Annotated in this window: 49 protein-coding genes, 1 tRNA gene and 1 riboswitch (2 of these 51 only partly in view); of the genes, 26 read left to right on the forward strand and 24 right to left on the reverse strand. The window is 61.0% G+C overall.

What is annotated here, in order from left to right; translation table 11 throughout:
* On the reverse strand, positions 1 to 75 hold the beginning of the coding sequence (gene hutC, locus ACIY1O_RS04525) for a histidine utilization transcriptional repressor HutC (RefSeq protein WP_397473892.1). The gene continues 639 nt to the left of window position 1, outside the view; 75 of the gene's 714 nt are visible here — the first part of the coding sequence; the start codon lies at positions 73 to 75; the stop codon falls past the left edge of the window.
* A gap of 124 nt (positions 76 to 199) precedes the next feature.
* Here hutC and ACIY1O_RS04530 point away from each other — a divergent pair, with 124 nt between their 5' ends.
* The 8 genes from ACIY1O_RS04530 to hutI all read left to right on the forward strand — a co-directional run bounded on the left by ACIY1O_RS04530 (position 200) and on the right by hutI (position 8,697).
* Entirely contained in the window at positions 200 to 1,351 is a 1,152-nt protein-coding gene (locus ACIY1O_RS04530) for an ABC transporter substrate-binding protein (RefSeq protein WP_397473893.1), read from the forward strand.
* Between the two features lie 108 nt (positions 1,352 to 1,459).
* Positions 1,460 to 2,323 carry a branched-chain amino acid ABC transporter permease gene (locus ACIY1O_RS04535; RefSeq protein WP_397473894.1) on the forward strand — a complete coding sequence of 288 codons (864 nt, stop codon included), beginning with the start codon at positions 1,460 to 1,462 and terminating at the stop codon, positions 2,321 to 2,323.
* 9 nt (positions 2,324 to 2,332) lie between these two features.
* Positions 2,333 to 3,202, forward strand: coding sequence for a branched-chain amino acid ABC transporter permease (locus tag ACIY1O_RS04540; RefSeq protein ID WP_397473895.1), 870 nt, complete (start codon positions 2,333 to 2,335; stop codon positions 3,200 to 3,202).
* Positions 3,199 to 3,987 carry an ABC transporter ATP-binding protein gene (locus ACIY1O_RS04545; RefSeq protein WP_397473896.1) on the forward strand — a complete coding sequence of 263 codons (789 nt, stop codon included), beginning with the start codon at positions 3,199 to 3,201 and terminating at the stop codon, positions 3,985 to 3,987. The genes ACIY1O_RS04540 and ACIY1O_RS04545 overlap by 4 nt, the downstream gene beginning before the upstream one ends.
* A complete protein-coding gene (locus ACIY1O_RS04550) occupies positions 3,980 to 4,684 on the forward strand; it encodes an ABC transporter ATP-binding protein (RefSeq protein WP_397473897.1) in 705 nt (234 codons plus the stop codon). The genes ACIY1O_RS04545 and ACIY1O_RS04550 overlap by 8 nt, the downstream gene beginning before the upstream one ends.
* Positions 4,685 to 4,756: 72 nt before the next feature.
* Complete coding sequence (gene hutU / locus ACIY1O_RS04555) at positions 4,757 to 6,469, forward strand: urocanate hydratase (protein WP_397473898.1); 1,713 nt, start codon at positions 4,757 to 4,759, stop codon at positions 6,467 to 6,469.
* Positions 6,470 to 6,481: 12 nt separating this feature from the next.
* Positions 6,482 to 7,450 carry a formimidoylglutamase gene (hutG, locus tag ACIY1O_RS04560; RefSeq protein WP_397473899.1) on the forward strand — a complete coding sequence of 323 codons (969 nt, stop codon included), beginning with the start codon at positions 6,482 to 6,484 and terminating at the stop codon, positions 7,448 to 7,450.
* Entirely contained in the window at positions 7,447 to 8,697 is a 1,251-nt protein-coding gene (gene hutI, locus ACIY1O_RS04565; protein WP_397473900.1) for an imidazolonepropionase, read from the forward strand. The genes hutG and hutI overlap by 4 nt, the downstream gene beginning before the upstream one ends.
* Here hutI and ACIY1O_RS04570 read toward each other — a convergent pair.
* Positions 8,694 to 9,542, reverse strand: coding sequence for a helix-turn-helix domain-containing protein (locus ACIY1O_RS04570; RefSeq protein ID WP_397473901.1), 849 nt, complete (start codon positions 9,540 to 9,542; stop codon positions 8,694 to 8,696). The two genes, hutI and ACIY1O_RS04570, sit on opposite strands and share 4 nt — an antisense overlap.
* Before the next feature lie 346 nt (positions 9,543 to 9,888).
* Here ACIY1O_RS04570 and ACIY1O_RS04575 point away from each other — a divergent pair, with 346 nt between their 5' ends.
* Together ACIY1O_RS04575 and ACIY1O_RS04580 are read left to right on the forward strand one after the other, a co-directional pair.
* On the forward strand, positions 9,889 to 11,502 hold the full coding sequence (locus tag ACIY1O_RS04575) for an FAD-dependent monooxygenase (RefSeq protein WP_397473902.1): 1,614 nt from the start codon (positions 9,889 to 9,891) through the stop codon (positions 11,500 to 11,502).
* 183 nt (positions 11,503 to 11,685) lie between these two features.
* Entirely contained in the window at positions 11,686 to 12,075 is a 390-nt protein-coding gene (locus ACIY1O_RS04580) for a DoxX family protein (protein ID WP_397473903.1), read from the forward strand.
* A 49-nt stretch (positions 12,076 to 12,124) separates the two neighbouring features.
* Here ACIY1O_RS04580 and ACIY1O_RS04585 read toward each other — a convergent pair whose 3' ends face one another.
* Positions 12,125 to 13,027 carry a LysR family transcriptional regulator gene (locus ACIY1O_RS04585; protein ID WP_397473904.1) on the reverse strand — a complete coding sequence of 301 codons (903 nt, stop codon included), beginning with the start codon at positions 13,025 to 13,027 and terminating at the stop codon, positions 12,125 to 12,127.
* Between the two features lie 233 nt (positions 13,028 to 13,260).
* Between ACIY1O_RS04585 and ACIY1O_RS04590 the strand changes: the two genes are divergently transcribed.
* The 4 genes from ACIY1O_RS04590 to ACIY1O_RS04605 all read left to right on the forward strand — a co-directional run bounded on the left by ACIY1O_RS04590 (position 13,261) and on the right by ACIY1O_RS04605 (position 17,652).
* Entirely contained in the window at positions 13,261 to 14,547 is a 1,287-nt protein-coding gene (locus tag ACIY1O_RS04590; protein WP_397473905.1) for a gallate dioxygenase, read from the forward strand.
* An 88-nt stretch (positions 14,548 to 14,635) separates the two neighbouring features.
* Positions 14,636 to 15,679 carry a TRAP transporter substrate-binding protein gene (locus ACIY1O_RS04595; protein ID WP_397473906.1) on the forward strand — a complete coding sequence of 348 codons (1,044 nt, stop codon included), beginning with the start codon at positions 14,636 to 14,638 and terminating at the stop codon, positions 15,677 to 15,679.
* Positions 15,680 to 15,796: 117 nt separating this feature from the next.
* The gene (locus ACIY1O_RS04600; RefSeq protein WP_397473907.1) at positions 15,797 to 16,330 is read left to right on the forward strand and encodes a TRAP transporter small permease; all 534 of its coding nucleotides are present in this window, start codon (positions 15,797 to 15,799) and stop codon (positions 16,328 to 16,330) included.
* Positions 16,327 to 17,652, forward strand: coding sequence for a TRAP transporter large permease (locus ACIY1O_RS04605; RefSeq protein WP_397473908.1), 1,326 nt, complete (start codon positions 16,327 to 16,329; stop codon positions 17,650 to 17,652). The genes ACIY1O_RS04600 and ACIY1O_RS04605 overlap by 4 nt, the downstream gene beginning before the upstream one ends.
* 267 nt (positions 17,653 to 17,919) lie before the next feature.
* Here the strand turns inward: ACIY1O_RS04605 and ACIY1O_RS04610 are convergent.
* Positions 17,920 to 17,996: transfer RNA gene (locus ACIY1O_RS04610), tRNA-Pro, on the reverse strand.
* Positions 17,997 to 18,003: 7 nt separating this feature from the next.
* Positions 18,004 to 18,969: a polyprenyl synthetase family protein gene (locus tag ACIY1O_RS04615; protein ID WP_397473909.1), complete on the reverse strand. Its 966-nt coding sequence runs from the start codon at positions 18,967 to 18,969 to the stop codon at positions 18,004 to 18,006.
* 159 nt (positions 18,970 to 19,128) lie between these two features.
* Between ACIY1O_RS04615 and ACIY1O_RS04620 the strand changes: the two genes are divergently transcribed.
* Positions 19,129 to 19,995: an ATP-binding protein gene (locus ACIY1O_RS04620; protein ID WP_397473910.1), complete on the forward strand. Its 867-nt coding sequence runs from the start codon at positions 19,129 to 19,131 to the stop codon at positions 19,993 to 19,995.
* Positions 19,988 to 21,061 carry a thiamine phosphate synthase gene (locus tag ACIY1O_RS04625; RefSeq protein WP_397473911.1) on the forward strand — a complete coding sequence of 358 codons (1,074 nt, stop codon included), beginning with the start codon at positions 19,988 to 19,990 and terminating at the stop codon, positions 21,059 to 21,061. The genes ACIY1O_RS04620 and ACIY1O_RS04625 overlap by 8 nt, the downstream gene beginning before the upstream one ends.
* Positions 21,062 to 21,132: 71 nt before the next feature.
* Here ACIY1O_RS04625 and ACIY1O_RS04630 read toward each other — a convergent pair whose 3' ends face one another.
* The 6 genes from ACIY1O_RS04630 to coaE form a co-directional block, all read right to left on the reverse strand.
* Positions 21,133 to 22,629, reverse strand: coding sequence for an efflux transporter outer membrane subunit (locus ACIY1O_RS04630; RefSeq protein ID WP_397473912.1), 1,497 nt, complete (start codon positions 22,627 to 22,629; stop codon positions 21,133 to 21,135).
* A gap of 133 nt (positions 22,630 to 22,762) precedes the next feature.
* A complete protein-coding gene (locus tag ACIY1O_RS04635; RefSeq protein ID WP_397473913.1) occupies positions 22,763 to 25,882 on the reverse strand; it encodes an efflux RND transporter permease subunit in 3,120 nt (1,039 codons plus the stop codon).
* Positions 25,879 to 28,986 carry a multidrug efflux RND transporter permease subunit gene (locus ACIY1O_RS04640; protein WP_397473914.1) on the reverse strand — a complete coding sequence of 1,036 codons (3,108 nt, stop codon included), beginning with the start codon at positions 28,984 to 28,986 and terminating at the stop codon, positions 25,879 to 25,881. Before ACIY1O_RS04640 ends, ACIY1O_RS04635 begins: the two co-directional genes overlap by 4 nt.
* Positions 28,987 to 29,010: 24 nt before the next feature.
* Positions 29,011 to 30,267, reverse strand: coding sequence for an MdtA/MuxA family multidrug efflux RND transporter periplasmic adaptor subunit (locus ACIY1O_RS04645; RefSeq protein WP_397473915.1), 1,257 nt, complete (start codon positions 30,265 to 30,267; stop codon positions 29,011 to 29,013).
* Positions 30,268 to 30,388: 121 nt separating this feature from the next.
* Positions 30,389 to 31,141, reverse strand: coding sequence for a cell division protein ZapD (gene zapD / locus ACIY1O_RS04650; protein WP_397473916.1), 753 nt, complete (start codon positions 31,139 to 31,141; stop codon positions 30,389 to 30,391).
* 22 nt (positions 31,142 to 31,163) lie between these two features.
* A complete protein-coding gene (coaE, locus tag ACIY1O_RS04655) occupies positions 31,164 to 31,799 on the reverse strand; it encodes a dephospho-CoA kinase (protein ID WP_397473917.1) in 636 nt (211 codons plus the stop codon).
* Between the two features lie 151 nt (positions 31,800 to 31,950).
* Between coaE and ACIY1O_RS04660 the strand changes: the two genes are divergently transcribed.
* The gene (locus tag ACIY1O_RS04660; RefSeq protein ID WP_397473918.1) at positions 31,951 to 32,625 is read left to right on the forward strand and encodes a hypothetical protein; all 675 of its coding nucleotides are present in this window, start codon (positions 31,951 to 31,953) and stop codon (positions 32,623 to 32,625) included.
* Here ACIY1O_RS04660 and ACIY1O_RS04665 read toward each other — a convergent pair.
* The 4 genes from ACIY1O_RS04665 to ACIY1O_RS04680 all read right to left on the reverse strand — a co-directional run bounded on the left by ACIY1O_RS04665 (position 32,622) and on the right by ACIY1O_RS04680 (position 34,918).
* Positions 32,622 to 32,837 (reverse strand): response regulator transcription factor, encoded by a 216-nt coding sequence (locus tag ACIY1O_RS04665; RefSeq protein ID WP_397473919.1) that lies wholly within the window; start codon positions 32,835 to 32,837, stop codon positions 32,622 to 32,624. The genes ACIY1O_RS04660 and ACIY1O_RS04665 overlap by 4 nt on opposite strands.
* Positions 32,838 to 32,950: 113 nt before the next feature.
* Positions 32,951 to 33,805, reverse strand: a complete 855-nt coding sequence (panC, locus tag ACIY1O_RS04670; RefSeq protein ID WP_397473920.1) for a pantoate--beta-alanine ligase — start codon at positions 33,803 to 33,805, stop codon at positions 32,951 to 32,953.
* Between the two features lie 27 nt (positions 33,806 to 33,832).
* The gene (locus ACIY1O_RS04675; RefSeq protein WP_397473921.1) at positions 33,833 to 34,708 is read right to left on the reverse strand and encodes a segregation and condensation protein A; all 876 of its coding nucleotides are present in this window, start codon (positions 34,706 to 34,708) and stop codon (positions 33,833 to 33,835) included.
* Positions 34,709 to 34,720: 12 nt separating this feature from the next.
* Complete coding sequence (locus tag ACIY1O_RS04680) at positions 34,721 to 34,918, reverse strand: DUF3460 family protein (RefSeq protein WP_397473922.1); 198 nt, start codon at positions 34,916 to 34,918, stop codon at positions 34,721 to 34,723.
* Between the two features lie 135 nt (positions 34,919 to 35,053).
* Here ACIY1O_RS04680 and ACIY1O_RS04685 point away from each other — a divergent pair, with 135 nt between their 5' ends.
* Positions 35,054 to 36,427, forward strand: a complete 1,374-nt coding sequence (locus ACIY1O_RS04685; protein WP_397473923.1) for a DHA2 family efflux MFS transporter permease subunit — start codon at positions 35,054 to 35,056, stop codon at positions 36,425 to 36,427.
* A gap of 4 nt (positions 36,428 to 36,431) precedes the next feature.
* Here ACIY1O_RS04685 and ACIY1O_RS04690 read toward each other — a convergent pair whose 3' ends face one another.
* Both ACIY1O_RS04690 and metH read right to left on the reverse strand, forming a co-directional pair.
* Positions 36,432 to 37,271 carry a helix-turn-helix transcriptional regulator gene (locus ACIY1O_RS04690; protein WP_397473924.1) on the reverse strand — a complete coding sequence of 280 codons (840 nt, stop codon included), beginning with the start codon at positions 37,269 to 37,271 and terminating at the stop codon, positions 36,432 to 36,434.
* Between the two features lie 21 nt (positions 37,272 to 37,292).
* Positions 37,293 to 41,066: a methionine synthase gene (gene metH / locus ACIY1O_RS04695; protein ID WP_397473925.1), complete on the reverse strand. Its 3,774-nt coding sequence runs from the start codon at positions 41,064 to 41,066 to the stop codon at positions 37,293 to 37,295.
* Positions 41,067 to 41,326: 260 nt separating this feature from the next.
* Positions 41,327 to 41,483, forward strand: a riboswitch (cobalamin riboswitch).
* 193 nt (positions 41,484 to 41,676) lie between these two features.
* Between metH and ACIY1O_RS04700 the strand changes: the two genes are divergently transcribed.
* The 6 genes from ACIY1O_RS04700 to ACIY1O_RS04725 all read left to right on the forward strand — a co-directional run bounded on the left by ACIY1O_RS04700 (position 41,677) and on the right by ACIY1O_RS04725 (position 49,160).
* Positions 41,677 to 43,497, forward strand: coding sequence for a TonB-dependent receptor plug domain-containing protein (locus tag ACIY1O_RS04700; RefSeq protein ID WP_397473926.1), 1,821 nt, complete (start codon positions 41,677 to 41,679; stop codon positions 43,495 to 43,497).
* A gap of 136 nt (positions 43,498 to 43,633) precedes the next feature.
* Positions 43,634 to 44,497, forward strand: a complete 864-nt coding sequence (locus ACIY1O_RS04705; protein WP_397473927.1) for a helical backbone metal receptor — start codon at positions 43,634 to 43,636, stop codon at positions 44,495 to 44,497.
* A gap of 904 nt (positions 44,498 to 45,401) precedes the next feature.
* Positions 45,402 to 46,196 (forward strand): thiazole synthase, encoded by a 795-nt coding sequence (locus ACIY1O_RS04710; protein WP_397473928.1) that lies wholly within the window; start codon positions 45,402 to 45,404, stop codon positions 46,194 to 46,196.
* A 27-nt stretch (positions 46,197 to 46,223) separates the two neighbouring features.
* The gene (gene thiD / locus ACIY1O_RS04715; protein ID WP_397473929.1) at positions 46,224 to 47,033 is read left to right on the forward strand and encodes a bifunctional hydroxymethylpyrimidine kinase/phosphomethylpyrimidine kinase; all 810 of its coding nucleotides are present in this window, start codon (positions 46,224 to 46,226) and stop codon (positions 47,031 to 47,033) included.
* A gap of 87 nt (positions 47,034 to 47,120) precedes the next feature.
* The gene (locus ACIY1O_RS04720) at positions 47,121 to 47,801 is read left to right on the forward strand and encodes a protein-L-isoaspartate O-methyltransferase family protein (protein ID WP_397473930.1); all 681 of its coding nucleotides are present in this window, start codon (positions 47,121 to 47,123) and stop codon (positions 47,799 to 47,801) included.
* 15 nt (positions 47,802 to 47,816) lie between these two features.
* A complete protein-coding gene (locus ACIY1O_RS04725) occupies positions 47,817 to 49,160 on the forward strand; it encodes a TolC family outer membrane protein (RefSeq protein ID WP_397473931.1) in 1,344 nt (447 codons plus the stop codon).
* Here ACIY1O_RS04725 and rfaE2 read toward each other — a convergent pair.
* The 6 genes from rfaE2 to ubiE all read right to left on the reverse strand — a co-directional run bounded on the left by rfaE2 (position 49,129) and on the right by ubiE (position 54,959).
* A complete protein-coding gene (rfaE2, locus tag ACIY1O_RS04730) occupies positions 49,129 to 49,605 on the reverse strand; it encodes a D-glycero-beta-D-manno-heptose 1-phosphate adenylyltransferase (RefSeq protein WP_397473932.1) in 477 nt (158 codons plus the stop codon). The two genes, ACIY1O_RS04725 and rfaE2, sit on opposite strands and share 32 nt — an antisense overlap.
* Complete coding sequence (locus ACIY1O_RS04735; protein ID WP_397473933.1) at positions 49,602 to 50,462, reverse strand: ferritin family protein; 861 nt, start codon at positions 50,460 to 50,462, stop codon at positions 49,602 to 49,604. Before ACIY1O_RS04735 ends, rfaE2 begins: the two co-directional genes overlap by 4 nt.
* Positions 50,463 to 50,596: 134 nt before the next feature.
* Positions 50,597 to 52,153 (reverse strand): ubiquinone biosynthesis regulatory protein kinase UbiB, encoded by a 1,557-nt coding sequence (gene ubiB, locus ACIY1O_RS04740; protein ID WP_397473934.1) that lies wholly within the window; start codon positions 52,151 to 52,153, stop codon positions 50,597 to 50,599.
* A 2-nt stretch (positions 52,154 to 52,155) separates the two neighbouring features.
* Positions 52,156 to 52,788: a ubiquinone biosynthesis accessory factor UbiJ gene (locus ACIY1O_RS04745; RefSeq protein ID WP_397473935.1), complete on the reverse strand. Its 633-nt coding sequence runs from the start codon at positions 52,786 to 52,788 to the stop codon at positions 52,156 to 52,158.
* A 193-nt stretch (positions 52,789 to 52,981) separates the two neighbouring features.
* Positions 52,982 to 53,941, reverse strand: coding sequence for a Tim44 domain-containing protein (locus tag ACIY1O_RS04750; RefSeq protein ID WP_397473936.1), 960 nt, complete (start codon positions 53,939 to 53,941; stop codon positions 52,982 to 52,984).
* A 250-nt stretch (positions 53,942 to 54,191) separates the two neighbouring features.
* Positions 54,192 to 54,959: a bifunctional demethylmenaquinone methyltransferase/2-methoxy-6-polyprenyl-1,4-benzoquinol methylase UbiE gene (gene ubiE, locus ACIY1O_RS04755; protein ID WP_397473937.1), complete on the reverse strand. Its 768-nt coding sequence runs from the start codon at positions 54,957 to 54,959 to the stop codon at positions 54,192 to 54,194.
* 218 nt (positions 54,960 to 55,177) lie between these two features.
* Here ubiE and phoB point away from each other — a divergent pair, with 218 nt between their 5' ends.
* Positions 55,178 to 55,882 (forward strand): phosphate regulon transcriptional regulator PhoB, encoded by a 705-nt coding sequence (gene phoB, locus ACIY1O_RS04760; protein ID WP_397473938.1) that lies wholly within the window; start codon positions 55,178 to 55,180, stop codon positions 55,880 to 55,882.
* Between the two features lie 42 nt (positions 55,883 to 55,924).
* Positions 55,925 to 57,232 (forward strand): phosphate regulon sensor histidine kinase PhoR, encoded by a 1,308-nt coding sequence (phoR, locus tag ACIY1O_RS04765; RefSeq protein ID WP_397473939.1) that lies wholly within the window; start codon positions 55,925 to 55,927, stop codon positions 57,230 to 57,232.
* Between the two features lie 93 nt (positions 57,233 to 57,325).
* On the opposite strand, the gene ACIY1O_RS04770 is transcribed toward phoR, so the two are convergent.
* Positions 57,326 to 57,671 carry the 3' end of a DUF3683 domain-containing protein gene (locus tag ACIY1O_RS04770; protein ID WP_397473940.1) on the reverse strand. 3,602 nt of this gene lie beyond the right edge of the window, so only the last 346 of its 3,948 coding nucleotides appear in the window; its start codon lies beyond the right edge, outside the window — the gene reads right to left on this strand; its stop codon occupies positions 57,326 to 57,328.

A 57,671-nucleotide genomic window follows, 5' to 3' on the forward strand; every position in this document is an offset into this window, starting at 1 on the left:
TTTTTGTATCCCTGCGAGCAGATAATTCTTGATGCGCAGGTATCGGGGCATTGTCTCCTCTTTCTTGCTGCTCACATTTTCTCCTGGAAAACACTATTGATGTAACAGATGTTATTTGATAGAGTTGTATCTGGCAAAGTTGTATAGACAACTTATCACAACTTAATGCGCACGTGGTCAACTATCAGGAGACACAACAATGAAACGATTCATAACCACCGGCAAGCTTGCGCTGGCCGTAGCGGTATCCGCAGCCTTCGCCGCACCAACTGCCTTGGCCGACATCAAGATCGGGCTCAACGTCCCCCTTACCGGCTTTGCCGCATTTGACGGAAACTCGGCCCACATAGGCGCACAGCTTGCCGTCGAGAAAGCCAATGCCGAAGGCGGCGTTAACGGTGAAAAGATCGAACTCATCGCCTACGACGACCAGGCATCGGCCAAGGAAGCCACGCCGGTAGCCACCAAGCTCATCGAACGCGACAAGGTCGTGGGCGCCGTCTCCGGCTCTTACTCGGCGGCCACTCGCCCGGCCGCGCAGATATTCCAGGCCGCCGAAGTGCCCTACGTGGTCGCCTACTCCATCGACCCCAGCGTTACTCAAACCGGCAACTACATGTTCCGCGTATCATCCATGGGCGAAGTCCAGGGGCGCGGTGGCGCCAAGCTGGTCAACGAACTGGGCAAGAAACGGGTGGTGCTGGTCACGCTTAAGAACGACTTTGGCCAAACCCTGGCCAGGGGTTTCAAAGAGGGCGCGAAGAAATTCGATCTGGACATCGTCAGCGAGTACGAATACGACATCAAAGACCGCCAGTTCGGTTCGCTGATCGCCAAGGTAAAGTCTGACAACCCGGAAGCCATTTACGCCTCGGGCTATTATTTCAACGCCGGCCCGCTGGTTTCGCAGATGCGCGCCGCAGGCGTAACGGTGCCCATCATCGGCCAAGAAGGCTACGACAGCGAAAAATTCATCGAGATCGCCGGCAAGGCCTCCGAAGGCACCCTGCTGGTCACCTCGCTGGATCGCGATTCCGACGTTGCTGAAACCAAAGAGTTCCTCGAGAAGTTCCGCGAAAAGGCCGGCTTCGGCGCCGACATGGTGGGGGCCTCCACCTACACGGCAACGGCCATCCTGATCGAAGGCCTGCGCAAGACCAACGGCAAGGGCGGCGCCGAGCTGCGTGACGCCATCGCCGAGGGCAGCTACACCATGCCCATCGGCAAGCTCGAGTTCAATGACCTGCATGAAGTCAGCAAAGACCTTCAGGTACAGGTCGTGAAAGACGGCGCGTTCCATCGCCACTCGGTGCTGCACGATCCAGAACTGCTCGCGCCCCCCAGCAAATAAGCTTCACGTACAGCGCGCCGCGCGGGGCGGCGCGCGCATCCTCCAAGAAAGCGCACAACCGCCCGGTACCGCGGCCACCGCTTCAATAAGATCAATCCAGGAGCCACTATGCTCTTTGTCGAGCTCGTTGCGCAAGGACTGGTGCAGGGTAGTATTTACGCCCTCATCGCCCTTGGCCTAACCCTGGTGTACGGGCTGCTGCGCATCCTGCACATCGCCCATGCCGCCCTGTTCACGCTGGGCGGATACATCGGCGTCATCGCCACCAATGCCACGGGAAGCCTGACGCTTGCCTGTATCGCCGCCATGATAGGCGCGGGCATCGTGGGCGTGATCATCTATCGCCTTTGCTACGAACCCATATTGAATCAGCCGCCCTTCGTCGCGCTGATTGCTTCCATCGGGCTATACATCGCCTTTGAAGAGGCCTTCCGAATTCTGTTCGGCGCAGCCGGCCTTACTTACGATTCGCCGCCATTGCAAGAATATGTGCATGTGTTCGGCGGGCTGCACTTCAGCCTGGCCGAGCTCATGGTCATGGGCAGTTCCTTGGCCATCATCGCGGCCCTTGGCTATCTGCAAACCCATACCCGTATCGGCATCGCGTGCCAGGCAACCGTATCCGATCCGCAAATGGCGCAATCCTTCGGCATTCGCCTGCGCACAGTGCGCGATCTGAACTTCTTCGTCGGCTCGGCGCTGGCCGGCTTTGCCGGAGTTTGGGTCGCTCTGCTCAACAACCTTGTCGAACCCACCATGGGCAGTGTTCCGTCATACAAGGCGCTGGCCATTATCGTGCTGGGCGGCATGGGTTCGGTACGCGGCACGCTGCTGGCATCACTGGTGCTGGGTGTGGTCGAATCCTTCGGCACCATCTATCTCGACCATCTACTCGATCGCAACGCCATTGCTTTCGCCCTGCTCATTCTCGTACTCATGGTCCGTCCCCAGGGACTTTTCGCACGACGCTAGGAGACGCACATGGCATATGAAATTTCTTTACTTACCGCCATGGGAATCAGCGTCATCTTTGCGCTGTCCCTCAACCTCATAACCGGTTTTTGCGGCCAGATCAGCCTCGGCCACGCCGCTTTCCTGGGCATCGGCGCCTATACCTCGGCCATACTGTGCAAGGCGGGTGTACCATTTTTCGCCACCCTTCCCATTGGCATGCTGCTTGCCGGCATAGTGGGCGTCATCGTCGGGCTTACAAGTCTGCGTGTACGCGACGACTTCCTGGCCATCACCACCATGGGGGTCGTATTCCTGTTCGTGGGCATCGTGCGCCAGCAAGAATGGCTGGGCGGTGAAATGGGGCTCTCGGGCATTCCGGGTTCCGGCCTCGACCGCGTGGGTTTCATGTGGCTGTCGCTGGGGTTGGCCGCGCTGGTTGCCGTCTTCTGCATCTACATCCAGAAATCCTGGATGGGCCGCGTGTTCAACGGCATAGCCGAAGACGAGGACACCATGCGCGTGCTTGGCATCGACGTTCCCCGCTACAAGCTTGCGGCGTTCGCCATGGGCACAGCCATAGCCGGCCTGGCCGGCGGGCTGTACGGCCAGCACTTCAAATACATCGGCCCCGAAAGCTTCGGCTTCATCGAGTCGATCACCGTGCTGTCCATGGTGGTCTTCGGCGGCATCGGTTCTGTTCCCGGCGTAATTTTCGGCGCCGCTTTGCTTTCGGCCCTGCCGGCCTGGTTCCAGGTCATCGGCGACTACAAGCTGCTGGTCTACGGCGGTGTGTTGTTCCTGATGATGCGCTTTTCTCCGGGCGGCGTGGCGGGCATTGTCCGCGCCCTGCTGCGCCGCCGCGCAGGCAAAGGCCAAACCGAAGGAGCACGCTTATGACCGCCGACACGACTTTACTTCGCGTAAACGGGGTCACGGTGCAGTTCGGCGGCCTCAAAGCCGTCGACGACGTATCGTTCGACGTTCGCCAGGGCGAGTTGCTTGGCTTGATCGGTCCCAACGGGGCCGGCAAGACCACGCTGATGCGAGCCATCACAGGGGTGGTTACAGCCAACATGGGCGCCATCCACCTTGGCGAGCACAAGTTGAACGGCCTGCCCACACACCAGCGCATCCGACGAGGGCTGGCCTTCTCGCAGCAATTGGTACGGCCGTTTCGCGACATTTCCGTGCTGGACAACGTCGCCCTGGCTGCCGGCAGCGCCCACACCCACTCGCCCCTGAAAGCGCTGCTGCACACCAGTTCCAGCCATGAGCGCGACATTGCGCGCCGCATGCTTGAGCGAGTCGGCATCGCCCAGCACGCCGACCAAATGCCCGGCATCCAGCCGCTGGGCGTACTGAAGCGTCTTGAAGTCGCCCGAGCCCTGGCACAAGAGCCCAAGCTGCTGCTGCTGGATGAGCCTTTGGCGGGCCTGAACTCCAAAGAGGCGGCCACGCTGGCGGACACCATTGCCGAAATCAATCGGCAAGGGGTAACCACCATCCTCATCGAACACAACCTGGGCGAAGTCATGCGTATCTGCCATCGGCTGGTGGTGCTGGACAACGGCCGCCACATCGCCAGCGGTCCGCCGCGCGAAGTCATGCAGCAACCGCAGGTGCGTGCCGCCTACCTGGGCGCCGAAGCAAATGCCGACACCACGGAGGAACAAGGTGCTTGAGTTAAAAAACCTGACCTGCGGCTACGGCACGTTCGAAGCCGTATCCAACCTGTCGCTGACGCTGGAACCGGCAACCATCACCGCCCTGGTGGGTGCCAATGGCGCCGGAAAATCGTCCACCCTTATGTGCATCGCCGGCCACGTCCAATTGCATGGCGGCGCCATCATGTTCGAGGGCCGTGACATCAGCGCCTTGCCGCCGGCCGACCGAGTGCGCCTGGGCTTGGCCATTTCCCCCGAGGGACGCCGGCTGTTCAAAGATCTAAGCGTCGAAGACAACCTGCGCGTGGGCGGTATGATCCGGCCCAAGACCGATTTCGCCGAAGACCGCGACAAAGTGCTGGCGTTGTTTCCGCGCCTGGGCGAGCGCCTGGGCTCTCTGGCCGGCAACCTATCGGGCGGCGAACAGCAGATGCTTGCTATCGGGCGCGCCCTTATGGCGCGGCCCAAGCTGATCATGATCGACGAGCTTTCGCTTGGCCTTATGCCCAAGATCATCGACCTGTGCTACCACGCCCTGCAAAAATTGCGCGCTGAAGGCCTGACCATCTTGCTGGTCGAACAAAACACCGACCGTGCGCTTAGCGTGGCAGACCAGGTCTGCGTGCTGGAATCCGGTCGAACTGTATGGCAGGGCAGCGCACAAGACGCCGCCAAAGACCCCGACCTGGCCGCTGCGTATCTGGGCCTGCATTAAGCAACTCCATTGCGGGCTCGCGCGACAGCTGCACGCCGCCACGCCCGAGCAACAAAGAAAGAGGAAACGAGTATGAACACCGCAACTGATCAACACGCAAGCGATCCGCGCTACGACGCCACACGCAAAATCCATGCTCCGCGCGGCGACAAGCTGACATGCAAGAACTGGATCAGCGAAGCAGCCTACCGGATGATCCAGAACAACCTCGACGCCGAAGTGGCCGAAGACCCGCAACACCTGGTGGTGTACGGCGGCATTGGCCGGGCGGCGCGCAACTGGGAGTGCTACGACCAGATTCTGACCGAGCTCAAGCAATTGGAAGAAGACGAGTCTTTGCTGGTGCAGTCCGGCAAGCCGGTGGGCGTGTTCAAGACCCATGCCGATGCGCCCCGGGTACTGATCGCGAACTCCAACCTGGTGCCGCAATGGGCCGATTGGGAGCACTTCAACGAACTGGACCGCAAGGGCCTCTTCATGTATGGCCAGATGACAGCCGGCAGCTGGATATATATTGGAAGCCAGGGCATCATCCAGGGCACCTATGAAACCTTCGTCGAAGCCGGCCGTCAGCACTTCAACGGCGACTGGTCAGGCCGCTGGATACTTACCGCCGGCCTGGGCGGCATGGGCGGAGCACAGCCACTGGCCGCCACGCTGGCCGGCGCGGTGTCGCTCAATATCGAATGCCAGCAAAGCCGCATCGACTTCCGGCTGCGCACGCGGTATGTCGACAAACAGGCCAAAGATCTCGACGAAGCGCTGGCCATGGTGCGCTACCACTGTGAACGCAAAGAGGCCGTTTCCATCGCCCTGCTGGGCAACGCGGCTGAAATTCTGCCCGAGCTGGCGCGCCGCGCCAAAGAGGGTGGCATGAAACCGGATCTGGTCACCGACCAGACCTCCGCCCACGACCTGGTCAACGGCTATCTGCCCATGGGCTGGACGCTTGAGCAGTGGGAGGCCGCGCGTAAAGACTCTTCACAGCACGCCGAACTTACCTCTCGCGCCCGCGAATCCTGCGCGGTTCACGTACAGGCCATGCTCGACTTCCATGCCATGGGCATACCCACTGTCGACTACGGCAACAACATCCGCCAGGTCGCGTCCGATGCGGGCGTGTCAAACGCCTTCGATTTCCCGGGTTTCGTGCCCGCCTATATCCGGCCGCTGTTTTGCGAAGGCAAGGGCCCTTTCCGCTGGGTGGCGCTGTCGGGCGACCCCGAAGACATCTACAAGACCGACGCCAAGATCAAAGAACTCTTTCCCGAGAACAAGCCCGTGACCCATTGGCTGGACATGGCGCGCGAGCGCATCGCCTTCCAGGGCCTGCCCTCGCGCATCTGCTGGCTTGGCCTGGGCGAGCGACACGTCGCCGGCCTGGCATTCAACGAAATGGTGCGCACGGGTGAACTGAAGGCGCCCATCGTCATCGGGCGCGACCACCTGGACACCGGCTCAGTGGCCAGCCCCAACCGCGAGACCGAAGCCATGCGCGATGGCACTGATGCAGTTTCCGACTGGCCGTTGCTTAACGCCTTGCTCAACACCGCGGGCGGCGCCAGCTGGGTGTCTTTCCACCACGGTGGCGGAGTGGGCATGGGCTACTCGCAGCATGCCGGCATGGTCATCGTGGCCGACGGCAGCGACGCAGCGGCCAAGCGGCTCGAGCGCGTTCTGATCAATGACTGCGGCTCGGGCGTCATGCGCCACGCCGATGCCGGTTACCAGGCTGCCATCGATTGCGCCAAGCGCTTCGGCCTGCAGCTTCCCATGATCAAATAAAGCGATACCGCCATGCTTATACCCGCCGACATGACGCAATGGAAGGGCCGCACCGACGCAGCCGAGGGCCCCGCCGGACAGCGCTGGCACCAGGCTGTGCGGCCCCTGTCAGGCGACGCCGGCCAAGGCGTCGTGCTGACGGGCTTTGCTTGCGACGCCGGAGTACAGCGCAATCATGGCCGGCCCGGCGCCCGCAAGGGGCCGGCCGCCATCCGGGCCATGTTAAGCAATATGCCGGTCAATCAATGCAAGCAGATTTTCGACGCCGGCGACGTCGTCCCGCAAGCCATCGGTGCGCACGACGGGCTCGAACAGGCGCAGGACGAACTTTCTGAACACCTGGCCGGCGTGCTCAAGCATGGCCACCTTCCTATTACGCTGGGAGGCGGCCACGAAATCGCCTTCGGGTCGTTCGAAGGGCTTGCCCGTCATCTTGCTGCGCAACATCAAACCGCGCCCCGTGTCGGCATCATCAATCTCGACGCACACTTCGACCTGCGGCAGGCCGAGCACGCCAGTTCAGGAACACCGTTTCGCCAAATTGCCGAAACTTGCGAACAGCGGGGCTGGGACTTCAACTATTGCTGTCTGGGCGTAAGCCAATTCGCCAATACCCAAGCTCTATTCGACCGTGCGTCGTCGCTGGGCGTTGAATGGCTGCTCGATGAAGAAATGGGCATTACCGACCGCACCGCCGTGCTCTTGCGGCTGGACGCTTTCCTGCACAGCGTCGACCATGTTTATTTCACCATCTGCCTGGATGTACTACCAGCCTACGTTGCGCCCGGCGTCAGCGCGCCCGCCGCCCGAGGGGTTCCCCTCGAGGTGGTGGAAGCCCTGGCCGACCATGTGGCGGCATCGGGCAAAATGCGCCTGGCCGACATTGCCGAACTCAATCCTGATTTCGACATCGATAATCGCAGCGCGCGCGTCGCCGCCCGCCTGGTCGCGCGCATCGCCAATCAATCGAGCGCACTATGAAAGATTCCGGCCCGAACTGGGACGCCCTGTGGGTAAACGTCAATCTTGCCACCATGAGCCCATCGGGCGGCTATGGTGAAATCCACGATGGAGCCATTGCGGTAAGGCAAGGAAAAATCGCCTGGCTGGGCAAACGCGGCGCCCTGCCGCGCGTGGCGCACGCCGCGCACGAACACGACGGCGGCGGAGCATGGCTGACACCCGGCCTTATCGATTGCCATACTCACATCATTTATGCCGGCAATCGCAGCAACGAATGGGAAGCACGCCTTAACGGCGTGCCCTACGAGCAAATCGCGCGCGAAGGCGGGGGCATCGTCTCGACTGTGCGCGCCACCCGCGAAGCCGGCCTTGATGAGCTGCTGCGGCAAAGCCTGCCCAGGGTAAAGGCATTGATGGCCGAGGGCGTCACCACGCTGGAAATCAAATCCGGCTACGGCCTTGACCTGCCCACAGAACAGAAAATGCTGCAGGCGGCCCGCGAAATTGAAACGCGCCTGAAGCTGACAGTGCGAACCACATTTCTTGGAGCCCACGCGCTGCCTCCCGAATACGCGGCCCGGCCAGACGACTACATCGACGAAGTCTGTGAAAACATGTTGCCTGCTCTGGTCGAGCAAGGCCTGGTCGACGCCGTTGACGCCTTTTGTGAAAGCATAGGCTTCACCCCTGCGCAGACCGAGCGCGTGTTCATGGCGGCCAAGCGACACGGCCTGCCTGTGAAGCTGCACGCCGAGCAGTTGTCCGACCACGGCGGCGCCCAACTGGCAGCGCGCTACCAAGGGCTTTCCGCCGACCATCTGGAACACCTCTCGGCCGAAGGCATCACCGCCATGGCCGAGGCGGGCACGGTCGCGGTGCTGCTTCCGGGCGCCTTCTATTATCTGCGCGATACGCAATTGCCGCCGGTTCAGGGGCTGCGCGACGCCGGCGTGCCCATCGCGGTGGCCACCGACTGCAATCCGGGCACCTCGCCCATGACCTCGCTGCTGCTGGCCATGAACATGGGTTGCACCATCTTCCGCCTGACACCTCAAGAAGCCCTGGCGGGAGCCACCATCAACGCGGCACGGGCATTGGGGCTTGCTGATTCCATAGGCAGCCTCGAACCGGGCAAGAACGCCGATTTTGCCCTATGGGAAATTGACCGGCCTGGCGACCTGGCCTATGCGATGGGGTTCAACCCCTGTGTCGCTATTGTGAAAAACGGCGCCATGCGCAACACAGAAAGCGCGCCGCGCACCTAACCTTGGTGGCGGCGCAACATGCCGGGCGTGCGGCCGGTTAAGCGGCGAAACGCACTGGTCAGATGGCTTTGGCTTGAAAAGCCCGTTTCCATGGCAATTTGGCTGATGGTTGCATCAGAGCCAAGCAACAACTTCTTCGCGTACGCAACTCGCCGCCTCAAGACATATTGATGCAAAGGCTCGCCCATATGGCGCTTGAACGCCCGGGCAAAGAAGCTGGGGCTGTAGTTGGCCACTTCCGCAAGCGCCCCCAAGCTCAGATCGTTGCCTAGCTCGGCGTCTATATACTCAATAACCCGCCGCATGCCCGTATTGGAAATTTCGCGCCGGCTTTCCAATAGCGCTTGGCGCTCATTGCCGCCCCCGCCCAAGGCGAACAAAGTCTGTACCGCCAGGGCGTTTGCCAGGCTGTCGACATATAGACGCTCGTGGGCACCCGGCATGCGCAAGGCCGACAGCACCGCCAGCGACAACTGTTCCAGCAACGGCTCGGCTTCGCCAAGTATGGGCCGCAGTTGCATGCGACGCTGATCGCCGTCGAATACCTGTTCCACCACCTGCTTCAGCAGGGAGTTACGCAAATACAGCAACATGACCTGCGGCGCACCAACAACCCGCCAATCGGTCTCGGCCCCTGCGGGAATAGAGCCAAAATACCCTGGCCGCAGCAAGGCGCGGCTGGGCGCGGCGCTACCCGAAATGCGGCGCGTGATGCCTGCGGACCCCGACACGCAATAAGCCAGACAAAAGTGGTCGACGCCGCCTATGGTGGCCGACCACGATTGTTCGCTGGCCACCGACGTGTACAGGTCGCGCCAGCCCTTGCCTTCGCTGGACATTTCCATGCGATTGCCGGGCAATGCGGCTATTCGGTGGGTTTCACGAACTGGAAACTCGCTGTTTCGCCTGAGCTGAACGTTGGGCATCGGTTATGAGAAAGTCTGGTAGTTCACACATAAAGCACGGCATGGGGCAGTTACGCAAGCGGGCCATGTTGAGGCGAATACGCTCGGGACCAGGTTGCTCTCCAATATAAATTAAATAACTCGGCCTCCACACTGGCTCAGGGTTTATACCGAGCTTTCTTCTATAAAACCAGTCCGGAATTTGATAGCCGCCTCACTTCCTCGCCCCTTAAAGTAAATACGATCCCAAAATGACTATCGTGCATACAAGCAGGAGACCATCGCCATGATCCACACAGACGTACTAGTTATCGGGGGCAGCCTTGTAGGGCTTTCGGCCGCCGCCATGCTGGCCCATCACGGCGTTCAATGCCTGGCGGTGGAGCGGCACCAGGGCACCGCCATCCATCCCAGGGCGGGCCACTTCCATTTGCGTACTTTGGAGGCCTTCCGCGCCATAGGGCTGGAAGACGCGGTGCGTAGAACATCCGAAGCGCAGTTCGACCCCGACGGCGGCATCAATGCCGTCGAATCGCTGGCCGGCGAGGAAATTGCGCATTACATCGTCAACCTTAACGAAGGAGTGGAACGCTACAGCCCCAGTCGCAGGCTGTTCCTGACCCAGCAAAGCCTGGAGCCCTTGCTGCGCGAGCGGGCCCAAGAGCTGGGCGCCCAACTTCGCTACAGCACCGAGCTGGTCGCCTTTGAACAAGACGGCACCGGCGTTACCGCCACCGTGCGAAATGTAGAGACCGGGCGGGAAGACACCATACGCGCCCAATACATGATTGCCGCCGACGGCAACCGCAGCCCTGTTCGCAACAAGCTGGGCATCGACATGGTCGGCCACGGCCAGCTTTCGCATAGCGTCACCTTGTACTTCAGCGCCGATTGCGCAAAATGGCTCGAAAACCGCAACTTGGGCGTCATTTATGTCAAGAACAACGATCTGCGCGGCTTTTTCCGCATGGAGCGAAGCGGCAAGACCGGCTTCCTGGTCGTCAACACCGTGGGCGATGTCGGTCGCCCCGAAGCGCACAACATTGCCGATATCATCACGCCGGAAATCGCCGAGCAGTTGGTGCGCTCGGGCATTGGCGACCCCGACGTGGCCATCGTCATTGAAGACATCGCACGCTGGCAGGCAGTGGCCGACGTTGCGCAAGCCTTCAACAAAGGCCGGGTATTCCTGGCCGGTGACGCAGCGCATGTCATGCCGCCCACCGGCGGCTTCGGCGGAAACACCGGTGTCCAAGATGCCCACAACCTGTGCTGGAAGCTGGCACTGGTATTGCAAGGCGTCGCATCACCCGCCTTGCTTGACACCTATGACGCCGAACGCCGTCCCGTCAGCGCACTCACTGTAGAACAGGCCTACACTCGCTATGTGCTGCGCATCCACCCCGAGCGCGATCGCGAGGGCATGCAGCCCCTGATAGACGACTTGAACATGGAGATCGGCTATCTGTATCGCTCTTCGGCCATCGCCCCGATCAAGGACGATCACGACCGTGTCTACGAAGACCCGCGCGAAGCGACAGGCCGCCCCGGCAGCCGGGCACCGCATCTTCTGCTCGAACGCGATGGCAAAGAAAGCTCCGTTCTGGATCTCGTGGCCAAGCGCCACGCCCTGGTTGCCGGACCGGAGGGACAAAAATGGGCTTCTACGACCGAAGACGCCGCGGCCCGCCTGAAGCTGCCGCTGGATGTGCATATACTGGACGGCCAAGGCGCGGTTACCGATCGGCAGGCGGCTTTCGCGTCGCGCTACGGCGTATCCGCAAGCGGCGCGGTACTGATCCGGCCCGACGGATTCATTGCCTGGAAGGCGGAAGCGGACGGCGGCGCCGACGCTGAACATGTATTGGCGATGCTGTCCAAGGCCTTGGGAAAAAGCTAGGCCCCGTGCCATGCGGCGCCGCTACGAGGTATTCAGCATCCACCTCACGATCATCCGGTAGACGAAAATAGTTGGCGGTGTATTGATCGTTCTCAAGCCGGCACCGCATTCTCTGGCCGACAATAGGCCAAGCGGCGCTTCGCGCACGCGACTCAATACCTATACTGATAACGGAGAAGCGCCATGGCCACCTCACTTTGCGACCGGTTTTGCCAACCGATCAACCTCATCCGCACCCTTTGCGGCCTGTTCTATTTTCCCCATGTTTATTCCAAGATCGTGGGCTTCGAGGGTACGGCAGGCTTCTTTACAGCCGCCGGCCTGAGCCCGGGCGCGGTATTTGTAAGCGTGGCCATGGCCGCCGAGCTTCTGGCCGGCATCGGCCTGACCTTCGGCATACTTACGCTCTACGCGGCGCTGATCTCCACCGTCATCATGTTCGTGGCCATCTACGCCACCATTGTCGTCAAGGGCATGGGCTGGTACTGGGCAGGCGGCGGCATCGAATATCTGGCGTTCTGGGGCCTGGCCTCGGCCGTTGTGGCGTGGCATGCCTGGAAGGCCGACAGGTAAAGCCAATAAGCCATCGATCAATCGGCCATTGCGAACCGGCGCCTACTCCTCAGATCGCGTCGCCGACGTGATGTGCGGCGCGATGAAGGTGCGCGAGCACGTTGCGCAGCAAGGGCGAAGGCACGGTGTCGCTGCGCAGGATGGCGCCTATCGTCAGGGGATGGCCTTTTTCCGCTATCGGAATCACCGAAATATACGGCAAGGCCATGGGATGGCGCGCGATCTGCGAGGGCATCAGGCCGACATAATCGCCGGTTGCCACCAATGACAGCAAGGCCAGCGTGGAATTGACCACCGCCCCGATCGGCGGTGCCTCCAGGCCATGCGACTCGAACAGCAGCTTGGCGTAGCCCGAGGCGCTCTGCGCCCCGGTGAACACCCATCGCGCCTCTTGCAGGTCGGTCAGTTTGCGCGCCTTCAGCCAGGGGCTGCCCTTGCGCGCGGTGGGCACCATCGTCGTCCGGATCAAGGGCTCGACGCCGAACTCGCCCGGAGGCAATTCGTCGGGAATGCCGCCGACCGTCACGTCCACCTCTTGAGTGCGCAGGCGCTGTAGCTGCGCCACGTACAGCTCTTCGCTGACACGCAGCCGCACTTCCGGGAAGGCCTGGCCAAAGGTGCGCAGCAGTTCGGGGATAAGCAGCATCACCGCGACCGGCACGGCGCTGATGTGCAGGTCGCCCACCATCCTGCCGTTCATCTGCTGGATTTCATCCGCCGCCTGGCTCAGCTCGCGCGTGGCCTTCAGGGCGTGTTCGTACAAAACCTTGCCTTGGGCGGTGGCCTGCACGCCGCGCGAGGTTCGATGCAACAGCGTCGTGCCAAGCTCAAGCTCCAGCTCGCGGATCGACTTGGTCAAGGCGGGCTGAGAGACGCCCATGCGCCGTGCCGCGCTGCGCAGCGACCCTTCTTCGATGGCGGCCATCAAGATGTTCAAGGTGGACAGTTTCATGTCTTGCTTCGGGCAATCGTGGATAAAAAAGCAGCGCCCGGGCGCGCGGCGCAGCCATGGATGACAGCAGGATGTAAGTGCTTAAATTTCTGCGCTCTCTTGCCCGGATGATAACGGATGGTTATCACGGTGCCAAACCCGGCATCTGTGCGCGGGATAGAGGACGATAAATAATACGCCGCAGCCACATGCAGTTACATGCCTTCCCGGCGCAATACAACAGGAGATGCTTCATGGCCAGAATCATCGGCGCCGTCGCCGCTTCCCACACGCCCACCATTGGCTTCGCCTTCGACGGCAACAAGCGACAATCCCCCACCTGGGCGCCCATTTTCGAGGGATTCGAGCCGGTGCAGCAATGGCTGGCGCAGCGCAAGCCCGATGCCTTGTTCATGATCTTCAACGATCACATCACCTCGTTCTTCTTCGATCATTACTCGGCCTTTGCGCTGGGCGTGGGCGAAAGCTATGCGGTGGCCGACGAAGGCGGCGGCAAGCGCGACCTGCCGCCAGTGCCTGGGCACGCCGCCCTGGCCCGCCACATCGGCCAATCGCTGATGAGCGAAGAGTTCGACATGTCGTTCTTCCAGGGAAAGCCGCTGGATCATGGCTGTTTCTCGCCGCTGTCCATGATGACTCCGCCCGAACCCGATTGGGCAGTGCCCATCGTACCGCTGCAGATCGGCGTGCTGCAGTTTCCCATCCCCACGGCACGCCGCTGCTACAAGCTGGGCCAGGCGCTGCGCCGCGCAATTGAAAGCTACCCAGAAGACCTGGACGTGGCCATCGTCGCCACCGGCGGCCTGTCGCACCAGGTGCATGGCGAGCGGGCCGGCTTCAACAACACCGTCTGGGACGAACAGTTCCTGTCATTGATCGAGAAAGACCCCGAGTACCTGGTCAGCCTGACTCAGGCCGAATACGCCGAACTGGGCGGGCTGGAGGGCGCGGAAATCATCATGTGGATGGTGATGCGCGGGGCGCTGTCGGCAAACGTGCGCAAAGTGCATCAAAGCTACTACCAGCCCTCGATGACGGGCATCGCCACGGCCATCTATGAAAACGAAGCCGTGCAAGCGCCCTTGCCGGGCCCGGTGGAGCGCCATCGCCGCCATATGGCCCAGCAACTGGAAGGCGCCGAGCGGCTGGCCGGCACCTACCCCTTCAACCTGGAGCGCAGCGTGCGCGCCTATCGCATCAACCACTTTCTGCACCGCCTGATCGAACCTGACTTCCGGGCGGCGTTCCTGGCCGACGAAGAGGCCGAGTTCCTGCGGGCCGGCCTGACGGAAGAAGAAAGCACGCTGATCCGCAACCGCGACTGGCGCGGGCTGATCCACTACGGCGCGATCTTCTTCGTGCTTGAAAAGCTGGGCGCCGTAGTGGGGGTGTCCAACCTGCACATTTACGCCGCCATGCGGGGCCAGCCCCTTGAAGAGTTCCTGAAAACCCGCAACGCCCCCGACGCCTTGTACTCGGTGGCGGGCAAAGAGGCGGGCAAGCAGGCGTGGGACACCTGAACGGCGCCTCATCCGAATTTTTTCGCGGCTTGACCATATCCGCTTTCATTAGCGCCGCTCTATCGCGGCCCGCATAAGGAGACACTTCATGACAACAATTTCCAAACTTTCCCTGGCTGCGCTGGCCGTGGCCGCGACCTTTTCCGCAGCGGCGCACGCCAACCCCGTAATACTGAAGGTGGCTCATCAATTGCCTTCGGTATCAGCGGCTCATAACAAGTTCATCGTACCCTGGTGCGAGAAGATCGAGGCCGACTCCCAGGGCGGACTCAAGTGCCAGATCTACCCGGCCCTGCAACTGGGCGGCACGTCGGCGCAATTGTTCAACCAGGCCCGCGACGGTGTGGCCGACATTGTCTGGACGCTTCCCGGCTACACCCCTGGCCGCTTTCCCGTGTCCGAAGTGTTCGAACTACCGTTCATGACGACCACGCACGAGCCCTCGTCCCGCGCCCTGTGGGACTACGTGCAAAAAAACGCCACTGACGAGTTCCGGGGAGTCAAGCCCATCGCTGTATGGGTGAACGGGGCCAACTTGCTGCACATGCGCGACAAGAAGGTCGAGACCCTGGCCGAACTGCGCGGCCTCAAGGTCCGGGCGCCTTCCCGCCTGGGCAACAAGATTCTGGCCTCGCTGGGCGCAACGCCCGTGGGCATGCCGGTGCCGCAAATGGCCGAAAGCCTTTCAAAAGGCGTGATCGACGGCGCCCTCGTGCCCTGGGAAGTCATCCCGGCCACCAAGGCGCACGAACTGACCCGCTACAGCTTCAGCACCGCCGGCGACACCGCGATGACAACCGCCACCCACATATTCGTAATGAACCAGCGCAAGTACGATAGCCTGCCCGCCGAGCTGAAGCAGGTCATCGACGCCAACAGCGGACGCGAAGCCTCGGCCTGGGTGGGATCGGTGTTTCGCGCGGCCGACGCCGTCGGCCTGGAATTGGCCCGGGCCAACGGCAACGAGGTCTACGCCATCAGCGCCGACGAAACCCAGGCATGGGTAAAAGCCACCGAGCCGGTCACCGATGAATGGACCAGGGAGATCTCGGCCAAGGGCAAGGACGGCGCGGCACTGGTCAATGAGGCCCGCGAATTGGTCCGGCAATACACCGCCCAGGACAAACAATAAGAAGCAAGTGAGCCATGCGTGCCCCAGGGAACCTCCCTGGGGCATCTGCCGCCGGCGCCCGCCAAGGCGAAAGCCATGCTCACGCGAGACATTCTCTTTAGTAGCAAGGAAGCTGTCATGCCAGAACCCTTATCACGGCCGGACATTGCGTTCACACGCTTATTGGGCCGGCTCATCGAATGGGCCTGTATTGCAATGGCCGTGCTTGGCGGCGCGCTGTTCCTGGCCGAGGCGCTGATGTCCGTCCTCAGCGTCGCGGGCCGCAGTGTCCTCTCCAGGCCGATACTGGGCGACTACGAAATGGTGCAACTGGCGTCGGCCATGGGTATCGTCATGTGCCTGCCTTATTGCCAGCTCAAGCGGGGCCATGTGTTCGTCGACTTCTTCACCCTATGGGCGCCCGAGCGGCTGAAGAAGCTGCTGGACGCCCTGGCGTGCATCGTGCTTGCGGCCATTGCCTTCCTGCTGGCCTGGCGCTGCTGGCTGGGCATGGCCGACATGCGCGAATACCAGGAAAGCTCGATGGTGCTGGGCTTGCCGATCTGGTGGGGATACATACCCATCACACCCGCCTTCATCCTCCTTGGCATCACTTCCGTGATGACGATGATCAAAGACCTGCGCGCCAGCGGCTTGGGGGTAGCTAAATGAGCGGCACTTCCATCGGCATCATCATCGGGCTGATGATGGTGTTTTTCCTGGCCGTCCGCATGCATATCGGCATGGCCATGTTTGTTTCCGGCGCCCTGGGCTACTGGTGGATCTCGGGCCTGGATCCTTTGCTGGCGCACTTGAAGCATGCGCCCTTCAGCCGGTTTTCCGTCTACGACCTTTCAGTGGTGCCGCTGTTCCTGCTGATGGGCCAGTTCGCCACCCATGGGGGCCTGTCGCAGGCCTTGTTCCGCGCGGGCAGCTCCTTCCTGGGCCACCGGCGAGGCGGCATGGCCATGGCCGGCATCGCCTCTTGCGCGGGCTTCGGCGCCATCTGCGGCTCATCGCTGGCCACGGCGGCAACGATGTCCCACGTCGTGCTGCCCGAGCTGAAGCGCTATCAGTACAAGCCCAGCCTGGCCGGCGCCTCGCTGGCGGTGGGCGGCACGCTTGGCATGCTGATTCCGCCCTCTGTGCCGCTGGTCATCTACGCCATCCTGGCCGAGCAGAACATCGCCAAGGTATTCATGGCGGCCTTCCTGCCATCAGTATTGGCGGTGGCGGGCTACATGATCGTGGTGGCGCTGATCTGCTGGCGCGATCCCTCTGCCAGCGGCCCCGCCCTGCCGCGCGCAAGCTGGCTGTCGCGCCTGCAGACCCTGGCGGCGACCTGGCCCGTGCTGCTTATATTCGCCGTGGTGCTGGGCGGCATCTACGGCGGCGTGTTCACTCCCACTGAAGCGGCTGCTGTCGGCGCCATAGCCACCGGCGTGGCCGCCTGGCGATCGGGCGGCCTGCGCAACGGCGGCCTGATGCACAGCATCCTGGGCACCGCCACAGGCACCGGCATGATGTTCCTGATTCTGATGGGCGCCGACATGCTCAACGCCTTCCTGGCAGTCAGCCAGGTACCCGTCGACTTCGCCAACTGGGTGCAGGGCCTGGGGCTGAGCCCCTTCACCGTCCTGTTCGCCATCATCGTCATCTACATACTGCTGGGCTGCATCATGGACAGCCTGTCCATGATCCTGCTGACCATACCCATCTTCCTGCCCATTGTTCTTGGCATGGACTTCTGGGGCTTGTCGCCAGACGAAAAATCGATCTGGTTCGGCATGCTGGCGCTTGTGGTGATGGAGATAGGCCTGATCACCCCGCCGGTGGGCATGAACGTGTTCATCATCCACAGCATGTCCCGCGACATTTCCCCAGGCACCATCTTCAGGGGAGTCGTGCCCTTCCTGATGTCGGACGTCGTGCGCATTGCGCTGCTGGTGATGTTCCCGGTGATTTCGCTTGGGTTGTTGCGGTGGCTGGGTTGATGCTGGACAGCGCTTGCTCAACCGCCGCGTGGCGATACACAACAAGCAGACCAGCTCGACGCATGGATTGAAGTGCTTACCCAGCAATATCGTCGGCGCTATAGCTGCCGCTGTCGTTACCGCTGTGAAGTGGTGTTGCACCCGGCATCGTAGCGCAGGGATACTCCAATGCACAGAACGCCTTTTCCTGGGCCACAAAGCAAAAAAAGCACGGTTTGCGCCGTGCTTTTTTTGCTCTTGATTTACAAGAATTTTTGACCAAATTCATGGTCGGGGTGACATGATTCGAACATGCGACTCCTACGTCCCGAACGTAGTACTCTACCAGGCTGAGCTACACCCCGAGTGTTTTCAACGGTCTCGTTCGACCGCGAAAGAACAGAATTTTAGCAAAGAATCAAAGTGCGCGGAAACGGGGAAGGCTTCCAGGGCCTTGCGCGCAATCTCGGCTTCTGCAACTGCAATATTACGCGTGTAGTCGAGCGCATCGGTGTCGTGAATGGCACGTGCAACAGCGTCAAAATCGCCGTCTCCGGTCTCGATGGCGCCGGCGATAAGCTGACGCTGGGCCTCGGTACCAACCTCCATCGCGCGAATCAAGGGCATGGTCGGTTTGCCTTCGCGCAAATCGTCGCCCACGTTCTTGCCCAGCGAACCGGCATCGCCGCTGTAATCAAGCACGTCATCAACCAATTGGAAGGCCGTGCCGACATGCCGGCCATAGGCGGCCGCCGCTTCTTCCTGAGCGGGGTCAACGCCGGCGATGATGGCGCCTACCTGACAGGCCGCCTCGAACAGCTTGGCGGTTTTATAGCGCACGACCTGCATGTAGCGCTCGATGGAGACCGCCGGATCATGCACGTTAAGCAATTGCAGCACCTCGCCCTCGGCGATAATGGTGGTGGCCTGCGAAAGCACCTGCATAATTCGCATGGAGTCGGCCTCCACCATCATTTCGAATGAACGCGAATACAGGTAGTCGCCCACCAGCACGCTGGCGGCATTGCCAAATACCGCGTTGGCGGTGCTGCGGCCTCGTCGCAGGTCAGACTCATCAACCACGTCGTCGTGCAGCAAGGTCGAGGTATGGATGAACTCGACCACGGCAGCCAACAGGTGGTGTTGCTCGCCCTTGTATCCCAGCGCGTTGGCGATCATCAGCAAAAGGGCCGGACGCATGCGCTTGCCCCCTGCCCCGATGATATAGTCACCCACTGTTCTGATAAGTACGACGTCGGAATTCAAACGCGCCCGGATCACCGCGTCGACGGCTTTCATGTCGTCTGAGATGGGCGCAAGCAAATCGGCTAGGTTCAAAAGGGGAATCCGCAACAAAAACGCCAAAGGGCGGGTACGAGACCGCTGACGGATGCCGGACAACCGCGCGGGCCAGGCTAGATTATACGTGCTTGCCGAAACCCCCTGATCTGAAATTGGCGATAATAGCGGTTTGCCTGGAATCACCTGGAGAATCGCTTGAGTGCCCTAGACCTGACCACGCTCGTGGAACGCGCCGAACGCGTCTTGGCGCAACTGGAAGCCTGGCTGCCGCCCGCCCCACCGGAAATCGACTGGACCGCCCACGCCTTTCGCTGGCGCAAGCGGGGTTCGCGAGGCTGGCTCGATGCAATCAGGCAGGTTTCACGCATCGAGACCACCGACCTGCAGCACATCGAGCGCCAGAAGGGCATCATCGACCGCAACACCCGCCATTTCCTGGAAGGCAAACCGGCCAACAACGTGCTGATGACCGGCGCCCGGGGCACCGGCAAAAGTTCGCTGGTGAAAGCAATGCTGGCGGCCTATGCCGACCGGGGCCTGAGGCTGATCGAGGTCGATAAATCCGACCTGGCCGACCTTGACGAGATCGTGCACATGATCAGCACCCGGCCCGAGCGCTTCATCATCTTCTGCGACGACCTTTCCTTTGAAGAGGGCGAGCCCGGCTACAAGGCGCTGAAATCCGTGCTGGACGGCTCGCTTAGCGCCTCGGGCGACAACGTGCTTATCTACGCCACCTCGAACCGCCGCCACCTGATGCCCGAGTACCTAAGCGAAAACCTCAGCGCCCAGCATCAGCCCGATGGTGAAATCCACCCCGGCGAGACGGTGGAAGAAAAAATATCCTTGTCCGAGCGCTTCGGCCTGTGGCTGTCCTTCTACCCCTTCAAGCAGGACGACTACCTGGACATAGTCAATTACTGGCTGGGTGTTCACGGCTGCACGCCCGAGAGCATCGCCGAATCCCGCGTCGAGGCGTTGCAATGGGCGCTCGAGCGCGGCTCACGCTCTGGGCGAGTGGCCCGCCAATTCGCCCGCGACTGGGCCGCCCGCCATGTCTAAGCCGTTCGTCGACGTCGCCGCCGGCCTCATCCTGCGCCCCGGCAACGAACTGCTGCTGGCTGAACGACCCGGCGACAAACCATGGTCGGGCTGGTGGGAACTTCCGGGCGGAAAGATCGAACCGGGCGAAACTGTACTACAGGCCCTGGCGCGCGAACTGAAGGAAGAACTGGACATCACCGTTACCGAATCGGCGCGCTGGGTCACCCACATTCACGAATACCCAAAGACCATCGTGCGCCTGTCATTCTGCAAGGTGACCGGTTGGCAAGGCACCCCCACCGGCATCGAGGGCCAGCAACTGGCCTGGATTCGAACCGATCGATCCCTGGAAATCGGCCCCCTGCTGCCCGCCACCGAGCCGCCGCTGCGCTGGCTTCAACTGCCGGAACGCTATCTGCTCACATCGATAGGCAGCTCGGACGGCCTGGCCGGCTTCCTTGAGAAGCTCGAAGCAAGCCTGCAACAAAACAACAAAACCATGGTCCAGTTCCGCGAACCGCAATGGGCTCGCGAGGCGGAACCCGCCGAGGTATATGCAGGCTTCGAAGCCGTCCTGGATATATGCCGCAAGGCCGACTCGCCCTGCTTGGTCAACAGCATCCATCCGGAAGCTTGGTGGTCGCTGGCCGACGGCGTACACCTGCGCGCTCAAGACGCCGCCGCGCTGGCGAATAAAGAACGCACGGCCCCCGAAGGCATATTGCATACGTCCGCAAACCACGAAGCTCCCGCCAACGGCGCCGACCCCAACAGCCGCGAGTACGCACTGACGCGGCGCGATGTTCATTTGAATCCAAGACGCCTGGTCGGCGTCTCGGCCCACAACGCCAAAGACCTTGAAATCGCCCGCACGCTACATGCCGATTTTGCGGTGCTGGGCCATGTGCTGGATACGCCTTCGCATCCCGGCCAACCACCCTTGGGCTGGGAAGGCTTCAGCAGCCTGGCCTTCGCCGCGGGCCTGCCCGTATACGCCATAGGCGGTCAATCAGCGGCCACCCTGCCCGTGGCCAAGCAACACGGCGCACACGGCATCGCAGGCATTCGGCACTTGCTTGACTGACCCATCATCGAACGCATCCACTTTGCACGGTTGGGCAAAGGGGCGTTCGATGGATGTAATTTCCGCTGCTATTAGCGAGAACTTACCTCCGATGGATCAACAGCGCCCACGACCTCCGGTTCAAGATCAACAACCTGCCATCCACCACCCAGCGCGGTCATCAACTGCACCGAAGCCAACAAACGACTCAACCGAAGCGACAAGGCAGAGCGCTCGGCACTAAGAGCCGTAGCCTCCACCTGCACCACACTGAGATAATCAATCAGCCCCGCATCGTACTGATTCTGCGTCAGTTGCAGCGACTCGCGCGCCGAAGCCAACGCACGGCCCTGTGTTTCCTGCTCTTGCGCCAGCACCCGCAACTGCACCAGATAATCCTCGACCTCTTGCAGCGCACTCAGCACAGTAAGCCGATAAGCCGCCACCTGCTCATCGTAGGCTGCCCGAGCCTCGTCCAATTGCGCCTGCCGGGCGCCGCCGTCGAACAAAGTCAGCGCCAGCGCCGGGCCAAGCGACCAAAAGTGAAACGGCGCACTCAGCCATTCCGCCCATTGGCTGCCTCGGTACCCCGCTTGGGCGCCAATCGTAAGATCAGGGAACCACGCTGCCTGAGCCACACCGATTCGTGCATTGGCTTGCGCCGTTCGACGCTCGGCGGCGGCAATGTCGGGACGGCGCTCAAGCAACTGAGAGGGCAGGCCGGCGGGTATTCCTGGAACCACTCCGGCCAGCCGCCCCGCCTCCAGACCGAATTGCGAAGGCGCCCGCCCCAGCAGCACGGCCAGCGCATGTTCTAGTTGGGCGCGCTGTCGCTCCAGCGCCAGCATCTGCGTGCGGGCGTTCTCGAGCTGAGTGCGCGCCGTCGCCACATCGGCCTGCGCCGCCACCCCGGCGGCATAACGGTTCTGCGTCGTTTCAAGAGACCGTTCGTACGCAGCGACAGTCTGTTCAAACAAGCCTTTTTCGGCGTCAAAGGCCCGAAGCTGGAAATAGGTCTGCGCCAACGTGGACTGCATGCTAAGCCGAGTATTCGCCACATCGGCCGCGCTGGCATCCGCACCGGCCTCGCCCGCTTCAACCGTTCTACGTACCCGCCCCCACAGGTCGACCTCCCAACTGACGTTGCCCGACAAGCTGTACTGATTCCCGGCTCCGCCCCCTGGGGTACCCGAATTTCCATTGCCTGATCCGCCTCCGGAACGCGTGGCCGAGGCCGAGGCGCCCACGGTGGGGAAGAAACCCGCGCCCGCAGAGCGCACCAGCGCCTGAGCCTGCCGCCGGCGCGCTTCGGCCTGGGCGATGTCGAGATTGGCCTCAAGCATTTCGCCCATCAAGCGATCAAGTTGCGGGTCCTGGAATTCGCGCCACCAATCAGGGCGGGGCGCAGCGTCATTAGGGCTTGCCTGCTTCCAGCCCTCGGCCTCCTTGTAATGATCGCCCACCTGCACAACCGGCAAATGGTAATCAGGGCCCACTGCGCAGCCCGCCAAGGCAAGACTGATCGCAAGCAGCCCGGCCCGCTGGCCTGATCGACACCAATCCCGCAAACTCAAACCAATTCCGTTCATGTTTCTCATTTTCCTTCCAACCGCCTGCGCCGGCGCCTCCAGCTTCTTCCACACTCGGCCCGCGCCCCGCAACATGCTGAAGCCTGTGCGAGATGGCCCAGGTGTTGGCGGCGCACACTTCAAGCAGCCTGCGTCAATCATGCGGTCCGTCGGCAAGCGGCGTGTTCGTTGAGCGCGGCCGCCTGCGCCGCTCTGTCCACAAGCGCAGGCGATCCAGATATAGATAGACCACCGGCGTCGTATAAAGAGTAAGCATCTGGCTCAGGATAAGCCCCCCTGCGATGGTGATGCCCAGCGGCTGGCGAATCTCCACCCCCGCCCCCGTGGCGAATATAAGGGGCAGCGCACCAACCAGCGCCGATATCGTCGTCATCATGATGGGCCTGAAACGCACCAGGCAGGCTTCGTAGATCGCGTCGCGCGTTGACAGCTTGCGCTGGCGCTCGGCCTGCAGCGCGAAGTCGACCATCATGATGGCGTTCTTCTTCACGATACCTATCAGCAGAAAGACACCTATCAACGCGATAAGCGAAAACTCATGGCCAAGCAGCTGCAAGGCGAGCAAGGCCCCGATGCCGGCCGAAGGCAAGGTCGACAAAATGGTAATGGGATGAATATAGCTTTCATACAAAATACCCAGCACGATGTACATCGTGACCAGCGCAGCCAAAATCAACCAGGGTTGCTGCTGAACCGCCTTTTGCAAGGCTTGGGCATCACCCAGGAAACCCGCTTGTATTTGGTCGCTGGGCAGCCCTATGCGAGCCACTGCCTGCTCTATCGCTTCCACCGCCTCTTCGAGGGACACGCCGGGCGCAAGGTTGAACGACGTGTTTTCCGCCGCCAACAATCCTTCATGCCTGACACTGGTTGGCGCGTTGCCGGACTCGAAGCGCGCGAACGCCGCCAGAGGCACCCGGTTCCCATCCGCCGTAATAAGCTGCACCTGCTTAAGCGATTCAACGTCGCGGGCGTAGCGCGGGTCGACGGCCATGACCACATGGTATTGATTAAGCGGCCCGTAGATGACGGAAACCTGGCGCTGGCTGAACGCATTGTTCAGTGTGGTAGCGACCAGCGACATATCCACCCCCAGGCGAGTAGCCGTGTCGCGGTCGATCACCAGTTCGACCCTTTGCGCTTTGTCCTCGATGCCGTCTTCCACATCCACCAGCTCGGGCAAGGTCGCCATGGCGGCGCGCAGCTTGGACACCCACTCTTGCAGCAATGGCAGCTCACTGGCCATCAACGTGTAGTCATACGAGCCGGAACCCCTTCGTCCTGCGCCGCGCAAATCCTGTTCGGGAATCAATGTAAGTCGTGCGCCCGGCTCACTGCTGAAGCGCGGGCGCAAGCGATTAACCACTTCCATGGCGGTTTCCGTGCGCTGGTCAAGCGGCTTGAGCTGGATCATCATGAAACTTGAAGTGCTGCCGCCGCGCCCGCCCATGAAAGCCGTGACACTTCCGATGGCCGGGTCTTCAAGCAGTATCCGGCGAAATTTCTCGAGCTTGGGTTGCGCCGCTTGAAACGACGTGCCCTGGTCGACGCGGAAAAAACCCATTAACTGGCCCGTGTCTTGCTGCGGGAAAAAACTTTTGGGCACGACCGAATACAGATAGACGTTCAAGCCTATTGTCGCGAAGAGTATCAACAGCATGAAACGGCTGTGACGCAGCGCCCAGTCCAATGACGAACGATAGCCCCGCCAGAAGCGGTCTCCCACCCGTTGAAAAAACAGGCCCGCGCCAGACTGTTGCCGGCCGGCTCGCACACTGGGCTTCAGCAGGCGCGAGCACATCATGGGCGTCAATATAAGCGACAACAGCAGCGAAACCATGATGGCCGCCGTCAGGGTTACGGCAAATTCGCGGAACAACCGCCCCAGCAAATCGCCCATCAGCAAGATGGGAATGAACACGGCCACCAGCGACACGCTCATGGCCATGACAGTGAACCCTACCTCGCGCACGCCGCGCACCGCCGCCCGAAAGGGCGGCATGCCCCGCTCGATATGCCGCGAGATGTTTTCAAGCACCACGATCGCATCGTCGACCACAAAGCCTGTCGCCACGATCAGGGCCATGATGGAAATATTATTCAGGCTGAAACCGAACCACCACATCAGGCTGAAAGTGGTAATCAGCGAGGCGGGAACGACAATACTTGGAATAAGGGCGGCCCGCAGATTGCGCAAGAACAGCAGCACGACCAGCACCACCAGAATCACTGCAATAACCAGTGTCAGCTCAGCTTCGTGCAGCGAGGCGCGTATGCTTGGCGTGCGGTCCTGGGCCACGGTAAGGTTCACATGGGCCGGCGCCATGGCCTGGAAGACGGGAAGCTGGGCACGTATGGCATCGACCGTTTCAATAATGTTGGCGTCCGGCTGACGGCGAACAATCAACAACACGGCCCGCTTGTCGTTGAAGTAGCCCACGTTGTACAGCTCTTCCACCGAGTCCTGGACATTGGCCACGTCGCTCAACCGTATGGGCGCACCATCGCGCCACGCCACGATCAAGGGCGCATACTGCTCGGCGCGCGTCATCTGCGGGCTGGACAATACCTGCCAGTGGTGGCGGTCGTTCTCGACGATGCCATTGGGCCTTAGCGTGTTGGCATTGGACAAGGCCGCGCGCACCTCGTCCAGCGACACCCCCGCACTGGTCAGCGCCTGCGGGTTCAAACTGACCCGCACCGCCGGCAGGGAACTGCCCCCCACCGTCACCTCACCCACGCCGGTCACTTGAGACAGCTTTTGAGCGATGACGGTGGAGGCCAGGTCGTAAAGCTGGCCCTGGGTGGCGATATCTGACGTGAGCGCAAGCACCATGATCGGCGCCGAGCTTGGGTTGACCTTGTTATAGGTTGGATTATTGCGCAAGCCCGAAGGCAGCATGGCCCGCGCCTCGTTGATGGCCGCCTGGACATCGCGCGCTGCGCTGTTGATGTCCCGATCCATGTCGAACATCAGGGTGATGTTGGTCGAGCCTTCAGAACTGCGCGACGACATCTCCGACAGCCCGGCGATGGAGCCCAGCGCCTGCTCCAGTGGCATGGCCACACTGGAGGCCATGGTTTCGGGGCTGGCGCCGGCCATGCGCGCATTGACGGAGATCATCGGAAAATCAATCTCCGGCAGCGGTGCAACCGGCAGCAGACGATAGGCGAGCACACCGGTAAGCACGAACGCGATGCACAGCAACGTCGTGGTAACCGGCCGAACGATGAACAAGGTCAGCCATTTCATGGCGATGCCTCGCCAATGCCGCTACGCCGGCGCCGGCCCACCGAATAACGGCGCGCCAGGCGATCGAACATCAAGTAGATGACCGGCGTCGTGAACAAGGTAAGCAACTGGCTGCAGAGCAACCCACCCACCATGACAAGGCCAAGGGGCTGGCGCAGCTCGGAACCCGCGCCCGTGGACAGCATGAGGGGCAACGCGGCGAACAGCGCCGCCAGCGTCGTCATGAGAATGGGTCGAAAACGCAGCAGCGCCGCCTCGTGGATGGCCTCGCGCGGCGCAAGCCCGCGCCGCCGCTCTGCATCCAGGGCGAAGTCGATCATCATGATCGCGTTCTTCTTGACGATGCCGATCAGCAAAATGATTCCGATGATGCCGATCATGTCCAGAGCCTTGCCTGTGATGAGCAAAGCCAGCAATGCGCCGATGGCCGCCGATGGCAGCGTCGACAGAATCGTGACCGGATGAATATAGCTTTCGTAAAGAACGCCCAGCACGATATACATGGCGACGACGGCTGCCAGCATCAGCCACAAGGTACTGGCCAACGAGGCCTCGAAGGCCCGCGCCGCGCCCTGGAATTTCATTTCCACCGTAGCCGGCATATCGAGCTGAGCCTGCACCTCGGTAATGGCGTCGACAGCGTCCGACAGCGCCACGCCGGGGGCCAGATTGAAAGACATGGTGGTGGCCGGAAACTGCCCCAGGCGCTCGATGGAGAGCAGGCCGGCTTGCACAGTGGCAGTGACGACGCCGCTTAGCGGCGTCATGTCGCCAGACGCGGTGCGTACATAGATATGATCAAGCGCCGCCGGGTTGCGCCGATATGCTTCATCCACCTCAAGCACCACTCGGTACTGTGCGGATTGCGTAAATATCGTTGAGATCAAGCGCTGGCCAAATGCGTCGTAAAGCGCCTCGTCAATGGCCGCAGCCGTGATGCCCAAGCGGGCCGCCTTGTCTCGGTCTATCGCCAACACCGTCTGCAAGCCGCCGGATTGCTGATCATGGGTTACGTCTTCCAGCTGCGGCAGCTGACGCATGGCCTCTTCCAGGCGCGGCGCCCACTCCAGCAGCATCTCCCGATCAGGGTCTGACAAGGACATCTGATATTGGGTGCGGCTTACGCGGTCTTCGATCGTAAGGTCCTGAACCGGCTGCATGTACACACGTATGTCCGGTATGCGGGCCAATTCCTCGTTCAGGCGGCGTATTATGCGCTCGGCATTTTCATCACGGTCGGAAAGCGGCTTAAGGGCGATCTGCATGCGGCCGGTGTTGAGCGTGGCATTTTGGCCGTCGATGCCGATGAACGACGAGACCGTGTCGACGGCAGGGTCCTGCAATATCACCCGCACCGCTTCCTTCTGGCGTTCGGCCATGGCGTTGAAGGAAACCGTGGCCGGCGCCTGGCTGATGGCCTGGATAAGCCCAGTGTCCTGCTGCGGGAAGAACCCCTTGGGCACCAAAGCGTACAGCAGTGCGGTCAGCAAAAGCGTGCCCAGGGCCACCCACAGGGTCAGGCGCTGGTGCGACAGCACCCAGATCAGGCCCCGGTCGTAGGCGGCCACCAGACGGTCAAGGGTATCCCCCAACCAGCGCTGAAAGCGGCTATGCGTCTGCTCGGACTCCGCCTTCAACAGGCGAGCGCACATCATGGGCGTGAGGGTCAGGGAAATGCCCAGCGAAAGCAATATGGCAACCGCCAGCGTAATCGCAAATTCACTGAACAACCTTCCGATAACGTCGCTCATGAACAGCAGGGGGATCAGCACGGCGATCAAGGAAAGGGTCAACGACACCAAGGTGAAGCTGATTTGCGCCGCGCCTTTCAGGGCGGCTTGCATGGCGCTCTCGCCTTCTTCGATATGTCGAGCGATATTCTCGATCATGACGATGGCGTCATCGACCACGAAACCGGTGGCAATGGTCAGCGCCATCAGCGTCAGGTTGTTGACGCTGAACCCCGCCAGATACATGATGGCGAAAGTGCCTACCAAGGATAGCGGCACGACCACACTGGGTATGAAGGTGGCTGTCCAGCTACGCAAAAAGGCAAAGGTAACCAGCACCACCAGCGCAATGGCCAGCAACATCTCGATCTGGACGTGGTTTACCGAATCGCGGATTGTCTGCGTGCGATCGGTCGCAACACTCACGTCCACCCCTATCGGCAAGGCCTGCCGCAACGAGGGCAGCAGTTCCTTCACCCTGTCGACTACCTCGATAACGTTGGCGCCCGGTTGACGCTGGATGTTCAGAAGGATGGCGGGCTCGTCGCCCAGCCAGGCCGCTTGGCGGACGTTTTCGGCCCCCTTGCCGGCCACCGCCACATCGCGCAGCCGCAACGTGGCGCCATCTTCGTAGGCCAGGATCAACGCCTCGTAGTCTGCGATCGAGCGCAATTGATCGTTTGCATTAATGGTGGTCGAGCGCTCGGGGCCATCGAGATTGCCCTTGGGCTGATTGACGTTCGCCGACGTGATCGCGCCGCGCAGGTCGGAAAGCGTCAGGCCCCGAGCAGCCAGCGCCTGCGGATTGGCCTGAATCCGTACGGCGGGCCGCTGGCCGCCCGCAATGCTGACCAAGCCTACTCCCGAAATCTGGGAAAGCTTCTGGGCGACGCGTATGTCGATCAGGTCGCGCACCTCGTACAGGGGCAAGGTGGGCGACGTTACCGCCAAAGTGATGACCGGGGTGTCGGCCGGATTCACCTTGTTGTAAACGGGCGGCGCGGGCAGATCGTTGGGCAGCAGGTTGGACGCCGCATTGATCGCCGCCTGTACCTCTTGCTCTGCCACATCCAGGGCGAGTTCCAGATCGAACTGCAAAGTGATGGAAGACAGGCCGCCCGAACTCGTGGAAGTCATCTGGATCAGGCCCGGCATCTGCCCGAACTGGCGCTCAAGCGGCGACGTGACGAGGGCCGCCATGACGTCCGGGCTGGCGCCGGGATACTCGGTGCTGACCTGTATGGTGGGATAGTCCACCTCGGGCAGCGCCGACACGGGCAACATGCGGTAAGCCAGCAAGCCCGCGATCAGCAACGCCACCATGGTTAGCGTGGTGGCCACCGGACGAAGAATGAAAAGGCGTGAGAAGTTCATGGCGAAAATGTCGGGCCGCTAGCGCTAATGCGGCGAACCCGCTCCGGGCCCGCCTGTTCGTCCGCCCAGCACGGGGGCGGGCCGCGCCGCTTCTTCTGACCCGGTGATTATTTCGACCTTGGAACCCTCACGCAGGCGGTCAACCCCTTCGGTGACCAGGCGCGCTCCGGCTTCCAGCCCGCTTTCGACCGCCACCCGATCGCCGTCCACTGTGCCGGTGACAATGCGTTGAATCTGAACCGTATCCGCCTCGTCCAGCGTATAGGCGAAGGCCCCCTGCGAGCCCTGCTGCACGGCTGCCGCCGGGACCACCAACGCAGGCCGGCCGGTGCGCACTTTCAGGCGCACATTGACGAACTGATTCGGAAAAAGAGTTTCGTCCTGGTTCTCGAAGCGTGCCTTGAGCTTGAGGGTGCCGGTCGCGACGTCGATCTGGTTGTCCATTGACTCGAGCACGCCGGTTGCCAGCTTGCGCGTATCAGTACTGTCGTAGACGTCAACCTCGAGCCTTGTGCCCTGCCTGAACTGTTCCAGCACTTCGGGCAGGCGAGCCTGCGGCAAAGTAAACACCACGGATATTGGCTGCGTCTGGGTGAGTACGACCAGCCCCTCGGTGCCGCCGGACGAGATCAGATTGCCCTGATCGACTTGGCGCAGGCCCAGTCGGCCGTCCATGGGTGCGACGATCTCGGTAAAGCTAAGCTGCAGCCTGGCATCATCGACGGCCGCCTGATCGCTTTTTTGAGAACCCAGGTACTGCTGGACGAGCGCTGCCTGGGCATCGACTTGTTGCCTGGCAATGGAATTTTGCTTGAACAAGAGTTGATAGCGCTGCAAGTCGCGCTGTGCGTTTTCCAGTTGCGCCTGATTCTGCCTTTGCTGTCCCAGCGCCTGATCAAGCTGTATCTGGTAGGAACGCGGGTCGATGCGAGCCAACAAATCGCCCTTCTCTACTTTTTGTCCATCGTCAAAGAGAATCTCTTGCAGTTCGCCATCGACACGGGCTCGCACGGTTACCGTGTTATACGCCGTGACCGTGCCTATCGCGCGATAAACGACGTCAATCGTGCTGTCTTGGGCCGTGGCGATACGCACAGGCACCGGCGCCCCCATCCGGCCCGACATGAAGGGGTTGCCTGCGCCCGGCTGGGCTGCCGGCCCTGGCTTTGAATCGGCGCCCCAATACCAATAGGCAGCTGCGGCCAACATCACGATGGACAACACCCACCACCACGGACGGGCAATGCGTCGCCCGCCTGTCTCGGGACGCGAATCCGACATGCAAAGTTCTCCAATGGAAAATCAAGCCGCTATTGTCGCCAATTCCGCCCCGGGCGCGAACAAAAAATAGTCAAATGAAATCGACCGCAACAACTTTCCCGAAAGACCCGGCACGGTTGGATCAGAGGTTGCAGCGCGCCAGCTGGAAGGTAATGTCGCGTGTGACCGGCTGGGGCTTGAGCTCGTTGTCCTGGGTCGAGAAACGAATCCAGATGACATATTTGTTGGCGCTCATTTCGGGGAACACCCCCAGATCGGCATCTATCCAGGTACGCAGCAATTGATACGTTTTGCCCGTGAGCATTTCCTGGTAGGCCCCTTGCTTGGCCTCAAGCGTTTCGATGTCGCTGGAATCGCGCAGCATGCGCAATATCAGGGCCAACCCGCTATACAGGGGAAGAAAAGGGCTGATCCAGTTTTTTAGATCGTGTACCCGGGTTTCGTGGGGCTTGATCTGCCAGGCATAGTAAGACGGGATGTCGGCGGGCGACGAGCCGCCTGGCACGGCAAGGCGGCCGCGCAAACTGGCCAGCCATTCGTTGTCGCGCAAGCCCTGGCCAATACGGCCTTGCGCGCCAAGCGCTGCGGTGGAATCCTGAATTTCAGCGAGCATGGTATCGAGCGCGCCGGCGTCGACACCCGGATGCCGGCGCAGGCCGCTAAGCGAGACGCGCTGGCGCTCGAGGTCTTGCAGCACCGAGCCGCGCAAGTCGGTACGCTCGGAAACCTCGAGCAGGTCGAACAGGGTATCGAGAGCTATCTGATGATGGTGGACATCGGGGCCGTCGGCAAAGTAAAAGAGCCTGCCAAACAAATGCTCGACCCGGAGCAGAGTCCTAACGCGTTCGTTGCAAGGATATTCATAAAGAATCACGCGACCAGTAACCTTTTGGTGGTTAGTACACTTCGTCCTTTCCGCTGGAGTCGCGCCTGGATGCCAACTCGCACCAGGCATCGTGCAGCGCCCGCGAGCGCGCCTCGAGTTCGTCCAACGTGGTGTTGCCATCGTTGAGCACGATGTCGTCGGCAGCGGCCAGACGAGTTTCGCGACCAGCCTGCACCGCCATGATACGCTCAATAGCCTCTTGCGTCAGCCCGCTGCGGCTCTGCACACGTGCTATTTGCGTGGCTGGATCGCAATCGACGACGCAGATACGGTCGACCTTGTCGCGCCAGCGGCCCGACTCGACCAGCAAAGGAACTACGAACACAAGATAGCATCCCTTCGCACGTAGCGCCTGCTCGCGTGTAACCTGCCCTATCATTGGGTGAACAATGGCTTCGAGCCGCAGCCGCGCGCCGGAATCTCGAAAAACAAGCTCGCGCATGGCTTGCCGGTCAAGCGAACCGTCGGGCGCGATAACAGCCGGCCCAAACTCGCCGCGGATCGGGTCGATGGCCGCGCCGCCCGATGCCGTCAAGTCGTGGGCAATAACGTCGGTGTCGACTATTGACGCCCCCCACGAGGCGAAAAAGTCGGCCACCTTCGATTTTCCCGAACCAATACCGCCCGTCAAACCTATCTTCAACATGGGACAAAACCCCAATCGGCAAAACTGCAAATTTACCCCAGACAGCCCCATTCGGGCGACCATAGCCTGTTAAGATAGCCGTGAATTCCATCGAACGGGCCGGCGTCAAAGGCGCGCGGCGCCCTTTACCAATCACTGACAAGATACCGCCATGCCAGCCGCATCCAAAAAACGTGTTTGCTTGAACTTGCAGATCGGCCGCATAGTGGCCTGCGCAGCGTTATTGGCCTTGGCCGGTTGCGCCGCACAGCAAGAGGCCGGCCGCTACCAGCAAGCCCCGGAATCCACTCTAACCGACGCCCAGGCTCAAGCAAGGGGCCGTGGCACCAGCCTCGCCCCCGCGCAAATTCAGCTTGGGTTCGGTGAAGACGCTGCTCAGCGCGAAGCCCAGCCACCCGCCACCGAGCCTCAACAAGCCAACAAGGCGGCCATTGCCGCCCAGGCTCGGCCATTGCGCGAAGCCAAGACGTTTTTGGGTACGCTGCCTTGCCTGCTGGGCGGCGCTTGCGAAGCCAGTCGCGTAACGCTTACGCTGGCGCCCAACGGGCAATGGAGGGCGCGCTCTCAACCTCTGGCGGCCGGCGCCGCGGCAACCACAACACAGCAGGGATGCTGGGAAGTTACCGGAACCGCACCCTGGCGCATCCGGCTTAGCCCCGGCGCAAGTGAATCATCGACAGCCAGCTTCAGCTTCGTGAATGACAACATACTGCGGGTGAATTCAGTCAATGACCACCAGCCATTATTGGATTACCACCTGACCCGCCAGGCGGACATCGACGGCATCGAAGAGCTCAATGCCGCCGCAGCCCCCGCCTGCGATTAAATGCCGGCCACGCGGCGCGCCAGCTCTACCGCGTTGCGTACCTGCAGCTTTTGAAAGCATCGGGCTCGGTGAGCCTCGATGGTGCGTTGTGAAACGCCCAGCTCGGCGGCGATGATCTTGTTGGGCATACCCATGGCCACATATTGCATGACGTCGCGTTCGCGCGGCGTCAATGTCGAAAGCAGGGTGTTGATCGAAGGATGGTGTGTCATGTCTCCCCTCTTTTTGTAATAAAAGTGAAGGGATTCTGTCATATATTGCAATATATTGCGCCTGTCATTTCTGACAGATTCAGTCCACTGAGGATGTCGCCGCACAATAACCGCTAGGTGCGATATTGCAACTCGAGATTATCGATCAAGCGCGTGGACCCCAACTTTGCAGCGGCCAGGGCCACCAGCGGTTCGCCCGCCCGTATTTCTTCAGACGTGGGCACACCTAAATCGCGCTGCCGCCGAACCGAAAGATAATCCACCTGCCAGCCCCGGCGTGACAGTTCGGCCCTGGCCTGGCCCTCAAGCTCTGCTTGGTCATCACAGCCCTGTTCCAGCCGCTCTTGAATCTGCCGCAACTTGGCATACAAGTGCGGCGCTTCGGCTCGTTCGGTTTCTGAAAGATAGACGTTGCGCGATGACAATGCCAGTCCGTCGTCGGCGCGCACGGTTTCATGGGCCAGGATATTGACGGGAAGCTGGAACTGGCGGCACATGCGGCGCACCACCATCAATTGCTGGTAATCTTTTTTGCCGAATACGGCTACCCGGGGCTGCACACATGAAAACAGCTTCAGCACGACCGTGCCGACGCCGGTAAAGAAGCCAGGCCTGGACTCGCCTTCCAGTATGCCGCCCAGATCGCTTGGAGGCTGGATCTGGAAGCTTTGCGGCTCGGGGTACATTTCGCTTTCGCGAGGAGCGAACAGAACATAGACATCGCGCTCACGCTCAAGCTTTTCGATGTCGGACGCCAAAGTACGCGGATACCGATCAAAGTCTTCGTTGGGACCGAACTGCAGGCGATTGACGAAAATACTGGCCACCACCGGGCTGCCATGCTGGCGGGCCAGCTTCATCAGCGCAAGATGACCCGCGTGCAAATTGCCCATGGTGGGCACGAAGGACACATGCAGCTGTCCGCGCAACTGGTCGCGCAATTCTTCGATTGTGTGTACGACTTTCAAGAAGGTCTCCGTCAGGCACGGCTGCGCTCAGGCAGCTGCCGCCGTATATGACAAGCGCACGTAGATGGGCGCGTAGGGTTCTGCCTGCGTGATCTCGAGCAGCGATTCGCGAGAGAGCTCGAGCATGGCCAGGAAGTGCACAACGATGACCGCCACGGCGTCTCCTTGCTGCACCCGCTCGCTGAACAGCTCGGAAAACTCCATGAACCGCACGTCGGCCAGGCGGCGCAGGATTTGACTCATGTGATCGCGCACCGAAAGCTGCTCGCGCGTGATGCGATGATGAGCGTTGAGCCGAGCGCGACGCATGATGTCCGCCCATGCCTGCCTGAGGTCGTTGGCGTCGACCTGCGGCAAAGCCCGTTCGACGCGCAAGTCCATCAGCGCCTGGCTACGCTGGAAATCTCGGCCCAACCGAGGCAGTTGGTCGAGCTTCTGGGCGGCCAGCTTCATTTGTTCGTATTCAAGCAAGCGACGCACCAGCTCGGCGCGAGGGTCGTCAGGCTCTTCGCCGGTATCGGTGTTTTTAACCGGCAGCAGCATGCGCGATTTGATTTCGATCAGCAGCGCGGCCATCAACAGGTATTCGCCCGCCAGCTCAAGGTTCTGGTCGCGAATCTGCTCGACATACGACAAATATTGCTGAGTAACCTCGGCCATGGGAATGTCGAGCACATTGAAATTCTGCTTGCGGATCAGATATAGCAGCAGGTCGAGCGGGCCCTGGAAGGTCTCCAGGAAAACCTCAAGCGCGTCGGGGGGAATGTAAAGGTCTTGGGGAAGCGAGAACAGGGGTTCGCCGTATAGGCGCGCCAGCGCCACGCTGTCGACGACGTCGGGTGTGCTGTCGACCCGCGGATCGACCAGCGCATTGAGATCATCGGCCGAAACAGACGCGGTCATTTACTGAATTTACTAATGCAGATCGTCGGTCTGATAGACATAGGGAGGTTGGCAAAGCCGCCCGGCCCGATAGTTTTCGAGCAGTTCGGGGTCGAGGTTTTTGTCCCATAAAAGAGCGCGGCCTTCGCGCTGGCGCTGCTCGGTATCGCTGTGCCGGCGCTTGTACTCATTAAGGAATTGGGTGATCTCGGATTCGTAATGCCTGGCCATATGCGTCGTGTCGCTATATTGAACGTCAACCCCGAGTTTAACGCAGTCGAACAAAGTTAGAATGCCGGGATGGCGTCAGACATCCCAGCTTCCCCGCCCGCACCCCGTTCGGCACACGAACGGGCGGCCATTCGCATGATTCCCTTCATAGTTGGCTGCGCGCTGTTCATGCAGATGCTTGATTCCACGGTTGTCGCGACCGCCCTGCCCGTCATGGCCCAAGCCCTGGGCACCACTCCCGTCAAGATGAACGTGGCGATCACCAGCTATCTGCTGGCCTTGGCCGTGTTTGTTCCGATCAGCGGATGGGCCGCCGACCGCTTCGGGGCCCGCAAGGTCTTCATGACCGCCATCATGATGTTCACCGTCAGTTCGGTGGCTTGCGCCCTTGCGCACAATCTGCCGCAATTGGTCGTGGCGCGCACCTTGCAAGGCGTGGCCGGGGCCATGATGGTGCCGGTGGGCCGGGTGCTGCTGCTTCGCATGACACCCAAAGCCGAGTTGTTGCGTGCCATGACCTTCCTGTCCATGCCGGCTCTGCTGGGCCCGATCGTGGGGCCTCCGCTGGGAGGGTTTTTAGTCACCTACGCATCCTGGCACTGGATATTCCTGATCAACATTCCGGTGGGCATGCTGGGAATCGCGTTGGTGCTGCGCTACATCAGCGCCGACATCCCCGAAGATGCGGCAAAGCTCGATTGGCGCGGGTTCATCCTTAGCGGTGTCTGCCTGGCCTGCCTGGTGTCGGGGTTCGAATCCATCGGCCACAGCGACACGTCGCGCGGTCAAGTCCTGTCGTTGCTGGGCGTGGGCCTGGCTTGCGGGCTGCTGTACATTTGGCACGCGAAGCACCACGAACACCCCATCGTGGACCTGTCCCTGCTGAAGGTGCGCAGCTTCGCCATAGCCACGCTGGGCGGCAACCTGTGCCGGCTGACGGTGGGGGCCTCACCGTTTCTACTGGCCATGATGCTTCAGGTGGGGTTCGGCATGTCTCCGTTCGCTGCCGGGCTCATCACTTTCAGCAGTGCGGCCGGCGCCCTGCTGATGAAGCTGGTGGCCACACCTGTGATCAGCCGTTTCGGCTTCAAGCGGGTGTTGGTGGTCAACGCCGTACTGGCCGGCGCCCTGGTCATGGTCTGCGGCCTGTTCAACGCAAACACGCCGATCTGGATCATGATCGGCGTGTTGCTCATTGGAGGCATCTCCCGCTCCTTGCAATTTACCGCCGTCAACACGCTAACCTATGCCGATCTGGGTTCACCGGAAATGAGCCGGGCCAGCAGTTTTTCCTCCATGATGCAGCAACTGGCCATCAGCCTTGGGGTGGGCGGCGCAGCGCTGGTTTTGAACTTGAGCATGAGCTGGCGTGGCGCCGAGCAACTGGAGCCCATAGATACTTTTTGGGCTTTCATGATTCTGGGCGTGATGGCATGCCTGTCGATGTTCTCGTTCATGCGCCTGCCCGACAACGTCGCCCAGCATCTGCGCACACAGCGCAAAAAATGATGCCTTAACCGCTCATCAGCATGACAAGCTTGCAGTCGGGCCTTATCGCCGAACGGAACGTTATCTGGCGATAACTCAGCACACCTTGGTCGGGGTGGCGAAACTCGCGGCTGCCTCCCTCGCGCTCGACCACCGCCTGACGGCGCCACCAATGCGCGAACACCGGGCTATCGTTGAGCAGGCCATCGATCATTTCACGCACGTCGGGCTCATCGGCGTAGGCCGCCACGTCGGCGCGGAATTCGGCCACCACCCGCCGCGCGCGAGATTCCCAGTCGACCACAAGTTGCTGCGCGGCGGGATCAAGAAAAATGTAGTGCAGCAGATTGGGGTTCTTGACCCGGTCGGGCCAGCCGTCGAACAGGTGCAGCATGGCCTCGTTGCGCGACAGCACGTTCCAGCATCGGTCCAGCACGTAGGCCGGGGCAATAATGCTGTGCACGCAGTCTTCCAGCCCCTCGGGAAGCGGATCGATCAGGTCGCCGCCATGCTCGGGGTCGGCGCATTCGGCCAGCTCAAACAGATAATGGCGTTCGGCCCGGGTAAGGTGCAGCACATTGGCTAGCCGCGCCCACACTGTGGGAGACACGGAAACGTCGCGGCCCTGCTCTATCCAGGTATACCAGGTAACACTGATGCCTCCTAGCTGGGCGACCTCTTCGCGGCGCAGGCCAGGGGTGCGTCGCCGCATGCCTGATGGCAGGCCGACGCTTTCGGGCGTAATGCGGGCCCGCACGCTGCGCAGGAAATCACCCAAGGCCGCCCGGCGCACGGATCGGGCCTGCCCCTCGGCGGGACGCGCGGCCTGTTGGGGAGTATCAGGGTTGTCTTCCGGCGCGACCATGCCTGGCTCCCTATCGAACCGTTAGCGCAGGACGCCGGCCAAACTGCGCCGCACATCGTCTTCGTCGCGCCCGCTGCGCTTGACGTAGTCCTGCAACTGATCGGGCCCGATATGGCCGACGTTGAAATACTGCGACTGAGGGTGGCTGAAATAAAAGCCCGACACGCTCGAAGCCGGGTACATCGCGTAGCCGTCGGTAAGCTGCATGCCGATCTCTTCGGGTTGCATATGCAGGAACATGTCTTTTTTCACCACGTGCTCCGGGCAAGCCGGATAGCCCGGCGCGGGCCGTATGCCCTGGTATTTCTCGGCGATGATATCGGCGTTTTCCAGCGCCTCGTCGGGCACGTAGCCCCATAGGTCGCGCCGAACCCGCGCATGCAGGCATTCGGCAAACCCCTCGGCGAAACGATCAGCCAGCGCCTTGAGCATGATGCTGGAGTAATCGTCGTTGTCATCAAGGAAAGCTTTGTCGTGCTTCTCGATGCCCAGGCCGCCCGTTACGGCGAACATGCCGATGTAGTCGGCGATGCCGGTGTCCTTGGGGGCAATGTAATCGGCCAGGCATTTGTTGTCCACGCCTTCGCGTTTTACCGTCTGCTGGCGTACGTTGCGCCACGTGAACAACACCTCGGAACGCGACTCGTCGCGGTAGATTTCGATGTCTTCGTCATTGACCGTATTGGCCGGATAAAACGCCACCACCCCGCCGGCCTTCAGCCAACGCCCATCGATGATCTTGCGCAGCATGGCCTGACCCTCTTCGAACAGCTTGACCGCCTGCTCGCCCACGATCTTGTCCTGCAAGATGGCCGGGTACTGGCCAAACAAGCTCCACGTCTGGAAGAAGGGCGTCCAGTCTATATAGCGTGCGATCTCGGCCAGATCGTAGTTGGCGAAAGTGCGCCGACCGATGAACTTGGGCCGGGGAGGCACGTAGTTTGTCCAGTCGATCGCGGGCCGCCCGGAACGCGCCTCTTCAAGACTGACCAACGGGGTCTCTTTTCGGTTGGCGTGGCGCTTGCGCACCAGCTCGTATTCCTCGGCAACCTCGGCCAAGTAGGCGTCGCACGAATCGGACATCAGGTTGGTGGCCACGCCTACCGAGCGGCTGGCATCGGGCACATAGATAACAGGACCCTCGTAGTGGGGGGCGATCTTGACTGCGGTGTGAACGCGGCTCGTGGTGGCGCCGCCCACCAGCAAAGGCATATTGCGGCTACGGAAATAGTCGTCGCGCTGCATCTCGGAGGCCACGTAGGCCATTTCTTCAAGACTGGGCGTGATCAGGCCCGACAAGCCCACCATGTCGGCTCCTTCTTCCTTGGCCTTGGCCAGGATATCCGCACAGGGCACCATCACCCCCATGTTCACGACCTCGAAGTTGTTGCACTGCAACACGACGGTGACGATGTTCTTGCCGATGTCGTGGACGTCTCCTTTAACAGTCGCAATAACGATTTTGCCCTTGGCGCGCACGTCTCCGCCCGCTGCGGCGATCTGGCGTTTTTCCTCTTCGATGAAGGGCACCAGATGGGATACGGCCTGCTTCATCACACGCGCCGACTTGACGACCTGGGGAAGAAACATCTTGCCCGCGCCGAACAAGTCGCCCACGACATTCATGCCGTCCATCAACGGCCCTTCGATCACTTGGATGGGGCGTCCGCCTTGATCAAAGATTTTTTGCCGTACCTCTTCGGTATCTTCGACGATGAAGGTCGTGATGCCGTTGACCAAGGCATGCGTAATGCGTTGTTCAACCGAATTCTCGCGCCAGCTAAGGTCTTCTTCCTTGCGCATGCCGGAACCTTTGACGGTATCGGCAAACTCGACCAAGCGTTCCGTGCTGGTTCGTTCATCGTTCGGATCTGTACGGCCGACGGGCTCGGCGCGGTCCAGCACCACATCTTCGACGAGGTCGCGCAGGGTCTTGTCGATGTCTTGATAAACACCCAGTTGGCCGGCGTTGACGATACCCATCGTCAGGCCTTGCTGAATGGCGTAATACAGAAACACCGTATGAATGGCTTCGCGCACCGGCTCATTGCCCCGGAACGAGAAGCTGACGTTCGAGATGCCGCCTGAGATACGCGCATGCGGCAAGTTCTGGGTGATCCAGCCCACCGCGTCGATGAAGTCCATCGCATAATGATTGTGTTCGTCGATGCCTGTGGCGATGGCGAACACGTTGGGGTCGAAAATAATGTCTTCGGGCGGAAAGCCCACTTCCTCAACCAGCAACCTATAGGCTTCACCGCATATTTCTTTGCGCCGCTGCAAAGTATCGGCCTGGCCCTTTTCGTCGAAGGCCATCACCACCACCGCGGCGCCGTACTTGCGGCACAGCCGGGCGTGCTCCAAAAACGCGTCGACACCCTCTTTCATGGAGATCGAGTTGACGACCGGCTTGCCCTGGATACAGCGCAGGCCGGTCTCGATGACCTCCCACTTTGAACTGTCGACCATGATGGGAACACGCGCAATGTCGGGTTCGGATGCCACCAGGTTCAGGAAGCGATGCATGCATGCGGCCGAATCAAGCATCGCCTCATCCATGTTGATATCGATAATCTGTGCGCCGTTTTCCACCTGCTGGCGCGCCACGGCCAGCGCCTCTTCGTACTTTTCTTCGCGGATCAGGCGCAGGAACATCTTGCTGCCGGTGGCGTTGGTGCGCTCCCCCACGTTGATAAACAGCGAATCCGCATCCAGGTTAAGGGCCTCGAGCCCCGACAAGCGCGTACGCACCGGCACCACAGGCACTTCACGCACCGGCAAATGGGCAGTTCTTTCGGCAATGGCCCGAATGTGGTCGGGCGTGGTGCCGCAACAGCCGCCCACCATATTGACCAGGCCGGCACGGGCGAATTCCTCAAGCAACGACGAAGTATCCTCGGGCGTTTCGTCGAAGCCTGTTTCGGCCATGGGGTTAGGCAGGCCTGCGTTGGGATAGACACACAAATAGGTATCACAGATTTTGGACAGCTCTGCAACGTAAGGCCGCATCAACGCCGCGCCCAGCGCGCAGTTAAGGCCGATGGTGACCGGGCGGGCATGCCGCACCGAATTCCAGAACGCTTCGACTGTTTGCCCCGAAAGGATGCGTCCCGATGCATCGGTGACCGTGCCGGAGACCATCACGGGCAGGCGCACTCCCCGCTCTTCAAAAACGCTTTCGATCGCGAAGATGGCAGCCTTGGCGTTCAGCGTGTCGAAAATGGTTTCGAGCAGCACGATGTCAATGCCGCCGTCCAGCAAGCCATTCAACTGCTCGGTATAGGCCACGCGCAGCTCTTCGAACGTTACATTGCGCGCAGCCGGGTCGTTGACGTCGGGCGAAATCGACGCCGTCTTCGGCTGCGGGCCCAAAGCGCCGGCAACGAAACGCGGGCGGTCAGGCGCGCTGAACTCGTCACAGGCTTGACGCGCAAGACGCGCCGATTCCAGATTCAGCTCGTAGGCGATGTCCGCCAGGCCGTAGTCGCCTTGCGCTATGGACGTGGCGCCGAAGGTATTGGTTTCAATGACGTCCGCCCCCGCCTCAAGATACTGGCGGTGAATATTCAGGACCAGATCGGGCCGCACCAACGACAACAGCTCGTTGTTGCCCTTGACGTCCTTGGGATGCTCGGCAAATCGCTCGCCCCGGAACTGCAGTTCGGTGAGCTTCTCCTGCTGGATCATCGTGCCCATGGCGCCGTCCAGTATCAGCATGCGCGATGCCAATAAACGCACGAAATCGGCGCCACGAGTGTAGGAAGACAGGGGATAGGGCAAGGCAGGAAAAGACACGCGGAGATTTACCTAAAGACGATGAGCAGAAAACTGGGGGGCAAGCGCCAAAACGGCTGGAATCAGCGAAATTCAGCGGCTGAAAATCGATGGGCCATTGTATCGGCTTACACCTCTGGACAGGCTCGAAACCACCCTCAGCCGCCAGTGAACACGGCTGGAAAGCCGCGCCGAGACTACAACATGAACAAAATTCATCTTATACATGTGCAATCCTCGCGCTAAAGCGGCGGCCGGCTTGTCGTGGTAAATTTCCGCCAGAAGGTGCTTTCGGCTCGGCGGCCGCTTGGTCCGGCCTCTGTGCTGCGAAAGTTCAATGGGAAACAGACCGCAATGGCGTCGCTCAAGACGCCTCGCGCAATCTGTGCTGCCCCCGCAACGGTACCGTGTCACAACACCAGCCCGACACCAGCCTTCCATGAGCCCATTGCCGCCCCCTTTGCAGACGCACAGCCTGTCAACGGCGCAGTGGTTTATTCCTCCAGGAAGCTCTGAACAACTCGTCGCGAGACGCCTGCATCCCGTCCCGAACCCGGGCGCAGGCTTACCGCTCGAGCCAATCAGAGCCTCTCTAGGCGTGCGGGGACGCACGCCCAGCTCTGGCATCATTATGAACAAAACCTCTCGGGCGCGCGCCTTGGCCGCACTTTCCTTCTGTATCGCCCCGGCGTCCCTCTACGCCCAAAACACGTCCCAGCTCGATACCATCGTTGTCACCCCAGGCCGCATCGCACAGGCGCAGGCCGACGTCGTTGGCGATGTCACGGTGATCGGCCGGGAAGAACTCGCGCAAGCCGGCCAAAATAGCCTGGCCCAGATCCTGTCCCGCCACCACGGCATCCAGTACGACGATTACGGCGGCCCCCAGACCCTCAACAGCATTTTCCTGCGCGGAGCCAACTCCAACCAGACCCTGGTGCTGATCGACGGCGTACGCATCAACAGCTCGATAGGCGGGTACGCCAACTGGAACGCCCTGAACCCGGCCACGATCGAGCGCGTCGAAATATTGCGCGGAGCCGCCAGCAGCCTGTATGGCTCGGACGCCATCGGCGGTGTGGTGAATGTCATTACCCGCCAAGCCGAGGGCGACCAGCCCTTGAGCGCCTACGGCAACTTCGGCGCCGGTTCCTACGGCACGTTCAAGTCCAACGCCGGCCTCTCGGGCGCACAAGACGGCTGGAACTACGCGTTCTCCGCCGGCATGGCCGGCAGCAACGGCTACAGCGCCACGAACCCGGCAGAACGCTTCGGCTACTACCACCCCGATAACGATGGCTATCACCAGCACAGCTTCTCGGGTTCGCTAGGCTACCGCTGGAAGCCGGGCCATCATGTAAACCTTACCGCCTACAACAGCTATATCAACGGCGACTACGACGAATGGGGAACCCACCCCGCCCTGACCGTCACCCGCCAACAAGCCTATACCCTGACCAGCACCGACCAGATCACCGACCGCTGGCAAAGCGTGCTGCGATTCGGCCTGACCAAGGAGACAGGGGAGTCGCTCACGCCCGATTGGTCGAACTTCTACACCAGCCTGCAACGCAGCTATGCTTGGCAGAACAACCTGAAACTGAACGAACAGCAAGACCTTTCGCTGATACTGGAACGATTGGAAGAGAGAATCCGCAGTTCCGACTTCTTTGAGCATGATCGACGCGACACGAATTCCGCCAACTTAATCTGGCGGGGGCATTTCGACCGGCATCACGTACAGGCCAGCGTGCGCAACGACAATATCTCGGGCCACGGCAGCCAGGCCACCGGCTCGCTGGCCTACGACTACGACATCGCGCCCGGCTGGCGCGTGGGCGTCGCGGGCAACACCGGCTTCAAGATGCCCACCATGAGAGAGCTGTACGGCCCCTGGAGCGCCAACCCCGACCTTCAACCCGAAAAGGCCCGCAACATCGAAGCGAGCCTGCGCTATACCTCGGAAGAGTACGAGCTGGGCTTGACGGCCTACCGCAACAAGGTGCGCAACCTCATCAACGCCGACGAAAACTGGATAATGCAGAACATCGACTCCGCCACCCTGCGCGGCGTCAACCTGACCGCCAGCCGCCATTGGGGGAACACCAGCCTGCACGGCGGCTACGACTACCTCGATGCGCGGGACGACGAAACCGGCTTGCGGCTGAGCCGGCGCGCCAAGCATGTCTACCGCATCGGCGCCCAGCACCGCATCGGCCAGCTCGACCTGGGCGCCCAGTACCAGTTCACCGGCCATCGCTACGACGACTCAACCAACACCGTCCGCCTGGGCGGCTACGGCCTGCTCGACCTGACGGCCTCCTATGCCTTCTCGCCGTCGGTGGCGGTGCAGGTACGCTGGAACAACGTGCTGGACAAGGATTACGCCAACGCCCACGGCTACAACATGCCCGGTTCCAACGTATTCGTGAACCTGGCCGTGAAGATGTAAAACCATGCAATCTCCGCGCCACGCTTCGCTCGTTTCCCGTCTCATAAAGACTGGCCGTGGCGCGGACAACCCAGCGAAACCGGCATTCCATACTTCAGGAAAATGTCGAAAGAGGACAAGACACAGACCTTTCCCCTTGATCCGTAGAGCGGCGTTGTGCGTCCTGATGGCCGCCTGCATGCCGGCCATGACGCCGGCCTGGGCGCAAAGCGCCGCGCCCCCCTCCCGCGTCGTGACACTGGCCCCGCACATCACCGAAATGGTGTTCGCCGCCGGCGCCGGCCACGCCCTGGTCGGCACCGTAGTCAGCAGCAATTACCCCCCCGACGCCCGCAACCTGCCCAAAATCGGAGATGGCGCAGCCAGCGTCAACGCTGAAGCGCTGATCCGCCTGAAGCCCGACCTGGTGCTGGCCTGGCAACACACCGGCGCCGTCGCCGCCCTGGCCCCACTATTGCAAAGCATGGGCATCCCTCTCGCGCTCGTCGCCCCTGATCGAATCGCCGACATCCCCGACCAGATCGAAAAACTGGGCAGCCGCCTGGGCACCCCCCAACACGCAAGCCGCAAAGCCGACACCCTGCGCACAACCCTTCATGCACTGGAAAACCAATACGCCAATCGACCAGCACTACGAGTCTTCATAGAAATTGGCCACACGCCCTTGTACGCAGTCGGCCACGACACCATGCTGAACGACGCCCTACGCATCTGCGGCGGCGTCAACATCTTCGACAACAGCCGCTTGGCAGCGCTACCACTGGGCCCCGAACATGTCCTGCAAAAGCATCCCCAGGTCATACTCATCGCCGGCACGACCCCCCTGCAAGAACAACGGGCCAAAGACCGCTGGGCCAAACTAGGCCTCACCCCCGCCGCAGGCACCCATCTGTACGGCATCAACCCGGATGCCCTCTTCCGTCCAGGCCCAAGGCTGATCGAAGCCACAACCGAGATATGCCGCGTCTTGGAACACACTAGAACGCAGCCCGAAGAATAAGCATGCTCCAGACACACCAATAAGCTCAACGTTGAGCAGCTTTAATGCTGAACTATTTATCCTATGCACGGCAGTCAAATATCCAGCGCTTCGGCGTCTCGGCGTCTCGGCGTCTCGGCGTCTCGGCATTTCGGCATTTCGGCATTTCGGCATTTCGGGTTTCGGGTTTCCGGTTTCGGGTTTCGAGTTTCGAGTTTCGAGTTTCGGGATTTCTCAATCTGCAGGTTGTGCCTGTACTGCGGCATCCCTGCAGCGTACGGCGTAGCCAAGCTCACCAAAGCCGTCCCTCGCGTCAACGCCGCTCTCGCACAGCCCGTCAAAGCGATGATCAAAGAGCCGCCGTCGCTCAGCTACTGGATCGTGGCACATCGGCCCGCATGAACAAGAACACGGTCCAGCGCCTCTTTCAGGGTTTCAAGGTACAAGAACTCGGACCATCACCTCTTGCAGAGTTTCAAGGTTTCAAGTTTCCCCAGCTCCAGGCTCGGGGCGCTTCGGCATTTTGGGCGACGTCCGACCAAGCCTCGCACGCGGGTGGTTTTGGGAGGCAAGCCCCCCGCATGTCTGAGCGGCACGCCTGTCGGACCACCGGTCCGACGCCGCGAGTTCGGGGGGCGCCCAAAACCACCTGCGTGCGAGGGAAGCCCGGCAAAGCCGGGCCGCCGGGAGCGGCGCCCAAAATGCCGGAGCGCCCCGAGCCGCCTTAAAGACCCAGCATTCACGCGCCACGCTGCACTCCAGCCCCCGCAGCAATTCCCAGGAGAGCAAGCCCACCCTGCACAAACCCCACCAAATGCATTATCCTTTTACATTGACAGCAGCAAACCTTTCACATACGGCACGCCGGCACCGCATCAACCTGATCGCGCGACATCCCGGCGCCCCAATGCCACACCTCTCGTAAATGACTCATACAGACACCTTCAAGCTCGCCGGCCGCGAATACACCTCACGCCTGCTGGTCGGCACCGGAAAATACAAAGACTTCGAAGAAACCCGCAGCGCCATCCAGGCCAGCGGCGCACAAATCGTCACCGTCGCCATCCGGCGCACCAATATCGGCCAGAATCCCGACGAGCCCAGCCTGCTCGACTTCCTGCCCCCCTCCCGGTACACCATCCTGCCCAACACCGCCGGCTGCTACACCGCCGACGACGCCGTTCGCACCCTGCGCCTGGCGCGCGAGCTGCTCGACGGCCACGACCTCGTCAAGCTCGAAGTGCTGGGCGATCAGAACAACCTCTTCCCCAACATGCCCGAAACACTTCAAGCCGCCAAAACCCTGGTCGAAGACGGCTTCAAGGTCATGGTTTACTGCGCCGACGACCCCATCCAGTGCCGCATGCTCGAAGACATCGGTTGCGTGGCCATCATGCCCCTGGCCTCCCTCATCGGCTCCGGCATGGGAATACTCAACCCCTGGAACCTGCGCCTCATCATCGACCAATCCAACGTGCCGGTGCTCGTCGACGCCGGCGTGGGCACCGCCTCTGATGCCGCCGTCGCCATGGAACTCGGCTGCGACGGCGTCCTGATGAACACCGCCATTGCCGGCGCACGCAATCCAATCCTGATGGCAAGCGCCATGAAAAAAGCCGTTGAAGCCGGCCGCGAAGCACATCTGGCCGGCCGCATGCCACGAAAGTTCTACAGCGCAGACCCCAGTTCGCCCACCGAGGGCCTGATCCAGTCGCGCTAGCAGCCCGACACTCGCATCCAACAACACATGAATCCCAACACCCTTTCCATCGCCGGCGTAGACCCGTCCGGCGGCGCCGGCGTACTGGCCGACGTCAAGGCCATGAGCGCACTGGGCGCCTATGGCATGGCAGTGGTGGCGGCGCTTACCGCCCAGAACACACAGGGCGTCACAGCGATCAGCCCCGTCCCGCACGAGTTTGTCGCTCAACAGATCGACACCCTGTTTGCCGACATCCGCATAGACGCCGTCAAAATAGGCATGCTGGGCCAGCAAGCCGTCACACGCACCGTTGCCGAAAGACTGGCGCACTGGAAGCCCGCCCACATCGTGCTTGACCCGGTCATGATCGCCAAAAGCGGCGATGCCCTGCTCGAGCGAAGCGCCATCGACGAATTGCGAGAAAGCCTGTTGCCACTGGCAACCGTGCTCACCCCCAACCTGCCCGAGGCCGGCGTACTGGTCCAAAGCTCGGCCGCCGACAACCTGCGCGACATGCGCCGGGTCGCAGAAAAGCTGCGCCGCCTGCTCAACCACTCGGGCGAGCGTTGGGTTTTCCTCAAGGGCGGCCACCTGCCAGGGTCCGACACCATCGACGTTCTGCACGATGGCGACCGCATGATAGAACTGCCGGGCCGCCGTATCGACACCCGCAACACCCACGGCACCGGCTGCACACTGTCCGCAGCGCTGGCCGCACTGCTGCCCCAGACCGGCGACCTGCCCGAAGCCGCCCAACAGGCCAAGGCTTATTTAGTGACGGCGATACAGCATGCGGATAAACTTCAGGTTGGCTCGGGACACGGTCCGGTGCATCATTTCCACGCATGGTGGTAGCAGGCCGCGCCAAGCCGCGCGGTGTAACCAAACCACACAGAATCGGTACAATGAGACCAGTTCATTCTTCTTTCTTTACATGACGTTATGACCGCAACCGGACTATCCGACACAGAACTTGCTCGCTTCAACATGATCGAACAGCAAATCCGCCCTTGGCTGGTGCAAGACCACAAGGTGCTGCAGGCTCTGTTCGACGTGCGCCGCGAGCGCTTCGTTCCCCCTCGGATGCGGGCGTTGGCGTTCTCCGACGTCGAGCTTCCGCTTGTCGTCAGTGCTGTCGATACACACGAAACCATGCTCACCCCCAAGGTTGAAGCACGGCTGATCCAAGAACTGCAGCTCGAGCCCACCGATTGCGTGCTCGAGATCGGCACCGGCTCCGGCTACCAGGCCGCCCTTCTCGCTCGATTGGCGCAGCAGGTTACCAGTATCGAAATTGACAGCCGCATCGCCGCCTTCGGCTCTGAAAATCTTAGCCGTAACCAGATCGACAACGTCAAGGTCGAGATAGGCGACGCGCATGCAGGCTGGGGCACCGCAGAATACGATGCCATCCTTTTGACAGGTTCCGTACCCACCGTACCTGACGCCCTCAAGTACCAGCTAAGCATCGGCGGCCGCATGGTCGTCGTGGTCGGCACACAACCCGTCATGACCGCCTGCCGCATCACACGCACCAGCGCCGCCAGCTTCGATACCGAGGGCGTTTTCGACACTGTCATCAAGCCACTGCGCGGTACCGCAGTGTCGCAGTTCAAGTTTTAGATGCTGCGAAGCCCGATGCGCTACCTCGTCGCGGCACTGTGCTTGGCAGCCTGCCTTCCGGCATCCGCCCAAGACCTCCTGTCAATCTGGGCGGCCGCCCTGCAACGCGACCCCCTTTATGCCGCCGCAAGCGCCGGACGCAACGCCGACCAAGAAAGAATCCCCCAGGCTCGCGCCAAGCTGCTGCCTTATGTCACGCTGGATTCAGCCGGGGAAATCGTCGACGTGCGACGCACCCATAACATGCAACACCACGAAACTCAACGCGTCGGACTGTGGGCTCTTACCCTTACCCAGCCGGTCATCGACGTTGGCAGATGGAGCCAGCTTCGACAATCCGAATATATTGCCAGTTCGGCCGACCTGGCCTTGCAGCAAGCCTACCAAGACTTGATATTGCGGGTGTCGCAAGCGTATTTCGACGTCTTGGCAAGCCAAGACACGCTAGAGACCATCCAGGCCCAGAAAAGAGCCGTAGAAACCCAGCTTGAAGCCGCCGAACACGGCTTCCAGCTTGGCGCCACCACTGTCACCGACATCCACGAAGCCCGTTCGCGGCTCGACCTGCTCAACGCCTCCGAAATCGAGGCCCGCAACACCCTTCAGGTGAACGAAGACCAACTCGCCAAAATCATCGGCGAACGCCCGCGTACTTTGTTGGGCCTGGCTTCCGACACCTCTTTACCGCCGCCTTCCCCGGCACGGCTCGAAGACTGGACCGCCCAGTCGTCCCAAGCCAGCCTTGACGTTGCGCGCGCCCACCTGGAAACCCTCATCGTCGAAAAACAGATCGATATCGCCAAAAGCGGCCACTACCCCACGCTAAGCCTCTATGCGCAAACGGGCAGCGCCAGCGACCGCGGCATCTACGGACAGCGCAGCGGGCCGCGCTCGCTCGATTCCGCAGTGGGGCTGCAACTGTCCATACCCATATTCAGCGGCGGGGAAATTTCCTCGCAAGTTCGCGAGCAAACTTCCAGGCTGCAACAAACCCGGTATATCCACGAAGCAGCCAAGCGCCAGGCGGTGCAATCGACGCAGCAGTATTTTTCCGGTGTTACCTCGGGGCTGTCACGCATCGAGGCTCTACGCGCAGCCGAGAAATCAAGCCTTGCGTCGCTTGAGGCCAACCGTACGGGATATGAACTTGGGGTGCGGGTGAACATCGATGTTCTCAACGCCCAACAACAGCTGTACGAAACGCGGCGCGCGCTGTCCCGGGCCCGTTACGACACTCTGATGAACAGCCTGCGCCTGAAAGCCGCCAGCGGCATCCTAAGCGACGAAGACATCGTCGCCATCAACACGCTGCTGGAAGAAAGACCCCTTAGGAACGAATCTTCCGCACAAGCGCAGTAGTCGAGCGCTGGAATTTAAACGGAATCGCCACCGCGCGACCACCCCACGATTCGACCAGCGCCGTTTCAGGCAGCGCCTGCATGTCGTAGTCGCCGCCCTTCACGATAATGTCGGGCCGCAGCTGGGCGATCAGCTCGGCCGGCGTGTCTTCATCAAAGCTGGTCACGAACGAAACACAGCCCAACGCAGCCAGAAGCGCCGCCCGGTCGGCTTCAGTATTAAGCGGCCGGTCGGCGCCTTTTCCGAGACGCCGCACCGAGGCATCAGTATTGACCGCAACCACCAGGGTTGCCCCCAACTGTGCCGCTTCATCAAGATAGCTCGCATGGCCCCGATGCAAAATATCGAAGACCCCGTTGGTGAACACCAGCGGTCGAGCCAAAGCATCGGCCCGGGCGACGCAATCTTCGCGCGTCAGCACCTTGGCTTCGAAGCGGACGCTCATGCGCCGGCCGGCGCCGGCTGGCCCTTGGTCAGGCTCTTGCGATAGCGGTTGAGATCTTGCACGGTATTGAAAGTGGAATCCATCAACAACGACAGGTTGTGCAAGATGCGGGCGCTAACTTTACCTTCCCACTCTTTATCGAAGCAGATCTGGTTGTCGAGCCAGTTTTCCAGCCAGCCCGGGCTGGGCAACTTCGATTGCACCGTGTCGTTCGGGAACATGTCTTTGTTCACGTGCAGGTTCGTCGGATGCAGCGCCTGGGGCGTGCGATGGGCCGATGCCATCAGAACGCCGATCTTGGAAAAAGCCAGGCGGGCGGTTTGTCCGATATCTTGACCCTGGTGCACAAGGGCGCGTTTCATGTAGCGCAGGTAGGCGCCTGCATGACGGGCCTCATCTTGAGCGATGATCTTATAGATCGCCTTGATGACGGGCTCGCTGTGCCAGTCGGCCGCGCGGCGATACCAGTGGTTAAGGCGGATCTCGCCGCAAAAGTGCAGCATCAGCGTCTCGAGCGCCGGAGCCGGATCGAACTCGAAGCGCACTTTATGCAGTTCGGCCTCGGTGGGAACCAGCTCGGGGCGGAAGCGCCGCAAGTATTCGATCAGGGCCAGAGAGTGCTTTTGCTCTTCGTAAAACCAGATCGACATGAAAGCGCAGAAATCGCTGTCATCACGGTTATCGCGCAAGAACATCTCGGTTGCCGGCAAGGCCGCCCACTCGGTGATCGCGTTCATCTTGATCGTGTAGGCCTGCTCGTCCGACAACTTACTTGCTTCGAACTGATCCCAGGGAATATCGGAGCCCATGTTCCAGCGCACCGCTTCCATTGATTTGAACAATTCAGGATAAAGCATAGGAATCTCTCTTCGTTTTCGTGAATCACCTGCGCTGGGAAATCCGCGCAAGCGTTATCGTCAAGCCCGGGTCTTGCCCCGCCAGCATAAAACTTGAACTTGACAAATTCATGCAATAAAGCGTAATACCCAATTCATTGGGCTGCAAGTGCCCAAATTGCAACACCGATTGCCACCGCCACCGTTGCAGCGAACACGATCAGCAGGCGGTTTGTGTGTTCTTGCGCCTTGCGCAAGCGCTGCAGCTCGGCGTGCAATCGGGGCTGTACATCGGGCCGGGCAAGCGCTGCGTACGTAAGGCGCGGCAGTTGAGGCAACATTTGCCCCCATTGCACGGCCTCTTGTTCCAAGCGCTGGCGCAGGCCCGCAAAACCCACCCGCTCTCGCATCCAGCGCTCAAGATAGGGTTTGGCAGTTTTCCAGAGGTCGAGATTGGGGTCTAGTTCGCGCCCCATTCCCTCAACGTTGAGCAGGGTTTTCTGCAGCAGTACCAGTTGAGGCTGAATCTCGACGTTGAAGCGCCGCGAGGTCTGGAACAGGCGCATCAGCACCTGGCCCAGGGATATTTCCGCAAGCGGGCGGTCGAAATAAGGCTCGCACACCGCACGCACCGCGCCTTCAAGCTCTTCTTCGCGCGTTTCGGGCGGCACCCAACCCGACTCGATGTGCAACTGCGCCACTCGCCGGTAGTCTCGCCTGAAGAACGCCAGGAAATTTTGCGCAAGATAGTTTTTGTCGTGTTCCGACAAAGAACCCACAATGCCGAAATCAAGCGCGATGTAGCGTCCGAGCGTATCGGGAGCGTCTGACACATAGATATTACCGGGATGCATGTCGGCATGAAAAAATCCGTCGGTAAATACCTGCATGAAGAAAATCTCGACGCCGGTGCGCGCCAGCAGCTCGATGTCTACTCCGGCATCACGCAACTTGTCGAGCTGGCTGACGGGAATGCCCCGCATCCGCTCCATTGTAAAGACTGTGTTGGAAGTAAGCTCCCAAACCACCTCGGGGACCATCAGCAAATGGTGGCGCCCGGTATCGGGGCCGAAATTGCGCCGCAGCTGGCTGCAATTGGCGGCCTCGCGCATCAGGTCAAGTTCGTCGTGCAGGTATTTATCAAACTCGGCGACCACTTCCCGGGGCTTGAGTCGCCTGCCGTCCGCCACCAGCCTCTGGACCATGCCCGCCAAAATACGCATCAAGGCCAGGTCTTTGTCGATGACCTTGAGCATGCCCGGGCGCAATACTTTCACCGCTACCTCGCGCCCGTCATGCATTACGGCAAAATGCACCTGGGCCACCGACGCGGATGCAACCGGGTCCTTCTCAAAATGCTGGAACAAGGTATGGGGCGAAGCCCCCAGGGCTGCCTCGATGGATGCCGCCGCCTGGTCGGAAGGGAATGGCGGAACACGGTCTTGCAACAACGCCAGCTCGATGGCGACGTCCAGGGGGATAAGGTCGCGACGAGTGGAAAGCACCTGCCCAAACTTGACAAATATAGGCCCCAGGGCTTCGAGCGCCAAGCGCAAGCGTACGCCGCGCGCCATGCGGGGCGGCCGGCCAAACCGCACGATTTTCAGCAGGCTGTAGGCCAGGGGGTGCTTGATGCTGGAAAGCACCAGTTCATCAAGGCGATAGCGCAGACAAACTAAGACAATACGTACAAGGCGGCACAGCGTAAGCATGGTTATGCCCGCCCCGCGCGGACGCCGTACTGCTCTAAACGCTCGACCCGGCGCTCGAGCTGGAGCAGGCGCTGGCCCATGGCATCCAGGCGGCCCCGCCAATCTTCAAAGGCGTACCGCCCCAATACTTGCGGGTTTTCCTCGGCAAGATATTCGCCGACGTTTTCGGCCATTCGTGTTACCGAACGCTCGGCCCCCTTGGCCAGCCCGCGGGCGACGCCCATCAGGCGCACCGCCGCCACATCGCCCACCACCCGCGCAAGATCGTCTTCTGCATCCCAGCGCAAGCCGCGCGCCAGCTCGGATACCACTTGGGCCAAGCCGGCATCGCCCTGGATATGCAGCAGCGCGGTTATCTCATCTGTATCGCCGCGTCGCAATATGGCAGGCACCTGGGCAAGTTTGTCGCCGGGCAGGGTAAGGGTTACGTCGGGAACAATGGCCTGATCAGAGGCTTCGACCAAGCCGTCGGCCCGGATAGACAAGCTGATCTGCCATGGAGCGGCCACAAAACGCACCGACTTGCCCGCGTGACGCTCAAGACGCTCTTTGGCCCAGTCTTCGCGGCGCAACAAGCTGTTGAGCAAACGGGCGCATACCGAAGCTGGGGCGGGTAAAGGCGGAAAAGCGAGCATGAGGAACGGAGACCGCAGTGCTGCGGCAGCCCTTATTAAAGGTATCAGGCCCTAAGTTTAACGGTTTTGGCGATTTGAAGCCGACAGCTCCACTCAGGAAAAAACACTCCAAATAACGCGATGTGCGTATTTGGAGTGCCAGGATGGAAACAGCGCGCGGACACCGCCGCCAAAACGGCCCGCGAAAAGACGATCAGTTTGCCTGCTGACCCGGAATCTGCTGGATGCCGGCCAACAGCCAGCCCGCATTGTCGGCCTTGTAGAGGTTCCAGACCTCTTCGAAGCGGAACGCCTCGGCGCCGGGCGCTTCACGCAGCATGCCCGAGTAGCGCACGCTGGCAAGGTGGCCGCCCGCAACCGGCTCGATGCCCAGGAGTTCCGCATTGAGCAGCACGACCTCGGTATGCTCGGGCCGGCCTTCACGCGCCTGGACCTGGGGACGGAACTCGGCGATCAGGTCGTCGGTAAGGTATTCGCCCAATTGGTCGACGTCGCCGCTGTCCCAGATGCCTTGGATGGCGATGAACTGCTGCTTGGCATTGGCCAGGAACGCAGCGGTGTCGAAGCCCTGCGGGATGAACCAGCCCTCTTGGGGCTGCTGCGCCACCGGGGCCGGCTCTGCGGCCGGCATCGGAGCGGGAGCCGCTGCCGGCGCCGAAGCGGGACGGGACCACTCGGATGCGCCCATGCCTTCGCGCCGCATGCCGCCCGCCGACTGATGTGCGGCGCGGGGGCCGCGCAGACGACGCACGATGAACATGATGGCGAAAATGACCAGGCCGATGAGGATTAGGCTGGACATCATTTCGAGAAAGGCGCCGCCCAGCCCAAGATGGGAAAGCAACGCGGCGATGCCCAAGCCGGCGGCGATGCCGGCCAAAGGCCCGAGAAAACGCGACATGCCGCTTCTGGCGGCCGTACCCGCGGCTGCTGCGCCCGGAGCGGCGGCCGACGAAGCGCTGCGTTGCGTCGTGGTGGCTGCAGGCGGCGCCGCAGCCGCAGGCTGATTCTGGGTTACGCGGGACGACTGCTTGCCGAAGCTTTTGCCGCCTCCGAAACGACGGGCCTCGGCGTCGAAGGAAACAGCCACCATGCCCACAGCGCTGATCGCTATTAGGGCCATGGCCATAAAACGGGAAAACCGTTTATTCATTGAATGCTCCTGTGTGGTCCGCCCGACCTGAAGAACAAGCCGGCAAGGAAGTAAAACGGGTTCGGGTGGGAAAGCAGCCCGCCGGGCCGCACAACTTACGATAACCTGAATATTAACGTAGTTATGATCGTTCGCCCAACAGAAAGTTCCTTTACCCTCTTTGCCGCCGCCCAAGAAGAAAATACGGCGTCCACCCTCGTGGCGAAAGCGGGGTCCACTTATGCAAGAGGCGAATACACTACTGCCGCAGTCAGCCCAGGTTGACGCCTTCGTGCAAGGCCACCAGGCCGGCAGTCAGGTTGAAATAACGTACCCGCGACAGCCCGGCATGGCGCATCATGTCGACAAGCGTCTCTTGATCGGGATGCATGCGGATGGACTCGGCCAGATAACGATAGCTTTCTTCGTCGCCGGCCACCTTCTTGCCCAGCCAAGGCAACACATTGAACGAATACCAGTCGTAGGCGGGAGCCAATGGTTTGGCAACACGAGAGAACTCAAGCACAAGCAATTTGCCGCCCGGCTTGAGCACGCGGCGCATCTCGGCCAGGGCGCGGTCTTTGTGCGTCATGTTGCGCAAACCGAAGGCTACGCTGACGCGATCGAAATAGCCGTCTTGAAACGGCAGCTTCTCGGCATCGCACACGGCGGTGGGCAGAAGCAAGCCCGCATCGACCATGCGGTCGCGCCCCACTCGCAGCATGGAATCGTTGATATCCGTCAACCACACCTGACCGCTGGGGCCCACCCGCTTGGCAAACGCCTTGGACAAATCACCTGTACCGCCGGCGATGTCGAGCACCTTCATGCCGGTGCGAACGTCGGCACGGGCGATGGTAAATGCCTTCCACGCCCGATGCAGGCCGGCCGACATCAGATCATTCATGACGTCGTACTTGGCCGCTACTGAATGAAAGACCTCTGCCACCTTACGCGCCTTTTCAACCTCTTCGACGGTTTGAAAGCCGAAATGGGTGGTGGATTTACCGGAATCGCCGGAGGAGCTTGAATCTTGCATGGCATGGGTGCTTTGGGGTGCTTGGATCAACCATTTTAGATGAAACCCGCACCAGAGGCACAAGAGAGCCGGGTGGACAAATAGCCGCAATCACCGCAAACGCCCACACGCCGCCCCGGAGATTCAGTCAAGCATTCACAAACCTGTAATATTCAAGCCATAAGATGGCATGCAATCCCTCATCCGATCCAGATATTTACCGAGAAGATCCAGAAGCCATGAGCACGACCATCCTAGTCATCGAAGACGAACCGGCCATTCAGGAACTGATTTCCGTCAATCTGAGCTACGCCGGCCATAAGGTATTGCGTGCGTACGACGCCGAACAAGCCCAGATTCTGATCCGCGCAGAGCTGCCTGATCTCATCTTGCTGGACTGGATGCTGCCGGGCGCGTCGGGCATCACCTTGGCCAAGAAGTTGCGCAGCGATGAACGTACCTGCCAGGTTCCGGTCATCATGCTTACCGCCAAGGGAGCCGAACATGACAAGATCGAAGGTCTCGAGGCAGGCGCAGACGACTACATCACCAAGCCGTTCTCGCCCAGGGAACTCATGGCCCGCATCAAGGCTGTTCTGCGAAGACGCGCCCCCCAGCTTACCGACGACATCATAAAAATAGGTACACTGACGCTGGATCCGGCAACCCACCGCGTTAATGGTAATGACCAAAGCCTCTCGTTGGGCCCAACTGAGTTCCGCCTCCTGCACTTTTTCATGACCCACACCGAGCGGGTATTTTCACGCGCCCAACTGCTCGATCAAGTGTGGGGAGACCACGTCTTCGTCGAAGAGCGCACGGTTGACGTACATATCAGGCGGCTGCGCAAAGCGCTGGAGCCCACCGGCCACGACAGCCACGTCGAAACCGTGCGTGGAGCCGGCTACCGGTTTGCCGTGCAACGGCCGGCATACGAAAACTGATCAACACCCAACTGTTACGACCTCAGCTACAACGACCCAAGCATGACAAAAACCCTTATCACGATCTGTCTTTGGGCGTTTGTGGCCTGGATATGCGGCTTATGGGTAAGCCCGGTTGTCGGGTGGTCTATTCTGACATTCGGCCTGGTGAGCATGATTCTGATCAGCGGCATTCAGTTGTCCCAGATATCAAGATGGGTCAAGAACGTCGAAGACCCGCCCCCGCCCTCGATAGGGCCCTGGGACGAAATCCTGGCGCCCATCTACCGCAAGCTGCGCGCCAACCGCCGCGAAATTGATGAGCTGAACCGGCACGTCGACAGCATTATGCTTGCCGCCGGCGCCCTGCCCGACGGAGCAATAACGCTCGACGAAGAAATGGCCGTCACCTGGTGCAATCCGATGGCCTCCGAACATACCGGGCTGAACATGGAGATCGACCGGGGTTTCAGCATCTTCAACATCCTGCGAAGCCCCGAGTTTGCCGACTACGCCCGCAAGGAAGACTGGTCCGAGCCCTTGCTGCTGCATGTCACCCGCGAGGGCCGGGACCGCTCGCTGCTGGTTCAACTTACCCAGTACGGCGTCAACCAGTTCCTTGTCGTTACCCGCGACGTGACGCAGCTGGAAAAACTGGAAACCACACGCCAGGATTTCGTGGCCAACGTATCGCACGAACTGCGCACTCCACTGACCGTGCTTGCAGGCTTTCTGGAGACCCTGCACGATATACCCGCACAATCGATCACCGACGAGCAACGTGAGCAATACCACACCCTCATGACAGACCAGGCCAGGCGCATGCAAGCCATCGTCGACGATTTGCTCACGCTCTCCACGCTCGAGTCGTCGCCATCAAGCCAAGGCGTGCCCGTAAAAGTCAGCAACCTGATCGACATTGCCTTGCAACGCGCGCACAGCTTGTCCAAGGACCAGCATGTGTTTGTGGAAAACGTGAACACCGAGCTGTACGTAACCGGCATTGAATCAGAGCTTGCTTCCGGTATCGAAAACCTGCTTACCAATGCCGTGCGCTACACGCCCAAGGACGGCACCATCACCGTAAGCTGGTACCTGACTGAATCCGGCACTGCTTGCTATTCGGTTCAGGACACCGGCATCGGCATCGCCGCCCATGACCTGTCTCGACTGACCGAACGCTTTTATCGCGTCGACCGTGGCCGCTCGCGCGCCACTGGCGGCACCGGCCTGGGCCTGGCCATCACCAAGCACGTCGCCATGCGCCACGACGCCGAACTGAATATCCGCAGCCGCCTGGGCGCCGGCAGCTTGTTCTCGTTAGAGTTTCCCGCATCGCGGGTGGCCGCCCCAGACGAATCAATGGCCTGAGCCAGGCAGCCGGCCACGCCGCGTGCCGACAATCGCCCAAGGGCCGGCCTGCCCCGGCCACCAATGATGTGGCGGCCGCAACAGCTTCTGGCTTTAGACTAGAACGCGCTCTATCCCGCCCCCGTTCGCCTGCTTCACGTAGTCTTCCATCCAGGTTTCGCCCAATATATGGCGAGCCATCTCGACCACGATGTAATCGGCGTCCATGCCCGTATCGCCTTGAAAGCGCGCAAGCCCCTGCAGGCATGACGGACAGGAAGTCAGCATCTTGACCTCGCCCTGGTAGCCATCGGTTCGCAAAGCGGATTCATTCTTGGCCAGCTCTTCGCGCTTGCGGAAACGCACCTGGGTCGAGACGTCGGGACGCGAAACGGCCAAAGTGCCCGATTCACCGCAGCAGCGGTCGGTGCGGATGGCGCCATCGCCCACCAGGGACTTG

Source organism: Pusillimonas sp., from assembly GCF_044464525.1.
Taxonomy (GTDB): domain Bacteria; phylum Pseudomonadota; class Gammaproteobacteria; order Burkholderiales; family Burkholderiaceae_B; genus Pusillimonas.

Coding starts and splice junctions, on each gene's coding strand:
- ACIY1O_RS04530 (WP_397473893.1), top strand. CDS start 200: ATGAAACGATTCATAACCACCGGCAAGCTTGCGCTGGCCGTAGCGGTA.
- ACIY1O_RS04535 (WP_397473894.1), top strand. CDS start 1,460: ATGCTCTTTGTCGAGCTCGTTGCGCAAGGACTGGTGCAGGGTAGTATT.
- ACIY1O_RS04540 (WP_397473895.1), top strand. CDS start 2,333: ATGGCATATGAAATTTCTTTACTTACCGCCATGGGAATCAGCGTCATC.
- ACIY1O_RS04545 (WP_397473896.1), top strand. CDS start 3,199: ATGACCGCCGACACGACTTTACTTCGCGTAAACGGGGTCACGGTGCAG.
- hutU (WP_397473898.1), top strand. CDS start 4,757: ATGAACACCGCAACTGATCAACACGCAAGCGATCCGCGCTACGACGCC.
- hutG (WP_397473899.1), top strand. CDS start 6,482: ATGCTTATACCCGCCGACATGACGCAATGGAAGGGCCGCACCGACGCA.
- hutI (WP_397473900.1), top strand. CDS start 7,447: ATGAAAGATTCCGGCCCGAACTGGGACGCCCTGTGGGTAAACGTCAAT.
- ACIY1O_RS04570 (WP_397473901.1), bottom strand. CDS start 9,542: ATGGAAATGTCCAGCGAAGGCAAGGGCTGGCGCGACCTGTACACGTCG.
- ACIY1O_RS04575 (WP_397473902.1), top strand. CDS start 9,889: ATGATCCACACAGACGTACTAGTTATCGGGGGCAGCCTTGTAGGGCTT.
- ACIY1O_RS04580 (WP_397473903.1), top strand. CDS start 11,686: ATGGCCACCTCACTTTGCGACCGGTTTTGCCAACCGATCAACCTCATC.
- ACIY1O_RS04585 (WP_397473904.1), bottom strand. CDS start 13,027: ATGAAACTGTCCACCTTGAACATCTTGATGGCCGCCATCGAAGAAGGG.
- ACIY1O_RS04590 (WP_397473905.1), top strand. CDS start 13,261: ATGGCCAGAATCATCGGCGCCGTCGCCGCTTCCCACACGCCCACCATT.
- ACIY1O_RS04595 (WP_397473906.1), top strand. CDS start 14,636: ATGACAACAATTTCCAAACTTTCCCTGGCTGCGCTGGCCGTGGCCGCG.
- ACIY1O_RS04600 (WP_397473907.1), top strand. CDS start 15,797: ATGCCAGAACCCTTATCACGGCCGGACATTGCGTTCACACGCTTATTG.
- ACIY1O_RS04605 (WP_397473908.1), top strand. CDS start 16,327: ATGAGCGGCACTTCCATCGGCATCATCATCGGGCTGATGATGGTGTTT.
- ACIY1O_RS04625 (WP_397473911.1), top strand. CDS start 19,988: ATGTCTAAGCCGTTCGTCGACGTCGCCGCCGGCCTCATCCTGCGCCCC.
- ACIY1O_RS04630 (WP_397473912.1), bottom strand. CDS start 22,629: ATGAACGGAATTGGTTTGAGTTTGCGGGATTGGTGTCGATCAGGCCAG.
- ACIY1O_RS04635 (WP_397473913.1), bottom strand. CDS start 25,882: ATGAAATGGCTGACCTTGTTCATCGTTCGGCCGGTTACCACGACGTTG.
- ACIY1O_RS04640 (WP_397473914.1), bottom strand. CDS start 28,986: ATGAACTTCTCACGCCTTTTCATTCTTCGTCCGGTGGCCACCACGCTA.
- ACIY1O_RS04645 (WP_397473915.1), bottom strand. CDS start 30,267: ATGTCGGATTCGCGTCCCGAGACAGGCGGGCGACGCATTGCCCGTCCG.
- coaE (WP_397473917.1), bottom strand. CDS start 31,799: ATGTTGAAGATAGGTTTGACGGGCGGTATTGGTTCGGGAAAATCGAAG.
- ACIY1O_RS04660 (WP_397473918.1), top strand. CDS start 31,951: ATGCCAGCCGCATCCAAAAAACGTGTTTGCTTGAACTTGCAGATCGGC.
- ACIY1O_RS04665 (WP_397473919.1), bottom strand. CDS start 32,837: ATGACACACCATCCTTCGATCAACACCCTGCTTTCGACATTGACGCCG.
- ACIY1O_RS04675 (WP_397473921.1), bottom strand. CDS start 34,708: ATGACCGCGTCTGTTTCGGCCGATGATCTCAATGCGCTGGTCGATCCG.
- ACIY1O_RS04680 (WP_397473922.1), bottom strand. CDS start 34,918: ATGGCCAGGCATTACGAATCCGAGATCACCCAATTCCTTAATGAGTAC.
- ACIY1O_RS04685 (WP_397473923.1), top strand. CDS start 35,054: ATGATTCCCTTCATAGTTGGCTGCGCGCTGTTCATGCAGATGCTTGAT.
- ACIY1O_RS04690 (WP_397473924.1), bottom strand. CDS start 37,271: ATGGTCGCGCCGGAAGACAACCCTGATACTCCCCAACAGGCCGCGCGT.
- ACIY1O_RS04700 (WP_397473926.1), top strand. CDS start 41,677: ATGAACAAAACCTCTCGGGCGCGCGCCTTGGCCGCACTTTCCTTCTGT.
- ACIY1O_RS04710 (WP_397473928.1), top strand. CDS start 45,402: ATGACTCATACAGACACCTTCAAGCTCGCCGGCCGCGAATACACCTCA.
- thiD (WP_397473929.1), top strand. CDS start 46,224: ATGAATCCCAACACCCTTTCCATCGCCGGCGTAGACCCGTCCGGCGGC.
- ACIY1O_RS04720 (WP_397473930.1), top strand. CDS start 47,121: ATGACCGCAACCGGACTATCCGACACAGAACTTGCTCGCTTCAACATG.
- ACIY1O_RS04725 (WP_397473931.1), top strand. CDS start 47,817: ATGCGCTACCTCGTCGCGGCACTGTGCTTGGCAGCCTGCCTTCCGGCA.
- rfaE2 (WP_397473932.1), bottom strand. CDS start 49,605: ATGAGCGTCCGCTTCGAAGCCAAGGTGCTGACGCGCGAAGATTGCGTC.
- ACIY1O_RS04735 (WP_397473933.1), bottom strand. CDS start 50,462: ATGCTTTATCCTGAATTGTTCAAATCAATGGAAGCGGTGCGCTGGAAC.
- ubiB (WP_397473934.1), bottom strand. CDS start 52,153: ATGCTTACGCTGTGCCGCCTTGTACGTATTGTCTTAGTTTGTCTGCGC.
- ACIY1O_RS04745 (WP_397473935.1), bottom strand. CDS start 52,788: ATGCTCGCTTTTCCGCCTTTACCCGCCCCAGCTTCGGTATGCGCCCGT.
- ACIY1O_RS04750 (WP_397473936.1), bottom strand. CDS start 53,941: ATGAATAAACGGTTTTCCCGTTTTATGGCCATGGCCCTAATAGCGATC.
- ubiE (WP_397473937.1), bottom strand. CDS start 54,959: ATGCAAGATTCAAGCTCCTCCGGCGATTCCGGTAAATCCACCACCCAT.
- phoB (WP_397473938.1), top strand. CDS start 55,178: ATGAGCACGACCATCCTAGTCATCGAAGACGAACCGGCCATTCAGGAA.
- phoR (WP_397473939.1), top strand. CDS start 55,925: ATGACAAAAACCCTTATCACGATCTGTCTTTGGGCGTTTGTGGCCTGG.